The sequence below is a fragment of the Lactobacillus sp. UBA5813 genome (genome assembly GCF_002417895.1).
Lineage (GTDB): Bacteria > Bacillota > Bacilli > Lactobacillales > Lactobacillaceae > Lactobacillus > Lactobacillus amylolyticus.
This window is the reverse complement of sequence record NZ_DICZ01000009.1, coordinates 57,672-112,431: the sequence shown is the minus strand read 5'-3', so window position 1 is coordinate 112,431 and position 54,760 is coordinate 57,672. Positions and strand designations below refer to the sequence as shown.

The following is a 54,760-nucleotide window of genomic DNA, read 5'->3' as shown; positions in this document are numbered from 1 at the left end:
TTTAGAATGGCCGGTAAAGCAGTCCGTTTTGTTTACGACATCAAGTGTCCAAAAGACGTATGGCTTTTTGCTTTATCTTCGCTTTTTATTTTAAGCAAAATAAAAAGTGCCGGATCATGAATCCGTCGATTCATAATCCAACACTAGGTTAGTCTGTTTTGTTTTGTTTTTAAAAAGCTCCAAGAGAAGCTAAAGCTTGCGCGATAATTGCGGCTAGCGTAATAAAGGCCATTAAGAGTGCCATTACGATAGTTAACTTTTGAAAAAAGGACTTCTTTTTCTTTCTACGTGCCATGAACTAAACCTCCTATTTGTTACATTTTATTCTTCTTACCAGTTTTTTTCAATGAAGTAAAAAGGTAGAATAGAAAAGATGGAGGGAAAATAATGCTTTTGATAATTTTGATACCAGTAATAGGAATTTTAGTGGCCGGGTTAGTTACGAAAATTTTCCCAAAAGCTCAATTTAAAGGATACGATGTTTTACCTTTTTTCTTTATCCCAAGTTGCAATTTAATTACTAATTTACAAAACAGACCATCATTTTTGCCGTATGGCTTTTTGCTTTTCTTTTTGTTGGCAATTGTCTTAACAATTGGAGCTGCAGTAAAGGAGAAAAATATTGCTTTAGGCAAGACTATCCATAAATTATGGGGCTACTTAAGTCTTTGCTCAGTGATGTGGTATTTGGGCTTAATTTGCATGATGATGGCTTAAAATCCCCACATTTAGATTAGAATGATCATTAACCTTGAAGTATCAAGCTTCAAAGCTTTTTTATTTATTCAAAAAAGCTAAATCAAAATAAAAATATTTAAAAATTTGACCTTTTTAGGTCATTGTGTGGTATGAAGTGGTGAATTGTGGTAAATTATTCTGTGGGAGGGGGCTAGACCATGTTCATGGGTGAATACCATCATAATTTGGACAGTAAAGGTCGCTTGATTATACCAGCGAAAATGCGTAATCAAATTGGTGACAAAATGGTATTTACCAGAGGAATGGAAGGCTGCATTTTCGGCTATACATTAGATGTATGGCATGAAATTGAAGCCAAATTAGCGCAACTTCCGTTGACTAAGAGAAATGTACGTAATTTTATGCGTTTATTTTATTCTGGTGCGATGGAAAGCGAATTTGACAAGCAAGGTCGTGTTAATCTGACCAAGACATTAAAACAACACGCCGGGCTTGAAAAAGAATGTGTTATCGTAGGTGTTTCTAACCGAATCGAAATTTGGTCTAAGGAACGTTGGGAAGACTTTTCACAGTCCGCTAATGAAAACTATGATGACATCGCAGAAGATTTGGATGACATTGGACTATAATATGAAATTCAAACACACCAGTGTACTCTTACACGAAACTATAGATAATTTAAAACCAAAAGACGGTGGTCTTTACGTCGATGCAACTTTCGGCGGTGGTGGACATGCGAGATATCTGCTAAGCAAGTTGAATACGGGGACACTAATTGGTTTTGATCAAGATGAATATGCAATAAAGGCAGCAAAGTTGAACTTTACTGATTTATTACAAGAGGATAGTAATCCTAGGTTACAACTCGTACATGACAACTTTAGTCATTTGGAGCAGGACCTAGTAAAGCTGGGCTATCCAGATGGCATTGATGGCATTTACTATGACCTAGGTGTATCTTCACCACAATTTGATCAAGCTGAGCGGGGTTTTTCGTATCGATATAATGCGAGATTAGATATGAGAATGGATCAAAGCCAAGAGCTTGATGCATATCAATTAGTAAATCAAAGCAGTCAACGAGATTTGGCAAATATTTTGTACAAATATGGCGATGAAAAATTTTCACGTCAAATTGCTCATCGAATCGTTGAAAAACGCAGAGAAAAGCCAATTGAAACTACCTTCGAACTGGTAGATATCATCAAAGAAGCAATTCCTGCTTATGCACGAAGGACTGGCGGGCATCCAGCAAAGAAAAGCTTTCAGGCTCTAAGAGTGGCGGTTAACCATGAATTAGAAGTCTTGCAAACTTCTCTTGAGGAAGCAGTTAAGCTTTTACGTCCGAAAGGGCGGATCAGCGTAATAACGTTCCAGTCTGATGAAGACAAAATCGTTAAAAAAATATTTAAGAAATACTCTGAAGTAGAAGTACCCAGAGGGATGCCGATGATTCCAGATGGAATGAAACCAACACTTCGTTTGGTGAATCGCAAACCTATTACTGCTTCTGCTTTGGAATTGGAAAACAACAAACGCTCACACAGTGCAAAACTACGGGTTGCAGAGAAGATATAAAGAGGAAATGTTTATGGCTGATAGTTCTGCAAGAAGAATTGAATTTGAACCAAACAGAGAACCAAAATCTGTTAAAGTTAGGCGGATTGCTCCGAATCCACATCAAGTGCGTTGGACAGGTCTAGAAAGGACTTTAGTTGTATTGGGAAGCGCCATTACCTTAGGAATGATGGTTTTCCTAGTTTCTTCAAGTATTTCTGCGACCTCAGCGCAGCAAAAGCTCTCAGGCGTTGAACAATCCATTACCAATAAACAAAACAATATCGCTAGTCTCAATCAAGAAATTAGTGAATTGACTTCTATTTCACGCTTGAAGAAGATTGCTCGCAGTAAAGGTCTAACGTTAATTGAAAAAAACATTAGGACAGTTCGCTAATGAAAAAGAAAAATAATAGTTTAAAACTACAAAAATCCAAAGCCCACGGCTACCGCTTTACGGTGGGGAGAATTCTCCAACTAGCCGTGGCTTTGGTTTTTCTTGTGTTTGTGGGAAGATTTTTATATATCGGTATTTCAAAAACAGTCCAAGGTCAAAATTTGTCGACTCGGACAAAACAGCTTTATATGCGCAATCAAGTGCTTAAAGCTAATCGAGGAACGATTTATGATCGCAATGGTTTGGTAATTGCAGAGGACTCGCATCTTTATACAATTTACGCGATATTAGACAAGTCTTCGATTAATTATAAAAATAAACCAGAATACGTTGTTAACAAACAAAAAACAGTGAAGCAATTGGCAAAGGTTTTGCCGATTTCGGAAAAGAAGATTCTACAGTATCTTTCACCCAGGTCTAAAGCCTTTCAAGTTCAATTTGGTTCTGCCGGTAGCGGCTTAACTAAAGATCAAAAAGAAAAAATTGAAGCGATGAAATTGCCAGGAATTAAGTTTATCGAAACTCCTTCACGGCTTTACCCGAATGGTGTTTTTGCATCGCACGTTGTTGGTTTAGCTCAACCAGAATACAACAAGAAGACTAATTCGCAGACAATTGTCGGAACAATGGGACTAGAAGCGTGGTTCAATAAAACTTTGACTGGAACAGATGGTTATAAAATCTCTTCAGTTGATGCTTCAGAGAATCAAACGCCTAATTCAACTCAGACCTTTAAAGCTGCAAAGAACGGAAACAATTTATATTTGACGCTTGATTCGCAACTTCAGAGTCTATTGGAAGAAAAACTGATTGAAGTTCAAAAAGCTTATGATCCAGTAAGTATGACGGCAGTCGTTGAAGATATGAAAACTGGGAAAGTAATGGCTGCTTCTCAAAGACCGACTTTTAATCCGCAAACCAAAAAGGGATTAACTAAATCATATCGAGATATCTTGGTTCAAGATACCTATGAACCTGGTTCGGTCTTCAAGATATTGACTTTGGCTGCGGCTATTAATAGTGGCAATTATCACCCTAACCAGTACTACAATTCAGGATCTGTAAGTGTTGGTGGCTCAACTATCCATGACTGGCTCACTTCTGGTTGGGGAAGTATTCCTTTGTCTCAAGCATTCCCACGTTCAAGTAACGTTGGTTTAGTTCATATTGAGCAGGCAATGGGTGCCAAAACTTGGCGCAAATATTTGAATCGTTTTAGAATTGGTAAAAAGACGGGCGTAACATTGCCAGGCGAACAAGCAGGACTGATTTCCTTTAAGGGAGTTACCGACCAAGCCGTAACGAGTTTTGGTCAGGGTGTTAATGTCAATGTCATGCAAATGATGCAAGCATTCAGTAGTTTGGGCAATAATGGTCAAATGGTTAAACCACAATTTGTTGATAAGATTACTGATGCAAATGGCAAGACGATTAAATCCTACCAAGTTAAAAAAGTTGGAAAACCTGTTTATAGCAAAGCTACTTGTAAATTGTTGATTAAGAATATGAAGCGAGTTTTAAACAAACAAATTGGTACCGGTTATGCATACAAGATGTCAGGTATTAGTTTGGGAGTAAAAACCGGTACGGCGCAAATTGCTAAACCAAACGGTGGCGGCTATTTAACTGGTGACAGCAACTATATCTTCTCAGTAGTCGGTGTTACGCCAACTAAGAATCCACGTTATTGCGTTTATTTGACATTAAAGCAACCAAGAAAGATGACGGTATCTGCTGAAAAGATTCTTGCATCAATTTTCAAGCCAGTTATGCGTCGGGTTGTCATTATGTCTAAGAGTGAAAGTTTGGCTTCTAGTTCTTCAGTAGTTAAAACACCTAGCTTAACGCAGATGTCTTATGCTAAAGCCAAGAAAAAGGCAACTGCTGCTGGATTAAACGTTTTAAAGATTTCTAGTGGCGACAAAATTGTTAAACAGGGTGTCAAAAAGGGACAAAAAGTATCTTCCGGTTCAACTATCCTTCTTCTAGGTAATGGTACAGCTAAATGTCCAAACATGAAGGGTTGGAGCCTAGAAGAGCTGAATCAGTTTGCAAACTTGACTGGAGTTAAATTAACGATTAAAGGCTCAGGTACCGTTAATAAACAGAGTCTAAAAGTTGGTACCAAGATAAAAACAGGGCAAAAGATTAGTATTAATTTAAAGGAGTAACAAGATGGTAATAAGCTTTATTGCACTAGTGAGTTCACTGGTATTAACGGCTATTTTCTTGCCATGGTTAATTATGTTTATGCATTCTCATCATGAAGGACAAGAAGTTCGTGATGAAGGACCTAAATGGCACAAAAAGAAATCCGGCACTCCAACAATGGGAGGTACGATTTTTGTAATTGCCGCAGTTATTTCCACTATTTGGGTTTCGGCTTGGCAACATCAAATTACTAAAACAGTTTGGATTTTGATTATTTCATTATTGGGGTACGGTATTATCGGCTTCCTGGATGATGGTATTAAACTTTATTACAAGCGTAATCTTGGCTTACGTGCATGGCAAAAATTAGCTTTGCAAATTGTGATTGCGATTGCAATTGTTTTAATTGCTGCTAGTGACAATTTTAGCTTTGGCTTATACATTCCATTTGCTGGCATTGTTAAGAGTGCTGTATTGTTCACTATTTTTATCATTTTCTGGTTGGTTGGCTTTTCAAATGCTGTTAACCTTTCAGATGGATTGGATGGTTTAGCAACAGGTTTATCAATCGTAGCTTATGGTACATATGCTTATCTTGCCTTTAAGCAACACAATTCAGCTATCTTAATCTTTTGTATGAGTGTAATTGGTGGTTTAATTGCATTCTTCATCTTCAACCATAAACCAGCTAAAATCTTTATGGGAGATGCTGGCTCATTGGCCCTTGGTGGTGGTTTAGCAGCTGTAAGTATCTTTCTTAACAGACCATGGTCCTTGCTTTTAGTTGGTATTGTCTTTGTTTGTGAAACTGCAAGTGTAATTCTGCAGGTTATTTCTTTCCAAACTACAGGGAAGAGAATTTTTAAGATGACGCCAATCCACCACCACTTTGAAATGTTAGGCTGGTCAGAATGGAAAGTCGATATTGTCTTTTGGATCGTAGGTTTGATTGGCAGTATTATTTACTTATGTATTTGGGGATAAAACAATAAATGAAACAGATCGATACATATAAAGATAAAAATATTCTAGTTTTAGGTTTAGGAAAAAGTGGCTTTGCAGTTAGCAAAGTGCTTCTTCAATTAGGCGCCAAGTTGACTTTAAATGATAAGGCTGATCTGGAAAAAAATGATAAAGCACAAGAACTCAAAAAGTTGCGCGTAAGAGTAATTGGCGGACATCATCCCGTTGAATTATTCGATCAAGAGCATTTTGACTACATGGTTAAAAACCCAGGAATTCCTTATGAAAATCCAATGGTGCAAAAAGCTGAAGAAAAGAAAGTTCCCATTATCACAGAACCTGAGATTGCTTTAAGCTGCAGTGAAGCACCTTATGTTTGCGTAACTGGTTCAAATGGTAAAACTACTACAGTTATGCTGACGCAAAGAATTTTGGATCATCATTTGCAAAAATCTGGGCATCATGCATATGCTGTTGGCAACATTGGTGTCCCAATTTCCGAGGTAGTTACTAAAGCCACAAAGGATGACATCTTGGTGGTTGAAATTTCAAGTTTCCAATTATTGGGTGTCACTGATATCGATCCTAAAGTGGCAGCAATTGTAGATATTTATCATAATGTTCACTTGGATTATCACAAGACTTTCGAAAATTATGTAAATGCCAAATTGAATGTTACTCGTTTCCAAAATTCAGCAGATTATTTCATTGCAAACTTTGATCAAAAAGATATTTTGAAGAAGGAAAAAGAAACTACTAAAGCAAAAATTCAAACCTTCTCTGAAAAAGATAATTCAGCGGACTACTTTATTGGTGATGAATACCTTGAAAGTCAAAGCGAAGAGATTATGAAGATCGATGACATTAAATTGCCAGGTATTCATAACCAACAAAACTGTTTAGTTGCCATTGCTATTTCCAAATTAATGGGTGCCGAAAATGATGATATTCAAGCTGTTTTAAGCACTTTTGCTGGTGCTAAGCACCGTCTGCAATATGTCATGACTTTGGATGGCAGAAAAGTTTATAATGATTCAAAATCAACCAATATTGAAGCAGCCACTGTGGCTATTCCATCATTTAAGCAGCCAGAGGTTTTGATTGCAGGTGGACTTGATCGTGGCTTTACTTTTGATTCATTGGTTCCGCTTTTTAAAGAGCATGTTAAGGCCATTGTTTTGTATGGTGAAACCAAGTATTTGTTGGCTGATGCAGCAAGAAAAGCTGGCATTAAAGATATTGTAATCGAAAACACTTTACAAGAGGCAGTACCAAAGGCATATGAATTAACCGAACCTGGTGATGTTTTATTGTTCTCACCAGCATGTGCATCATGGGACCAATTTAGAACATTCGAAGAACGTGGAGACTATTTCGTAAGTTTTGTAAAGGAATTAAAGACTAAATAAAATGAGAGTTATTTTTACTGGTGGCGGTACTGGCGGTCACATTTATCCAATTATGGCAATTATCGAACGTTTGAAAGAACGCGGAATTTGTACTAATGATGAAATTCTTTTTGTCGGAACACAAAAGGGATTGGAATCAAAGATTGTTCCAGCAGCGGGTATTAACTTTAAAACAATAAAAATTCAAGGATTTAACCGTAAGCATCCTTTGAAGAATTTTGAAACAATCGAATTGTTTTTCAAAGCAACCAAACGTGCTAAAGAAATTTTAGATGATTTTAAGCCTGATGTTGTTTTAGGAACCGGTGGCTACGTTTCAGGTGCTCTTGTTTATGAAGCAGCCAAAATGCATATTCCAACGATGATCCATGAATCTAACTCTGTTGTTGGTTTAGCAAATAAGTTTTTAGGCCACTATGTAGATAAAATCTGCTACACTTTCGATGACGCTGCTAAACAATTTTCTGAAAAGAAGAAATTGGTTAAGACAGGCAACCCTCGTTCTCAACAAGTTTTAGGTTTTAATAATAAAAAAATTGATTTAGCCGAAAAATTGAATTTAAGTGCAAATATTCCAACTGTTTTAGTCTTTGGTGGTTCACGTGGTGCTCTTGCAATTAACCGCATCATGTTGAAATCACTGATGGAATTGAAGAAAAAACCATATCAAGTAATTTGGGCAACTGGTACTTATTATTTCGATGCAGTTCAAAAGAAAATAGGTGGGATCGACATTGGCAGCAACATTAAAATTTTGCCATATATTAAAGATATGCCAGCACTTTTGCCAGAGATGACCTGTGTAGTTGCCAGATCCGGAGCTACTAGTATTGCTGAGTTTACTGCCCTAGGTGTTCCTGCAATTTTAATTCCAAGTCCAAATGTTACTCATAATCACCAAATGAAGAATGCTTTGGATCTTGAAAAAGCAGGTGCTGCTTTAGTATTGCCAGAAGATGATTTGAACCCTAATAATTTCGTTTCTTCTGTCGATCATATTTTGCTCGATGAAAAATATGCTAAGAAGATGTCTGAGGCTTCAAAGGCTTTAGGTGTTCCTGATGCTTCAGATCAAGTTATTAAAGTAATGAAAGAGATCTCTCGTTAGAAAGAAGGTGAGGCAGATGCCTAAAAAAAGAGTGACAAAGATAGATCCACGAAAAGAATTATCACCATATCTTAATCACCAAGAAAATCAAAATCGCAATCATAAAAAGAAGAGCAAGGTTTCTGCCTCATTATCTAAACTAAAAAGTTTTCGTCGGAAATCGCTTTTTAAAAACTTAGGTATCATTGTTGGTACTTCACTTATAGCTGTCCTCATCTTAGGCTATTATGTTTCTCCACTGGCTAATGTTAATAATGTTCAAGTGGTAGGAGCTGATGACTTATCTTCGAAGAAAGTTGTGTCCAGTTCAGGGATAAAAGCCTCAGATAAATTAATCGATTATCGGCTCAATTCTAAAAAATTGAATAGCAATTTGGAAAAGAAATATCCAGAAATTCAGCATGTCAGTGTTGAAATAAGTCATATTAATCGGTTAGTATTAAATGTTAAAGAATACCCGACAATAGCTTATATCAAAGTTAAAGATGGCTATCGCAAGCTTTTATCTAATGGAAAGATTGGCAGCAATGCTCTTGCCTGGTCAAAAATTGATCGGAGCAAACCGCTTTTTATTGGCTATAGCAAGAAGACATCTTTGACAGATGATTTGGAGCTCTTTAACAGTTTACCTGCTTCTTTTCGTAATCAAGTCAAGCTGCTGAGTGGGAGTGCCATTAGAAAATCACAGATTATTCTAGTGATGAAAGATGGCAATGTCGTTATCGGCGATATCTCTACCTTTAAGCAAAAAATCAAATATTATAATGCGATCAAGAAGAAAGCTGGCAAAAACAGTTTAATTGATCTTGAGGTCGGTGCTTTTAGTAGACCTTTAACAAAGAGTGAAATGAAGGCTTATGGCATATCATAGCGGTATTGAATCCACTTTTATGTTAAAATTTTTGCAAGGCAATTATTAATGGGGGCTTAATTTTGGATTATTCAAATCTTTTGGTGGGCTTAGATATTGGTACCACCAGTATAAAAGCAGTTGTTGCCGATGACGGTAAAGTAATTGGTGCAGTTACAACACCAAACACAGGGATGCGGCACGGTAAAATAGTTGATATTGATCAAACCGCAGCTGCAATCAGTCAAACGCTTAAAGAAGTGGCAGAGAAGACCAATTCTAATATTTATCGAGTAGTAACTGGCATACCTGTAAGCTTATTGCAATTAGAGACAGCTACCGGAATTACAACTGTCAGCAATAACGGTCAAGAAGTTGGCAATGAAGATGTTAAACGTGTTTTGCAATCTGCAATTAAGTCAGCCGTTAAAGACGGCTACGATCCAATTGTTTTCTTGCCAAGCAGATTTATGATTGATGGTAAGACGGATGTTGACGATCCACGTAAGATGATTGCACACAGCTTGGCTGTTCGTGGCATTATTTTAACTGCACCATCAGGTTCATTGCACAATATTAGAAAGGCAATTGAAAGAGCAGGCTATAAGAACAATTTCTTCGTTCCAACTCCATTAGCTATAGCTAGCGTTGCCTTAGATGAAGGTGAAAGAACCTTTGGCTCTATTATCCTTGACTTAGGTGGCGGTACTTCCACTGCAACAAGTATTCATGAAGGTCAAATCAAATACGCTAAGACTGATCTTGAAGGTGGTAGCGACATCAGCAATGATATTTCCGTTGTATTAAGTACCTCCAAGAAAGATGCAGAGCAAATCAAATTAGATTATGGCTTTGCTGAACCAAGTTTAGCTTCAAAGAATGACAAGTTTGCCGTTAATAGTGTTGGTTTGAATGGACAACAAATGGTAGATGAGGTTTACTTAAGCGAAATTATTAATGCTCGGTTAATGCAAATTATTAAGAGAATTGGTAAAGGATTAGTCAAAACCAATGCTCTTAAATTGCCAGGCGGCATAATTATCACCGGTGGAAGCAGTTTGCTTCAAGGCATTGATAGTTTGGTTGCTAATACCTTAAATATTAAGACGCGGATCTATCAACCAGAACAAATGGGAATGAGAAGTCCAATTTATACTGCTGCATACGGCATTGTAAATTATGTTTATAAAATGTCTGATATTGACTTTTTGGTAAATACCGCTATTTATGGTGGACCGGTCAGTGTTGAACCAAGTCGTTCTTCAGAAAAAGAGAGCAAGAATTTGAAAAGAACGGTTACTTCTAGTGAAACTGAAGCAAAAGAAGCTTATAATAAAGATAAAATGCAAAGAAGAGATCATTCTTCTGAGAAAAAAGAAAATAAAAACAGAACAGGAAGCATAAAAGACTTCTTCAAAAAGTTCTTTGCCTAAAGGTGGTTAATTAGATGGATTTTACATTCGATTCAGACGACAATAAAAATGCTGTCATTAAAGTAATCGGTGTTGGTGGCGCCGGTGGTAATGCTGTTAACCGAATGATTGACGATGGTGTTCAAGGCGTTTCATTTATTGCAGCTAATACAGATGTACAAGCACTTAACAGTAATAAAGCAGAGGAAAAAATTCAATTAGGGCCTAAATTGACAAGAGGTTTAGGCGCTGGTTCACATCCTGAGGTTGGTCAAAAAGCCGCTGAAGAAAGTGAGCAAACGATTGAAGATGCCTTAAAAGGTGCAGATATGATCTTTATCACTGCCGGAATGGGTGGTGGTACTGGTACCGGGGCTGCTCCAGTTGTTGCTAAGATTGCAAGAGAAACTGGTGCTTTAACTGTTGGTGTTGTTACTAGACCATTTAGTTTTGAAGGCCCGAAGCGTTCCAGAAATGCCGCTGAAGGTATCACTCAATTAAAGCAATATGTTGATACTTTAGTTATTATTGCCAACAACCGCTTACTTGAAATGGTTGATAAGAAGACTCCAATGATGGATGCCTTTAAAGAAGCAGACAATGTCTTAAAGCAAGGTGTTCAAGGTATTTCAGACTTGATTACTTCTACAGACTACGTTAACTTGGACTTTGCTGATGTTAAGACAGTTATGGAAAACCAGGGTGCTGCCTTGATGGGGATTGGTCGTGCTAGTGGTGAAAACAGAACTGTTGAAGCTACTAAATTGGCTATTTCATCACCATTGCTTGAAGTCTCAATCGATGGTGCTAAACAAGTGTTGCTTAACATTACTGGTGGACCAGATTTGACATTATTTGAAGCTCAAGATGCATCTGAAATTGTTTCTAAGGCAGCTGGTGACGATGTTAACATTATCTTTGGTACTTCAATTAATCCTAACTTGGGTGACGAAGTAGTTGTCACAGTTATTGCTACGGGAATTGATTCGGCTACAGAAGAAGCTGCTTCAAAACAATTGCCAGGCAGAAGCCACCAAATCAAGTCTCAACCTAAGAAGACTGAAGAAGCTCGAGCTACTAAGCCAACGATTGGTCAAACTGTTCAACCAACAGTAAATCAAAGTACCAATAATACCGATAATACGACTGCTAAACACGAGAGTATGGTTGATCCAACTAGTGTTTGGGGCTTAAATAACGATGACCAAACTACTAGAAGAACTACACCAACTAACACAAACGCTAGTCAAGATGACAGCTTTGACTATTTCAGCAGCGAAGATCAAAATAGTATTTCACAAATTGAAACCAGTGCACAAGATGATGACGATGATAATAATGATATCCCATTTTTCAAGCACCGCGGTGAAAGCTAATAGGGGGAAAGAAAGATGGCTTTTGATAAATTAGGTAGATTCTTCGGAATTTCCGACGATGATGATAATGCAGTGGATGAAGAAGAATATACTCAAGATCAAGAAAACGATGATACTCAAATTCCACTGAATACAGTTAACCGCGATAATGTGGTTTCTATTAAATCTGGAATGAATTCAAACAAGAGTCAAATCGTTTTATATGAACCTCGTGTATATTCTGATGCTAAAGATGTTGCACAAAACTTATTGCAAAATAAGGCTGTTGTAATTAACTTTAGCAGAATGGAAGATAGCTCAGCTAGAAGAATCGTTGATTTTATTACTGGTACTGTTTATGCTCTAAATGGTAAAATTCAAAGAATTGGCGACAAGATCTTCTTAGCTACACCTCCAAAATTCGTTACTGATGGCAAGATCAGTGAATTAGTTGATAAGAAAGATAATTTGGACTAGTTAATGATCGGTTACTACATTTTTGTTGGAATATCCTATATTATTTGGATTTATAGCATTATTTTGGTAATTGATGCAATTATGAGCTGGCTTCCTTTTTTAGCCAATTCATTTGTTGGCAGATTGCTTAACAGAATTGTGAATCCATATCTGAATCTGTTTAGAAGAGGACCAATTGCTAAATTAGCTTTTAGTACAGGAATTGATATTTCGCCTGTAATTGGTATTTTCATTCTTTATTTGATTCAAGGATTAATCCAAAATATTGCATACAGATTTATTTAATGGTGGGTTAATGGAAAAAAGACAAGCGAGTAGTTTTTACCCACATTTTCAATTAGATGAAAGACCAACAGTTGATAAACTTGTTGGTCTTTTTAATAACTTAGTATTTAAGCATGAAAGCTTATTAACAGATTTCTTAGATCCCGGACAACGGGAAATATTAAAAATAATTGTTGGTAATGAGGCTTTTTTGCAAGATTTTGGCGGTTATCTAAATTCTGAGAAAAGAAGAGTTTATCTAAGTGAAGAGTGGGAAAATTTTAGAACAACTGACTTTCAAGTCCAAGCTTTTGAAATACAATATCCAACCAAATTTTATAAGTTGACACATAGCTCAATTTTAGGAACATTAGCTAATTCTGGGATTGAAACTGATACTTTTGGCGATATTATTACAGATGGACATGGCAAATGGCAATTTTTTGCAAAAAAGGAATTGCAAAGCTATTTTGAAGAGCAAATCGTTAGAATTGGTAAAAGCAAGGTAAAATTGCAGCCAATTTCTTTTAAAGAAGTACTTGTTCCTGAAGATGATTCAATTGAAAAGGTTGAAATTGTTTCTTCATTAAGATTAGATGCAATTTTGGCTGGCATCAGTAAGCAAAGCAGAACGCAATTAAAAACGCAAATTAAAGACGGAACTGTCAAATTAAATTGGCATGATATTGTAAATTCTAATATAATGATTAAAGAAAATGATGTGATCAGTTTGCGCCATTTTGGTCGGTTACAAATTACGAACATTAGTTCTACAAGAAAAGGAAAATTTAGGGTGGTGTTGAAGCTTTGGCAAACGAAGAAAAAAAGGTAAGTCAAATTACTCCGATGGATATTCATAATAAAGAGTTCAAACGTCGGGGCAGAAATGGGTATGATCGTTATGAAGTCGACAAATTCTTAGATGAGATTGTTGACGATTATGGTGACGCTCTTGATCAAGTGGTTGATCTTAAGAATAAAGAAGTTGATCTCAACAAGAAACTGGATCAATTTGAAGATGAAAATGAAAATCTTAAGAATGAATTGCAAAAATATCGTCAACGTGAACAAGAAGTAAACGAGGTATTGGTTTCAGCACAAGAATCAGCTACGCGAATTAAAAAAGAAGCTCAAGAAAAAGCAGACAGTATTATTAACGATGCCAAAAATCAAATTGCTACAGATACTAAATTTGAGCAGCAACAGAAAGATACTCTAGCTGAAGATTACGATCGTCTTAAAGAAGAAGTAGGTTCTTTTAGAGCACAATTACAAGAGATGCTCAAAAAGCAGATTACTATTTTAAATGATGATCAATGGCAAAAAGCTTTAGACAAATATTTTGATACTGATCGTTATTACCCAGAGGATGGTTCTGAACCTATTCCAACTGCTAATGATGAGTCAAAGGAAGTTGACAAATCTGCTGAAGATGCTTTAAAATCTTCTCATAAGCCTACTAATGACGATGCAAAACCAATTGTGGGCGATAGTCCAAGTGAAGAGACAATTGATGTTAAACCACAGAGAAGAACCAGATTAAAAGCTGGTCCTACAATTATCTTTCCCGACGACTATAAAGATCGAAAGAATTAATTAGACTGACAGTAAAACTTAAGGGCAATTCAGCGAGTTAGCGATGGTGGAAGGCTAACAAAAGAGCCTAAAAGTTGATCAGCTGCCGATTGGGTCTAAGCGTTTAGTTGCATGATACGCAACGATAAGTGGAGCTTTTGGCTCAAATTAGGTGGTACCACGGTTAACCTCGTCCTAAATTAGGGACGAGGTTTTTTGTTAGAAAGGAATTTTGAATGAGAATCAAGGATACTTTGAATTTAGGCAAAACTAAATTTAAGATGCGCGGCAATCTTCCTGTCCGTGAAGTTCAATGGCAAAAACAATGGAAAGAAAATAAATTATATGAACAAAGATTAAAGTTAAACGAAGGCAAGCCTCGTTTTGACTTGCATGATGGTCCTCCATTTGCTAACGGCAACATTCATATGGGCCATGCCTTAAACAAGATTTCCAAGGATATCATTGTTCGTTACAAGAACATGGATGGCTATTACGCACCTTATGTTCCTGGATGGGATACTCACGGTCTTCCTGTTGAACAACAACTTGCTAAAAAGGGCGTAGATCGTAAGACAATGGATCGTGCAAAGTATCGTGAACTTTGTCGTGAATACGCTGAAAAGCAAATTAAAAAGCAAATGACCGACTTCAAGCGCTTAGGTGTAATGGCTGACTGGGATCATCCTTACATTACTTTGCAACCTGAATTTGAAGCTGAAGAAATCAGGATTTTTGGCGAAATGTATAAGAAGGGCTACATCTATAAGGGTAAGAAGCCTGTTTACTGGTCATGGTCAAGTGAATCAACTTTAGCAGAGGCCGAAGTTGAATATAAAGACGTTAAAGCAAATTCAATTTTCGTTGCCTTCCCAGTTAAAGATGGCAAAGGAATTATCGATCCAGAAAATACCTATTTTGTAATCTGGACTACTACTCCTTGGACTATTCCAGCTAATGAAGCAATTTGTGTAAACCCTAAGTTTGATTACGTAGTAGTAAACGTTGGCGACAAGAACTACGTTGTAGCTGCAGGCTTGCTTGATGGCGTTGCTGAACAAATTGGTTGGAAAGATTATAAAGTAATCAAGGCTATCAAGGGTGCAGACATGGAATACATGACTGCTAAGCATCCTCTTTACGATAAAGAAAGCTTGGTTATTGAAGGCTTCCATGTAACTTTGGATGACGGTACTGGTTTGGTTCATACTGCACCTGGCTTTGGTGAAGATGACTTTAATGTTGGTCAAAAGTACCACTTGCCAATTTTTAGTCCAGTTGATGCACAAGGAAAATATACTGATGAAGTACCTGAATTAGCCGGCATGTTTTATCAGGATGTCGATAAGTTAATGGTGCAAAAGCTTAAGGACTGTGGAGCTTTGCTTAAGCTCAAAGTCTTTACCCACTCATACCCACATGATTGGCGTACTAAGAAACCAGTTATTTTCAGGGCTACTACGCAATGGTTTGCTTCAATTGAACCATTCAGAAAACAAATTCTTGATCAAATTGACAAGGCCAGCTTCATTCCTTCATGGGGTAAAACTCGCCTTTACAACATGATTAAAGATCGTGGCGACTGGGTAATTTCCCGTCAACGTGCTTGGGGTGTTCCACTTCCAATTTTCTACGCAGAAGATGGAACTCCAATTGTTACTCCTGAAACTATTGAACATGTAGCTAAGGTCGTTGAAAAAGAAGGAACAATTGCTTGGTACAAGCACACTGCTAAAGAATTGCTTCCAGAAGGCTTTACTTCAGAACATTCACCAAATGGCGAATTTACTAAAGAAAAAGATATCTTGGATGTTTGGTTTGACTCTGGGACATCATGGGCTGGTGTCATGAGAAAACGCGATGGGCTTCATTTCCCAGCTGATCTCTATCTTGAAGGCTCTGACCAATACCGTGGCTGGTTCAACTCTAGTTTAATTACTTCAGTTGCTACCACTGGCTTGGCACCTTACAAACAAGTTTTATCACAAGGCTTTGTGTTGGATGACAAGGGACACAAGATGTCTAAATCACTTGGCAATGTTATTTCACCAAATGACGTTATCAAGAAGATGGGTGCCGAAATTATTCGTCTCTGGGTAGCTCAAGCAGATACTTCTTCTGATGTTGCCGTATCGTATGATATTTTGAGTCAATCTGCAGAAAGCTACCGTAAGATTAGAAATACCTTCCGTTACATGTTGGCCAACACAAGCGATTTTGATCCGGAAGAAAATCGGATTGCTTATGAAGATTTGCGTTCTGTCGACCAATACATGGAAGTAAAGCTCAATGATTTGATTAGAGACTGTCTTGCTGCTTACGATAAATATGACTTCTCAACTGTCTTCAAGAAGGTCTTTAACTTTATTTCAAATGATCTTTCATCATTCTACTTAGACTTTGCTAAGGATGTTCTTTATATTGAAGCTAAAGACAGTCATGCACGTCGTTCAATGCAAACTGTAATTTATGATGCTGCAGTTAAATTAGCTAAAATTTTAACACCAATCTTGCCACACACGATGGAAGAAGTATGGAGCTTTTTGAAAGAAAAAGAAGACTATGTCCAACTTGCTAACATGCCAGAAGTTGTAACTTACGAAAATCGTGAAGAATTGCTTGAAAACTGGCATAAATTCATGAATCTTCGTGATGATGTTTTGAAGGCATTGGAAGACGCAAGAAATAATAAACTGATTGGTAAATCATTTGAAGCAGCTGTTACGATCTATCCTGATAAAGAAACTAAGGCAATGCTCGATGATTTGAAGGCAAACTTCAGAGAAATTTTGATTGTTTCTAAGCTAACAATTGTTTATGGTGAAGCTCCAGCAAATGCTGAAAAGCTTAATAATGCTGCAATTGTTGTTGAACACGCAGAAGGCGAAGTTTGTCCACGTTGTCGAATGATCAGAAACGACATCGGCAAGGATCCAAAATTGCCAATGCTTTGTGGTCGTTGTGCTGAAATTGTTGAGGCTAATTTCCCAGAAGCTGTCGAAGAGGGACTTGAGAAATAATGCGTTTAGGAACAGTAAAACAGTTTGATGAAGGAAGCAGCTATGGTTTTATCACCGATGAGCAGAACCATAAGTCTTACTTTGTCTTCTATACTGCTATTAAAGAAGAAGAATATAAACGATTAGAGGTTGGCCAAAGAGTGAAATATCAATTAGCGCAAGGCAAAAATGGTTTGCAATGCGTGAATGTATATTTGGCTGACTAATTAAGATAGGTGGAAGTTTGAATGGATTTAAAAGAAACAGAAATTTCTTCTCAAACCATATTTAAGGGTCGAATTGTTGATTTATATGTTAGAACAATTAAGCTCCCAAACGGAGAAACTTCAACGCGAGAAGTAGTTAAGCACCAGCCTGCAGCGGCAGCAATTGCAATTGATGATAAAAAGCAGATGCTGCTGGTTAAGCAATGGCGTGAGCCAATTAAAGCCTTAACTCTTGAAATTCCGGCTGGTTTAATTGACGAAGCAGATAATAGTCCGCTAGATGCAATTAAGCGTGAGCTTAATGAAGAAGGCGGCTATGAAGCTGATTATTGGGAAAAAGTAGCAGAATTTTATTCTTCTGTTGGTTTTACCGATGAAAAGCTGTATCTTTTCTATTGTGATACTTTAACCAAGCTGCAAGAAAAGCGTTCGCTTGATGCAGACGAGTTTTTGACTGCAGACTGGTATAGTTTGGATGATTTAAAAAAGTTAATGTCTGAAGGCAAAATTGTTGATGCTAAAACGGTTTATGCCATTACATTTTGGGAGAATATGTTATTAACTAGTGCCCAAGATACGAAGGAAAAAGATGGCTGAAAAACGTTCTGATTACCGCAGACAACAATCAAGAAAAAAAGGTAAAAAGCTTTTACATCATATTAGATCGGCTTTTGCTGATCAAGATAGCACCGAAGAGAAAGTAGACGTCAATCCGGAATTTCAAAGAACTCAAACGGAGAGACGATACTTTACTGATGATGGTCAAGAATTTGCAAATAATTCTGAACCAATTGATACTGGCTTGTCGCGAGAAGATAAGAGTTTAAGACTGAAAAAGAGATTGAATCGTGCTATTCTGATAGTGTTCGTTCTGATCATATTAGTGCTTTTGGCACTGTTTCATTTATAAAAAGAATAGAGGAAAAGTATGAAGATTGCGATTATTGTCCCAATGGAAATTGAGGCTGCTTATTACCGCAAATACTTTCACTCAGAAGATAAGGAAATGTTCGGATCAACTGTATTCGAACATTTTTCTGTTAATGGTAACGATGTTTACATTGGCTTGAGTGGAATTGGCAAAGTGCAAGCAGCTATGAATTTGGCTAGTTTATTGAGCAACGTTGATATTGACATGATTTTTATGACAGGTTCAGCTGGTTCAATGAATCCCGACGTTCATAAAGAAGATTTGATTCTTCCTAGCGAATTTGCATACCATGATGCGCATAATACGATGGCGGGTGATTATGTTGAAGGACAGATTCCACAACAACCTGCACGCTTTAAGCTTGATTCACCTGAAAGAGCAAAATTTGGCCAATATTTAAAGTCTAAGGGCGTTGATTATAAGGAAGGCTTAGTTGTAACTGGTGACTCATTTATTGCGTCTGATGCACAAAAGAAGACAATTAAGAAGAATTTTCCAGATGCACTTGGCGTAGAAATGGAAGGAGCAGCTTTCGCACAAGTCGCATATCACTTCAATAAGCCTTTGATTGCGATGCGAGCAATCTCTGATAACGGTGATGAAGACGCCAATGAAGACTTTGACGCTTTTGTTAAAAAAGTTGGAGCTAAGGCTGCAAAATTAATCTGTGATTATGTAGAGGAGATTGATTAAATGAGTGAGATTTACTTAGATAACGCTGCTACGACACCAATGTCGCCAAAAGTAATCGATGTGATCACTGACCAAATGAAAAATGATTTTGGCAATGCTTCTAGCACGTATCAACTGGGCAGACAGGCAAGACATGTTATCGATCAGGCACGTCATCAGATTGCGCAGGCGATTAATGCTCAAGATGGTGAGATCATCTTTACTTCTGGCGGCTCAGAAAGCAATAATACAGCTATTTTTGGTACAGCTTACAGTCGCAAAGATATCGGCAAAAAAATAATTACCACTAAAATTGAACACCCTTCCGTTTTAAATCCGATGAAGAGATTAGAGAAACAAGGCTACGAAGTGGTTTATCTTGATGTCGACGAAAGCGGACATATTTCTCTTGATCAGTTGAAAAAGGAACTAACTCCGGACACGATTTTGGTTTCAATCATGGCTGTCAATAATGAAGTAGGCTCAATTATGCCAATTCAAAAAATTGGTGAGCTAGTGGCTGATAGCAATGCTTATTTTCATGTAGATGCCGTTCAAGGGATGGGCTCAATTGATTTAGACGTTAAGAAGATGAAGATTGATTTCTTGTCCGTTTCTGCGCATAAAATTAATGGACCTAAATTCTTAGGCTTTTTATATGAAAATAGCAAGATAACGATTCCTGACCTGGTACTTGGTGGGGAGCAGGAGATGAAGCGAAGAGCCGGAACGGAAAACGTTCCTGGTATTGCCGGCTTTGGCGAAGCTGTTAAAGAGTTAATGACGATGGGCCATGCCTCTCTGCAAAAGAAATATAAGCATTTTCAAGATATTATTTTGAATACGCTTGATAAAGCAGGGATCAAGTATCATATTAATGGTGGACGAGGAGAAAATGTCTCTCATCACGTCTTGAATTTGCAGATTGATGGTGTCTCCACTACTGTTTTGCAAACGATGCTTGATTTAAATGGCTATGCAGTGTCTGGCGGATCAGCATGTACAGCAGGTTCACTAGAGCCTTCACATGTTTTGATTGCTTGTTTTGGAGCTGATTCTCCTAGAATCAAGGAATCTATCCGGATTTCTTTTGGTCGTTACAATACAGATGAAGAAGTCAGCCGGTTTGCAAAGAAATTGGCAGAAATTGCTCAAGAAAAACAATCCAGTGAAAAATAGTTGCTTTCAAAAAGAAAGTGACTTATTATTAATAAGCGAGGAATTAAAATGGCAAATACAGTTGTGATTAATGGTGATAAACGAAAATTCACTTTGAGTCCGGATATTAAGTTATATGCTTTAATTGATGCAGGCTTTATGAAGACTGCTAAAGGCAATTTTAACTATGAACATCCCTTGTATAATGATTCACCTTATAATGCGCCAACTAAGCTCAAGATGACAATCAACAAGGAGTTGTCACATCTGACCATGGTTGTTACTGATCGCAATGGTTTGCAAAAGGTTAATATTTTTAAGAACAAGCAATTGGCCCCAACTGTCGATCTTTTAAATTATATTTTGAAAGATTTGGAGGAGCGTAAAATTATTGTTCCAGTAAAGGATTGATTTTTGATGGTAGATAATAAGAAAAAAAGAGTCGTTGTCGGCATGAGTGGAGGCGTGGATTCTTCTGTTTCTGCACTTCTTCTTAAACAACAAGGCTATGACGTAATTGGCGTCTTCATGAAAAATTGGGACGACACCGATGATGCTGGTGTTTGTACCGCAACTGAAGATTATGAAGATGTTAAAAAAGTTGCTGATAAAATCGGCATTCCTTATTATTCAATCAATTTTGAAAAAGAATATTGGCACCGGGTTTTTGAGTATTTCTTAAACGAATACAAAAAAGGCAGAACGCCTAACCCCGATGTTATGTGCAATAGCCAAATCAAGTTTAAATCGTTCCTAGAATTCGCTATGGATCTGGATGCTGACTATATTGCAATGGGACACTATGCTAAGACTGTCAAAGATGAAAATGGAATCGTGCATATGATGCGCCCTAAAGATGGCAATAAGGATCAAACATATTTCTTAAGTCAGTTGAGTCAAGAGCAAATTAAAAAAGTTATCTTTCCTTTAGCTGATTTAATTAAGCCACAAGTACGTGAAATTGCACTTGCCAATGGTTTAGCTACGGCCAAGAAAAAAGATTCAACTGGAATTTGTTTCATTGGTGAAAGAAACTTTAGAAAGTTCTTGAGTGAATTTTTGCCAGCAAAATCTGGAAAAATGGTGACGCCAGATGGTCACGTAGTCGGTGAGCACGCTGGATTAATGTATTACACAATTGGTCAAAGACAAGGTTTAGGACTGGGGTCTACCAAACAATCAACAGATCCATGGTTTGTTGTCGGTAAAGATTTGAAGAAGAATGAATTGATCGTTGAGCAAGGCTATGACAGCAAATTGCTTTATGCTACTGAACTTAAGGCAAGTGACATGTCATTCTTCACTGGCAAGCCTGATCATGATGTTGAATTTCATTGTTCTGCAAAGTTTCGCTATCGTCAATGTGATGTTGGCGTTACTGTAAAATATCACGCGGCAGATAATAGAGTTGATGTTTTTTTTGATGAACCAGCGCGTGCAGTAACGCCTGGTCAAGCACTTGTGCTTTATAATGGCGAGGAGTGCTTGGGTGGCGGCTTTATTGACGCGGCTTACCAACATGAAAAGCAGCTGCAATTAATTTAATTAGAACAAACAGAGATAAAACGAGCAAAGTTTTATCTCTGTTTTTATTTTGAAAGAAAAATTTTGATGGTAAACTAATATTGTATAGACCAATATGTGAGAAAGGAAATCAATGATGTATAAACTTATTGCCTGTGACCTTGATGAAACCTTAATCAGTGATGATTCAACAATTTGTGAACGCAACCGCGAGGCAATCAAAAAGGCACTGTCACTAGGAGTAAAATTTGTTCCGGCAACGGGCAGAGGCTATGTTGCAATTGCTAATATTTTAAAAGAGCTGAACTTGTACAATAAGGCTGATGAATACGTGATTTCTTTTAATGGTGGCTGCATTAGTGAAAACAAGGATAATCAGATTTTAAAATTTACTGGCATCCCTTTTAAGAAGGCAGAAGAGTTATTTAATATTGGCAAGAACTTTGACGTCTGCATTCACGTTTATACTAAGGAAAAAGTATACTTGTACCATGCTAGCGATAATGAATTTGATTATATGAAAGTACGTCATCCTGTTGAAAAGATTGATGATCAAACTGATCTTAGCTTCTTAAAAGGTGAAAAAATTGCCAAGATGATTTATGGCAATCAAAATATGAACTATCTTCATGAAGTAGCAGATAAGATCAAAAACGAAACCGCTGATTTAGATGTTTCATATTCATCTAACAGATTTTTGGAATTAAATCATGCTGGCATCAATAAGGGTACCGGTTTAATCTGGTTAGCTGATAAGCTTGGCATTAAGCCTGAAGAAACAATGGCGCTTGGTGATAACTGGAATGATCTGTCAATGATTCAAGCTGCTGGTTTAGGAATTGGGATGCAAAATGCCGTTCCTGATATGAAAAAGGACTGTGATTTTATTACTGCAGCTAATAACAATCAAGGCGGGGTTGGCGAAGCAATTGAACGGTTTATTTTAAAGCCAGCTAAGGATTAAACTTAAGTCATATTTTTGCTACAATGGTCTCTAAGGAGATAAAAATTATGCAAATTTATTTTGTTCGTCATGGAAAAACTGAATGGAATTTAGCCAGTCGCTTTCAAGGTGGTCACGGAGATTCACCCCTATTGCCCCAAAGTCTAAAAGATATCCAAAAACTTGGACAGCATTTAAAAGGCACCAAGTTTCGTGGTATTTTTGCTAGCCCTCTTCAAAGATCTTTTAATACGGCTCAGGGCATAGATGATGCAATGAACGCTAAGTTGCCAGTAGTGATTGATGAACGCTTGCGTGAGTTCAATTTGGGCGATATGGAAGGCATGAAGTTCGACGATGCTGCCAAAAAGTATCCTAAACAAATTGATAACTTTTGGCATCATCCTGATCAATACGATCCACGAGAATTGCATGGCGAAACCTACGAACATGTTATTGCACGCGGCAAAGATTTTGCTACAGAAATGGCTCAGCGTTTTCCAGAAGATGACGATAAAATCTTGGCAGTTAGTCATGGTGCTGCTTTATCAGCAATCATGGGTGGTTTATTAGGCTATCCTTTAAAAGACGTACGTAAACGTGGCGGCTTGAGCAACACTAGTTTGACGGTTCTGGAGACTAAAGATGGTGGCAAAACTTTTCATCCGGTAATCTGGAATGAGACGGATTATTTAGGAAGAAAACTTTCAAAAACTGATTCACTTTAAAATGGATAAAAAAATAGCAGACTTATATGACGCGGGCAAAGTTGACCGCGCCATTCATTTATTAATTCAAAAAATTGATGATCACCCGCAAAATGTTGAAAACTATTTGCAGTTATCGACATACTTGCTTGAGCAGGGCAGCAGCGATCAAGCACAAAAGCTGCTTGAACAGGCTGAACATTTGGTAAAAAAGCCTCAAGAGCTCTACTATAATCTGGCTGTTTGTTATTACAGTCAAGGTGATTTTGATAAAGCTTTGGCTTTGCTTGATCAAATTGAAAATGATGATTTGACTTTATATCAAAAAGCACTAGTTTATTTAAAACTGGGACAGGGTCAAAAGGCACTTGCATATGCATTAACCATCAAAAAAATTGACGAGCGAGTTTTAGAACTGATTGGCGATATTTGGCTTAGTCTAGGCAATTTAAAACAGGCTGAGACAAGCTATCTAAAAATTCCAGAAGAAAAAAGAACAGCAAAAGTTTATTTTCTTTTGGGAGTTAGTTTATTCGCTGATAATCGTGATCAAGCAGAAAAGTATTTTGCTCAGGCAAAACAAATGGATCCAAAATATTATCAAGAAACGCAGCAGCAATATGGTAATTTACTAGGCTTAATAAGCGGCAAGGACAATTAAAATGGTTAAATTTACAGGAAAAGTCAACGGCATTGTCTTTGAAAATGATCAGGATATGTTCAAAATCCTTGATGTAGAAATACTTGGCAAACTTGAAGGCTATCCTCGTGATGAAATAAAGGTCACTGGCAGCTTTGGCGAAATCCAGATTGCAGGACGCTATCAATTTGATGGTCGCCTGATTATGCATGACAAATTTGGTCTGCAATTTCGTTCAGATAGCTATCAACAAGTGATGCCACATGAGGAAGGCAGTTTGACCAAATATTTAAGTTCAAACAAATTTCCTGGCATCGGCTTAAAAGCTGCAGGAAAAATTATTGATGAACTTGGACTTAATGCCTTGGATGTTTTGAAAAATAATCCTGCTAAGATCGATACCTTGGCCTTAACGCAAAAGCAGAAGGACAGTCTTTTATCAGGAATTAATTCAATGGACTCCTTTTCAGAGATAATTTTAAAATTAGCCCAATATGGCGTTAAGAAGAAGGTTGCCACTCGTCTATATCAGTTCTATCATGGCGAGGCCTTAAAAAAGCTGCAGCAAAATCCCTATGCAGCGATTGCTGAAGTGCAAGGCTATGGCTTTAAAACGGCAGATATCATTGGTCGTGAATTAAATATTAAGGCCGATGATCCTAAGAGAATCCAAGGGGCAGTTTATCAAGTTTTAATTGATGCTTTAACCAGCAGTGGCGATACTTATGTTGGATTAGCTGAATTGTTAACTGAAAGCAGTAAAATGCTTGATATTTCGGCCTTTGATCCAATTGCTAAAGAAGTAAATACGCTGCAAAAGAACGGTAAAGTTGTCGTTGATGGTGAAAATGCAGCTATATCTAATATTTATGAAACTGAAGTAAATATTGCCCGAACGCTAAAAAATTTAGTACAACGCCGGCAAGACCAGCATGACGAAACATACTCTGATAGCGAGATGGAAGATGCTATTGAAGAAGCTGAAAAAAAGTTAAAAATCAAGTATGATGATACACAAAAGGCTGCAATCAAAAATGCTTTGAATAATCCAGTTTCGATTTTGACAGGTGGTCCCGGAACTGGGAAAACAACGATTATTAACGGCATCTTGCTGTCTTTACGGCAGTTGGCCGATATTCCAGCTTCTGCATTATACAGTGAAGACCCACCGTTTTTACTAGCTGCACCAACAGGCAGAGCAGCTAAAAGAATGAGTGAAATCACCGGCATTGCTGCAAAAACTATTCACCGGTTGCTTGGTCTAGGAATTGGCGAAACGGATGAAGCCGAACTTAACGAATTGAATGGAGAAATTTTAATTATTGATGAGATGTCAATGGTTGATATGTTCCTGTTTAAGCAATTGGTCTCTAGCATCAATCAAACTCGGCATATCGTCTTTGTTGGAGATAAGGATCAGCTGCCATCAGTCGGAGCTGGGAATGTTTTTAGTGATCTGATCAAATCACATGCTTTTCCAACAACGATTTTGAAACAAATTCACCGTCAAGGCGATGATTCGACGATTATTACCTTAGCCCATGACGTAAATGACGGCAAAAATCAGGATGAGCTGTTCAAGAAAACCAAAAACTATTCATTTATCCCTTGTCAGCCGCAAGTAGTCGGAGATGCTGTCGGACAAATTGTCGAATTGGCGTTAAAACGGGGGTTTTCTAAAGATGATATTCAAGTCCTCGGTGCAATGTATCACGGCAATGGTGGCATTATTAATTTGAATGATATTTTGCAGGAAATTATGAATCCACCAAAAGCCAAAAGCAAACAGGTTGAGGCTCATAACGAAAATTTCCGTATTGGTGATCGAGTTTTGCAGCTGCAGAACAATCCTGAAAAAGACATTTACAACGGACAGATTGGTAAAGTCGTCGGCATTGATGATCACAGTTCCGATAAATGTTTGATTGCCAATTTTGATGAACGTGAGGTTGAATTTAATAAAAAAGACCTGTCTGATTTGACACGGGCTTACGCAATTACTATTCATAAATCACAAGGGTCTGAGTTTCCGCTGGTAGTTTTGAATTTAACTATGCAAAATTACGTCATGCTAAAAAGAAATCTTCTTTATACAGCAATTACGCGAGCGGAGAAGAATCTCGTGCTAGTAGGTGAGCCGCGAGCATATATTACGGCTTTGAATACTCCTGGCAATGATCGAAAGACCGGCTTAACTGCAAAGTTTCAAAAAGAACTGAAAGTTGATCAGTCAAATGATGATGCTGCAAAAAAGCTGCCACCAAAATCAGCAGAACAAGAAGATTATATTTTAACTAAAGAAAAAATCTATTCAGGTGAAATTGATCCAATGATTGGGATGCAGGATATTAGCTTAAAAGCTCGTTAATCGCTTCTAAAAGCCAGTAAAATAAGTTAAAATATTAGATGTTAGAGTCAAAGTCCAATGTCATTCGCCCTAAGTTTAGCTTGGGGCTTTTGTTTTGGGAAAAGAAGAATTGCAATGAGTTCATATTATGAATTAAAATGGCGCGATGAAGATTTATCTAAATATTCAACAGATAAGCTCTACTTTATTTGGAATGTAGTTAAGCAGCCGCTTCGCCCTGAATATCGACAAATGCTAGGAGAATTAAAGTGGCGTCAAGCTAAGAAGAAGCAAACGAATGCTTTAGCCAAAATTAAAGAGATTATTTCTTTGCGGACAGATAGAAATGAATTACGTAAAGCTTGGTTGAAGTTGCATCCGCAAGCTAAAAAAGAAAGAACAGGGAAAACCATCTCCGAATTAGCGCAGATGCTGCCAGAAATTTCGAAGCAATTAGGGGCTTTTATTGAACTAGAAAATATTGAAATAAAATACTTTGGCAGTGACGGTGAACCTTATTATGAATTGACAGATTTTAGGGATGTCTTTCCGAATAATTACTTAAAGAGTGGTTTTAAAAAATATGGAATTGCCGAAAAGAAGTTTTTACAACTAATAGGTAAAGCGCATCAAGAACAATATCGAAAATTACGCCAGCAAATTGAGCTTGAAGAAAACGAAAATGGCGAAATCATTATTCCATATTATGATGCGGTTGAGTTAAAACATATTTTGGAAGAAGCAGGTTAGAGCAAAATATTTTTAAGGAGTGCGAACAAAAGGTGAAGCTTAAAGCAGAATTTATTCAAAGTGAACTTGGCAATTGGGTTGCAAGAAATACCGCTGTTATTCCGGTTAGTTCAGATACCTTTGAAGTGGCGACAACTGAAATTGATTCTTATGGTGACACGATTTATTGCTTTGTTAAACAGGTTGATAATTTGTATCAAATTAGCGATGAGGGTCGAATGCTTTTCAAACTGGATCCAGGTGCAAGCGATCAAGAACTTTATGAAACAGCAGAAGCAATTGCGATAGGGGCCGGTTTTGATTATGATGAAAAGCATTGTGAAATCTCGGTAACAACCGATCAAGATAATTTAGCGCAAGCGATTGTTAAATTATCACAGCTTCAATTGGCAATATCATATTTGGGTTAAAAAAAGCTTGGTTATAAAATAACCAAGCTTTTTATTGTCTTAGATTAAATGAGTCAATTTGAAATGCAACTTTGAATTTTTGCTTTTTTTGATCTTGGCCGTCAATTTGGCCATATTCTGGCTTAGAAGTGACAATTTCAATTTTACTGCCGGCAATGTCATGAAAATGCGGATCATAAACATGAGAGCCGTCCTTTAACAATTTAGCAAAAAGGCGAATAAACTTATGCAAACTCGGCTTTTGAACAACGACCGCATCTAAATGATGGCTGTGAATGTTAGCTGAAGGCAAAATTGCAAATCCACCGCCAAAATATGGATGATTTGTGGTAGTGACAAAGTAGACATCATCGTATTGCAATATATGATTGTCCTTTGTTACTTTGACGGAGAAAGTGTCCTGTCGGCAAAGTACGTTAATAATATTAGACGCGTAAATTAAATTGCCGAGATGAAGCTTATTCAATTTTTCCTTCATTTTTTGATGATTGCTGCTGTACACGACAAAAGCATCAAACCCAATCCCAAAATTATTTACAAAATAATATGGTCGGTTGTTTTTTAACGAAGAAATAAACTTGCCGCAGCCAACTGGATGATAATCTAAATTTTGTAAAAGTCGATTTACCAGTTCTTCCGGCTTTTTTGATAAATGAGCGGCACGTGCAAAATCATTGCCAGAACCAGCAGGGAGATAGGTAATTGGCGTTTCGGGATGATTTGAAGTTTTTAATTCCATTGAGAACTTCGTTTAAAGATCCATCTCCGCCAATAACAATCAAAATTTCATTTTCTGGATGGGCGAGGTTGCCATAGTTTTTAGCTAAGCTGATTAATTCTCCAGAATAATTGCTTACTTGGTAATCAAAGGGTAGGAGCTTCTCCTGCAAAACTTTGCTAAGCTCGGAAAAAGTCTCACAAGCTTGGCCATTGCCCGCCACGGGATTCAAAAGTAAATGTATTTTTTTAATATTTTGCATTTTTGACTTGTTTTTCTAAAAAAAGAAAACCCTTGCGGGCTTCTTTTAAATTTATTTCTTTTCAACAATCATTGGTAAAATCATCGGACTTCTTTCTGTCTTGGAATATAAAAAGTCAGAAAGGTTTTCAATAATTGCCTTACGAATATCGCTATCTTTAGGCTTATCCGTTTTAGCCATTTCATTTCTGAGAACGTGGTAAACATGTTTTTGTGCCTGACTAATTAATTCAGTAGATTCGCGCATATAAACGAATCCACGACTTAAAATATCAGGTCCAGCTAAAACGCACTTATGTTTATAATCGACAGTAGCAACAGCTACAACTAATCCTTCTTCAGATAGAATTTGTCGATCATGAACAACTAAGTTGCCTACATCTGCTGTACCTGAAGTATCAACATAGACATCACCAGCTGGAATATGACCGGCAATTCTTGCTCCTTCAGGCCCAAAGCAGACTACTTCACCATTTGATAAAACAAATGTGTTGTCAGCTGGAACGCCAGCTTCTTGTGCAAGTTCGGTATGAATAACCTGCATTCTGTATTCACCGTGAACAGGAATCATGTACTTAGGTTTAGTTAACCGAACCATCATCTTTAATTCTTCTTGACCACCATGTCCAGAAGTGTGGACGTTGTTTACACGACCATGAATGACATGTGCGCCACCTTCCATTAACTTGTTAATTAAGTGGTTAACGCTTAATGTGTTTCCTGGAATTGGGTTAGATGAGAAGATAACTGTGTCATCAGGCTGTAAACTGATTTGACGGTGAGTACCATTAGCAATTCTGGATAGGGCAGCTAATGGTTCACCCTGTGATCCAGTACATAAAATCATTGCCTTTTCAGGTGGCGTATGATTAATTTCATCCGCATCGACAATCAAACCTTCAGGCAAATTAAGATAGCCTAAATCAATCCCATTTTGTACGCCATTTTCCATGCTTCGACCAAAGATGGCAACTTTTCTGCCAGTATCAATTGCAGCTTGAATAGCTGTTGATACACGGTAAAGATTTGAAGCAAAGGTAGCAAAAATGATTCTGCCTTTAATTCCAGTGATCATGTCATGCAAAGATTTAGCAACAAATCTTTCAGACTTGGTAAATTGCTGTACTTCGGCGTTGGTTGAATCAGACAATAAAGCTAGGACGCCTTCATCGCCAAGCTTGGCCATTTTTTGAAAGTCTGGAGCCGGCTGATCCATTACTGGTGTTAAGTCAAATTTAAAGTCACCAGTAAAGACTACTGCTCCAAGTGGAGTATGAACAGCAATTCCCAAAGTGTCAGGAATAGAGTGAGTAGTTCTAAAGAAGGAAACACTTAATTTATTGAATTTTAAAACTGTATCTTCATGTTCTTCATGAAGCTCAGTTGTATTCAAAATACCGTGTTCTTCTAACTTGCCTTTGATTAAAGCTAAAGCAAATGGAGTTGCGTAGACAGGAATTTCAGGAATTTTTTCCAATAAAAATGGAATGCCTCCGATGTGGTCTTCATGTCCGTGACTAACAACTAGTGCTTTAATCTTTTTACGATTTTTAACCAGGTAGGAATAATCAGAAATAACATAATTGATACCTAGTAAATTGTCTTCGGGAAACTTAATGCCACAATCCATGATAATAATTTCATCTTGGTATTGGACACAGTACATATTTTTACCGATTTCGTGCAGACCCCCGATGGCGAAAACGGCAACTTCATTATTTTTTATTCGCACTCTTATTACTTCTTATCGAACGACGTTAATTTAAAATCAGCGTGTTCTTTTTCGTACTTTAAAGAGTTTCCAGTTAATTCTTGGATGAGTTCAATGTTGTAGGGGGTATTATCCTCAACCAATGTTCTTGCTTCGACTTGGTTGTCTGCCTCCATGTAAAGAGTTTGTGTTGTTTCTCTACGTGGGTTAACAATCTTGTCTTTTTGATATAAAACTTTGTAGATCATATTTATAATCTCCTTAATTTATTGTAAAAAACGTTCTCAAAATGAATATTTATAAAAAATATTCTATAGCTAATAAAAATTTTATCATAATTAATAAGGTAAGTATAGAAAAAAGCTAAGTGTTATGACTTTTTTAAAAACAGAGAATATGTTGACTATAAATAACAAAAGGACTACCATAAGACATGGTAAATAGCTTTTATAACTCATTTACTTGAAACAAAGAAGCCTCTTCGATCTTCTTAATTCCTACATAAACCAAAAAGCTGTTGGCCCAGTCACCCAACGGCTTTTTTCTTTATGAAATTTTTAACCTAAAAAAAGCACTGACCTAAATCATTGGTTAGTGCTTTGTTATTTTATTGTCTTAAAAATAACATATTAAGAAATGACGATGGTGCTTTCGTCCAAATGGAATGGGTCTTGCTTGTTGATCCGATCGTAAAAAAGGTGACCGTTAAGGTGGTCAATTTCGTGACTGGCAACAATTGCAGGATAGTCTTTTAAGCGAATTGTTTTTTCTTCACCATCTACAGTGAAGTAGTGAATAGTTAATTTATCTGGACGAGGAACGTAACCATCAATTTCTTTATCAACACTTAAGCAGCCTTCACCTTCACTTAAGCAAACTTTTCTGACAGATTCAGAAATAATTTCTGGATTTACAAACGTTTCTTTAAAAAGAATGTTTCCCTTGTCATCTGGAACAAGCAAGGAAGCCATTTGTACGCTTTCGTCGACTTGAGGAGCGGCCAAACCAACGCCGGCACGAAGTTGATGTTTTTCAGCAATTTTAGGATCTTGTGAATTAATTAAATATTCCATCATATCTTTTGCTAATTGCTTGTAATGATCGCTAAGTGGAAAAGTAAGTGGTTGCGCAACTTTACGTAAAACGGGATTTCCGTCACGCGTAATATCTTTCATTAAAATCAATTTGATATCTCCTTTATAATCATTTTGTCTCAATATTATTTTTACCATAAATTAATAAGCAATGTCTAATTTTTGCCAATAAAAAAGATAAAATGAAAAATTAGTCTTAAACGTTGACCACCATAAGCTTAGGTGGTAAAATTACAAAACGTAACTATACAGATAGAAATGCACTTCGATAAAGCGTAATGCGCTACCGAAACTGTGACCGGGTCACAGTTTTTTTATTGAAGATGGGGAGGAATACTTTTGTCAGAAAAAAGAAGAGACGATCTTAGAAATATCGCTATTATTGCCCACGTTGACCACGGTAAAACTACTTTGGTTAACCAATTATTGGAGCAATCTGATACTTTGCCAGAACACATGAATCTGGAAGATCGTGCAATGGACTCAAATGCTATTGAACGTGAACGTGGTATTACTATTTTGTCAAAGAATACTGCTGTTAAGTACAAGGATACTACTATCAACATTTTGGATACGCCAGGACACGCCGACTTCGGTGGTGAAGTAGAGCGTATCATGCACATGGTTGACGGAGCTCTTTTGCTTGTTGATGCATACGAAGGCCCAATGCCACAGACTCGTTTCGTTTTGAAAAAGGCTCTCGAAGCTGGTGTTAAGCCAATCGTTGTCTTAAACAAGATTGACCGACCAGGTGCACGTCCTAAGGAAGTTTTGGATGAAGTTCTTGAACTCTTTATTGAATTAGGAGCTAATGATGAACAACTTGACTTCCCAGTAGTATATGCTTCAGCTTTGAATGGTACTTCATCTTATGATCCAGATCCAGCAAAGCAAGAACATACTATGGATCCTATTTTTGATACTGTTATCAAGAATATTCCAGCCCCAGTTGATAATTCAGACGAACCTCTTCAATTCCAAATTACTATGCTTGATTGGGATGACTACGTAGGTCGTATCGGTGTTGGTCGTATTTACCGTGGTAAGGTAAAGGTTGGCGACAACATCACTGTTATGAAGCGTGATGGCTCAACGCAAAACTTCCGTGTTACTAAGTTGTTTGGTTTCTTCGGTTTAAAGCGTAATGAAATTAAAGAAGCTAAAGCAGGCGACATTATCGCTATTAGTGGTATTAACGATATTTATGTTGGTGAAACGATTGCTTCAGCTGATCACCCAGAAGCTTTGCCTCTTCTTAAGATTGATCCACCAACACTTCAAATGGACTTTGTTGCTAATGATTCACCATTTGCTGGTCGTGAAGGTGACCAAGTAACTCCTAAAAAGCTTGAAGATCGTTTAATTCGCCAAACTCGTACTGATGTTTCATTAAAGGTTGAACCAACTGACCAATTAAACGCTTGGACTGTTTCTGGTCGTGGTGAACTTCACCTTTCAATTTTGGTTGAAGAATTACGTCGTGAAGGCTTTGAATTACAACTTTCACGTCCTAAGGTAATTTATCGTGAAATCGACGGCGTCAAGTGTGAACCATTTGAAGCTGTTCAAGTTGATACTCCAGATGAATACGTGGGTGGCGTTATTGACTCACTTTCACAAAGAAAAGGTACCATGCAAAACATGGAAGCAACAGGAAATGGTCAAACTCGTTTGGAATTTCTTGTTCCTTCACGTGGTTTAATTGGTTACAATAACGAATTTATGTCACAAACTGGTGGTTATGGTATTTTGAACCACAGCTTTGACTCATACAAACCAATGATTAAGAACTGGGAACCAGGTCGTCGTAACGGTGCTTTGGTTTCAATCAACCAAGGTCAATCAACTACTTACGCACTTCAATCAGTTGAACAACGTGGTGTATTGTTCATTGGTGCCGGTGTTGAAGTTTACGAAGGTATGATCGTAGGTCAATCTTCTCGTGAACGTGATATCGCAGTTAACGTAACTAAGGGTAAGAACTTAACTAACACCCGTGCTGCAGGTAAAGACCACGCAGCTGCCATTAAGACTCCAAAGAAGATGACTTTGGAAGAAGCTATCGAATTCTTGAACGATGATGAATACTGTGAAGTAACTCCTAAGTCAATTCGTCTTCGTAAGAAGATTTTGAACACTTCAGAACGTCAAAAGGCAGACAAGAGACGTAACCGCGCTTAATTAAAGATTTGAACAAAAGCCATCACTGTTATGCAGTGTTGGCTTTTTTGTTTTATAATTAAACAAGCATATTTATTTAAAAAGGAGACAGCAGCGGTGCGTCGAAAAATACATTATCTGAATTACAATATTTTTATTCCATATTTGCTTTTAGTGATTATGGGTGTGATCTTAGTTTACTCAGCTAGTTCTGACATTTTGTTGCAAAATGGTTTTAAACCTTCAACATATGGAATTAAACAAGCAATTTTCGCTGCCGTAGCCTTTTTCATATTTGGAATTCCATTTTTTGCTTTAAAATTGGAAGTTTTCAAGAATAAAAAGTTTGTTATGTACTTCCTGTTGATTAGTTTGGCTATGCTGGCCTTCTTGGTTGGATTAAAAATTGTTAAAGGCTCAAGCGCTGCCGTTAATGGGGCTGTTGGATGGATAAATTTAGGTTTCATTAACTTGCAGCCGCTTGAAGTAGCTAAGCTTTCGCTTGTTCTTTATTTAGCCTATGTCTTAGATCGACGTGATGGCAAATTAGTGAAAGGACATATTTGGTCAAATTTAGCTCACCCTGCTTTAATGACTGCAATTATGATGGCTTTGGTCATCGTTGAACCAGATTTTGGGGGAACAGCAATTTTATTCATGATTGCATTGGTAATGTTTTCTGTTTCTGGTATTCCAGCTTCTCTAGCTATTCGCTGGTTGATTGCAATCGTAATCGCTGTTTTTGCAGTCTTTTTCCTAGTTATTTTCTGGAATCCTAAATTTTTGCAAACCAGTTATCAATTTCAAAGACTACTTTCCTTTTTGCATCCCTTTGAATTGGAACGTAAGGGCGGTGCCCAGTTGGTAAACTCTTATTATGCAATTCATAATGGCGGGCTCTTTGGCGTAGGGTTAGGAAACAGTATGGAAAAACGGGGATATTTGCCAGAACCATATACTGATTTCATTTTATCGATTGCCGCAGAAGAACTTGGAGTAATTGGAGCTATTCTTATAATTGGATTATTATTTTACTTAATGTGGAATATTATGGAGGTTGGTATCCATGCTACCTCGCAGTTCAACGCTCTAGTTTGCTTCGGTGTCACGACAATTATTTTCACTGAATCACTTTTTAATATCGGTGCTGTAGTTGGTTTATTGCCGATCACGGGGGTTACGCTGCCGTTTGTTTCTTATGGTGGTTCATCCATGATTGTTTTGACTTGCTGTATTGCATTAGTACTGAATATTTCAACCAATGAAAAAATTAAGAAAGAGGAAGATGAGACAGTCGCATGAGCATTGATGAAGAATTGAAAGGAGCCGGTTTGCAGCAGCGTACTTGCTTATTGATCTACTTGTACAATGTTGGCGATCAATATAAGCTGAGAAAATATGGCAATATTGTCTATTTTTCTAATAAGATGAAATATTGCGTGCTTTACCTAGATAGTGAAGAAGCAAATAAAGTAAAAAATGAAATTGCTCATTTAGACTTTGTTGAGCGAGTTGAATTTTCTGATGAAGAAGACGTTGATTTAAGCAGCAGTCATATCGAACAGCAGATTGCAGATATGGCCAAAGAAGCTGAGATAAAATTACAATCAAAAAATGAGGATTTGTTGAAGTGAGAATCATATCAGGCAAATATGCAAAGCGTAATTTATTTACTTTAAAAAGTCGAAAAACCAGACCTACTAGTGATAAAGTTAAGGAATCACTTTTTAATTCTTTAGGTCAATTTTTTAACGGCGGTGAAGTACTGGATTTGTATGCAGGCAGTGGAGCATTAGGAATTGAAGCTGTTTCTCGCGGGTATAGTCATGCAACTTTAGTTGATATTAATTACGCTGCTGTTGAGATAATCAAGAAGAACGTTGCTTTAACGAAAGAAGAAGATAAGTTCTCTGTTTTTAAAATGCCAAGCAAAATGGCATTAAAAAAATTCGCTGAAAGCGGTAAAAAATTTGATTTGGTCTTTTTGGATCCGCCATATGCTAAACAGAAAATGAAGTCCGATATGATTGAGATGCTGAATAATAATCTTTTAAATGAGCGCGCAATTGTTGTTGCCGAAACTGATGATCAAACTGTTTTGCCAGAAATCGCTGGTTTTACTTTGATTAAAGATCATCATTTGGGCAAAACCATTGTCAGAATTTACCGAAAGGATTAAATTATGACGATTGCTTTATTTCCAGGAAGTTTTGATCCAATTACTAATGGACATTTGGATGTCGCTAAGAAGGCAGCGACAATGTTTGATAAAGTCTATGTAGTAATTATGACCAATACCAATAAACATTATCTTTTTAATTCGCAAGAACGTACTCAAATGGCTCAGGAAGCTCTTAAAGACATCCCCAATATCGAAGTTTTAGCAAAGCCTGACCAATTAACGGTTGATGTTGCCAGGCATTTAAAGGCTTCGGCTATCATTAGGGGAGTCAGAAACACTGAGGATTTTTTATATGAGCAGCAAATAGCAGGGATCAATGAACGACTTAACGATCAAGTTCACACAGTACTGCTGTTTACAGATCCTGAGAATAGTTTTGTTGCTTCAAGCATGATTAAAGAAGTAGCGCGATTTAATGGTGATATTGAACAATTTTTGCCTGCTAATGTTGCGGATGCACTTAAAAAGAAATTGAGATGATTTTATGAGTCAATCCAAGAATTATAAGACAAAAAAAGTAAGACGCAATTGGCTGATTGCTATCATTGTTGTCATTCTTTTAGCAATTATCGGCTGTTTGCCAACTAACTATTACATTGAAAGTCCCGGAGAAGTTTTCCCAGTTAGTGAATTTATTAAAACAAATAAGAAAAAAGCGAATAATTTAAACATGGTAACGGTAAGCATCAGTGCGCAACCGGTTAATGTTTTTCAATATTTGTGGAGTTTTACTCAGCACTACGATACTCGCGTTCCAAGTAAAGAATTTCTTGGAGGACAGACGAATAGTCAATATGAAGAATTGCAAAATTGGTATATGGAAACGTCTCAGCAGAACGCAATTTATTATGCTGCTAAAAAAGCAGGTTTAAAACCAAAATTGCATTATCTTGGCGTTTATGTAATGGCGATTCAAAATAATTCAAGCTTCAAAGGCAAATTGCAAATCGGCGATACGGTTTTAGGTGCTAACGGTCATCGCTTCCATTCAACCAAACAAATGATGACTTATTTAAATAAACAGAAAGTTGGCTCTAAAGTTACAATCACTGTTTTAAGAAACAAAGTAAAAAAGAATTACAGTGGGAAGATTGTCAAATTAAAGAATAGCACGCGTAAAGGTATCGGCATTCAATTATTAGCGCATTTAACAGTAACAACCAATCCGAAAATTGAAATTAATGCAGGTGCGATCGGCGGTCCAAGTGCTGGATTAATGTTCACGCTTGAAAGTTACGAAATTTTTACTCATCAAAATCTGGCTAAGAATCATAAAATAGCAGGTACTGGTACCATTGATGCTACTGGAAAAGTCGGAATTATCGGTGGGGTTGATAAGAAAGTAGTTGCTGCTGATAGAGCGGGGGCAGAAGTATTCTTTGCGCCAACAGATTCAACAGGGGTCAAAAAATCAAATACTAATTATGAAGTAGCCAAAAGAACGGCTAAGCGAATTCACAGTAAGATGAAGATTGTTCCAGTTGCTACTTTTTCAGACGCATTAAACTATCTGAAGAAAAATTATAAATAAAAACAAAAAAATTAGGCTCAGAAAAAAATTCTGAGCCTTTTTTTCGTATTTAAATAATGGGAGGTAGTTTATGAGTTTTGAAGAAATTAAAAACTGGATTATCGAAAAGAAAAATATTCTATTGATTGTTGGTGCAATTGTAGGCGTCATTTTCTTTTTACAGAAAAATGATCATTCAAACAGCAGCGAAGCTAATACCCTAATGTCTGAACAAGAAAACAGTTCGAGCAGTTTTAGCAGTGCGGCTTCAAGCAGTTCATCCGTTTCTCAAGCAAGCAGATATTCTTCATCACAAAATAAAGAAGTTACTTGTGATATTTCTGGTGCTGTAAAGCATCAAGGCATTTATACCTTAAAAAATGGTGCCAGACTGCAAGAATTGATTGAAGCAGCAGGGGGGTTAAAAAGCAATGCGCAGCTAAAAGCAATAAACAGGGCCCTGACTTTAAAAGATCAGGATAAGATTCATATTCCCTATAAGGGTGAAAAAGTAGATCCGGCAACGACCGTTTCTGGGAACAGCACTAGTGAAAAAAATGATGCTTCAAGCAGCAGTTCTAGTGATGGCGAAAAAATAAACATTAATACTGCAAGTGCGGCTGATCTGCAAAAATTAAATGGAATTGGAGAAAAAAGAGCAGAACAAATAATTGCTTATCGTGAACAAAATGGCGATTTTAAGAAGATTGAAGATCTAATGCAGGTCTCAGGAATTGGGGAAAAGACTTTTGCAGCACTCAAAGACCAATTGGCTATTTAATTTGCTTCAGCCAGGATATTTGCTGCTTTTTTGTTTTTTGACCGTCTCGGTTTCAATGCTATTTTTTATAGCTAAAAGCAAGTGTCAGCGAATAATTGTCTGTTTGTTGCTCATATATTTTGGTTATCTGTTATTTAAAAAATATGGGCGGAATTTATTAGTCTCAGCGGCTTTTTTAGCGATATTTTTCTTATTTGCATTCAAAAATAGTCAAATTAATGAAGTTTCTTTAAATGAAGATACCGTAGTTAAAGTGTATCCTGATCAAGTTAACATTAGCGATGACTGGATGTCTGCAACTGGTAGAGTTGGCAAAACTTCAATTTTAATTAGTGGAAAAATTGCCGCGGAACAAAAGCGCTTGCTAGCATCAGGCAAAACAGTACAAATAAATCATTTAAATGGTGAAGTATCTCAAATCTTGCCGGCAACAAATTTAGGAGAGGTAGATTATCGCAAATACTATGCCGAAAAGAGAATTTCTCAAAAAATAGAATTCAAAAATTGTCAGATGCAGCCGGTCAGCTTCGGCTTCAAGGAAAAGTTGCATCATTTAAGGTTTAATTTGCAACAATATTTTAGCCAGATGCCACCATTGCTGAGCTTTTTTACTAGCGAGTTGCTTTTGGCAGAAAATCCATCTTCTGATAAAACTATTATGAATAATTATCGCGATCTTGGCATCATCCATTTGCTTAGCATTTCAGGATTGCATGTTGGCATTTATACCTTAGTGATCAGTACGATTCTTTATTTACTGAAATTCACTGATCGACAAGTTTTTTTTGCCTGTGTGCTATTTTTACTCATTGGAATTTTCTTAAGTGCTGGACAGGCAGGCTTTGTGCGCGCTAGTTTGACTTATTTGCTGGGAGAAATCTTTTCTTTGCGCAAATGGAAGATTACAGGATTTGATCTCTTAGGATTAACCTGTCTTGTACATTTGCTGTTTTTGCCGTGTTTATTTATGAGCAGTGGAGCTATTTTAAGTTATATATTAGCTTTTGGTTTGCAATTAACCCAAGATAAGCAGGGACTGATGCAATCCTTTTTAATGAATCTTTTATTGACGCCATTTCTGTTCTTTTTCTTTTTTCAAGTAAATGTGTTAACAATTATTTTTAATAGTTTGGCAATACCATATTTTAATTTCGTGGTGATGCCGGCCTCGTTTTTAAACTTGGCAATTTTTAAGCTAAACCCAAGTTTAAGCTTCAAAATTGAACTGTTGCTACAGAGTACGGAAGAAATTATTGGAAAAATTTCGCAAACAAAATTAGGATTAATTGTTTTTGGCAAAATTAATTGGTGGGAATGCTTAATAACTGTGCTGATTGCAATTGTTTTGATAGCTTATTTATCGAAGAAGAACGCAAAAAGAAAGTGGAAGCTGAGTTTAGCTGCCGGATTAATGGCTACCTATGGAATGGGTTTTTGCTTAATTCATTTTCCATTAGAAGGTCAGGTTACTTTCATCGATGTCGGACAGGGCGATAGCATTTTAATCACGACGCCATTTCCTAGAAAGGTATATTTGATCGATACCGGGGGAAAGCTTAATTTTTCAGGCAAAAAAATCACCCCGCAAGTGAGCCGCATAACTTTGCCTTTATTGAAAGCACAGGGAATTAATCAAATTGATGGCTTGTTTGTTTCCCATCAGGATGCCGATCACGTTGGGGATGTAGGTCCATTGCTGGAGCAAATTAAAGTGAAAAAACTGTATATGGCAAAAGGATTGCTTAATAATCCATCTTTTTGTAAACGAATTGCCGGTAAAACCAGTCAAACCAAGTTGGTTGAATTGCTGGCGGGGATGCAAATCAAAGAACCCAAGATTAATTTTCAGGTAGTATATCCTTTTAAGCCCGGTGAGGGGAAAAATGAAGACTCATTATCGCTGACTTTTGAACTTGCCCATAAACGCTGGCTTTTTACCGGAGATTTGGGTCAAGATGGTGAAAAGGAAATTGCAGCAAATTATCCATTAAAAGTTGATTATTTCAAACTGGGCCATCATGGGAGCAAAACTTCTTCTAATCCGGATTTTTTGAAAGCAATTTCGCCGAGCATGGTTTTTATTTCGGCAGGCAGAAATAATCGCTTTGGTCATCCGCATCAGGAAACCTTGAGCACATTGCGCAGTTTGCGTATTCCGTGGGCTTCAACACAAGACTGTGGTATGATTAGCTGGTACTATGGCTTTAAAAAGCCTCACTTTGAACGTTTTGTCATGGAGAAAATGGAATGAATTTACTTTCTTTATTTAAGAATACGAATAACAATAATCCGCATACGCTAATATGGGGAGACGATGATTTCCTGAATGATTATTTGGCTCGTTCATATGTAAAAGATGAGCGTTTTGCTTCTTTAGATCATGTAATTGTTGATTGTGAAAATGATGGCCTTGACGAACTGATTGCTGCTTTGACCGAATCAAGCCTTTTTTCCAATCAAAAAATTATTACGGTTAAACAGCCATTCTTTTTAACAACTAAGGTTGCCAAAAAATATCAAAAGCAGCTAAAACAGCTGCAGGATATTTTTTCTCATTTGAAAGAATTGGAAGATGTTGTTGTAATTGTTGCTTCATATGAAAAAATTGACCGGCGTAACAAATTAACCAAAACAATCATGGGATCATTTAATGTAGTTGAACCCCGTGTTAGACCATATGAGGTAGCAGCAATTGCGAAGGCGCTCATAAAAGTGGAGGGATATACAATTTCTCAGTCTGCGTTGCAGATTTTAGTAGAGCGCAGCGATCAAGTGATGGACACGATCTTAAGTAATTATGAAAAGCTGAAAATGGCTTGTGTGGACAAAAAAATCACAGAAGAAGCCGTTAAAACGAATGTTGATCTATCGCTAGCTCAAAATATTTTTGCAATTCTAGAGGCAGCTTTAAATCAGAACTATCAAGAAGCAATTATCAGATTAAATGATCAGTTGCGCGAAGGTACGAATGCAATTCAATTGCTGGCTGTTTTTGAAAATCAAATTGAACTTCTGCTGGTTGTAAAAATTTTGGCAAAACGAGGAAGAAGCGAACCGCAAATAGTTAAAGAATTAGGCGTACATCCATATCGAGTTAAGCTGGCATTTAGAAGCCGGATTCAAATTAACAAATTAGAAAATCTTTTAGCAGAGGCAATTAAGCTGGAATATAACTATAAAAATGGAAATTATCATGACGATAACTTTATTAAAATGTATATTTTGAATGTTTAGAAATAAAAAAAGAAGGCCAGGGGCGTTAACCTCTGACCTTCTTTTGGTTTTTAATTACTTAGCTAATTTGCTCAAACGACTCTTATCACGAGAAGCCTTGTTCTTGTGGATCAAGCCCTTTGAAACGGCCTTGTCCAAAGCCTTTTCTGCTTCTACGCGTAACTTGGAGGCGTCTTCTTCGCCAGCTTCTGCGGCAGCCTTGAACTTCTTAACAGCAGTTCTTAACTTGTTTAATTGAGCAGCATTACGTTTGTTAGCAGCGTTTTGAGTTTTAACACGCTTAATAGCTGATTTAATTTGTGGCATCAAATTCACCTCCGTATAATGATTTTTTACTTAATTGATTATACTTAAGAATAAAGCTCGATGCAAGGTAAATTATACTTGCTTTTTTAAAAAAATAATTGTATCATAATAAATGTTGTGAACCATTGACGCTGTTTTTTTGCTCACACCTGACGATTAACGTTGTCAATGGCAATTATTTTTAGTTTTTGAAAGGTGAAAATTTATGGCAATTTCAAAAGAAAAGAAAGACCAACTTATTAAAGAATACGCAACCCACGAAGGTGACACTGGTTCTGTTGAAGTGCAAGTTGCACTTTTAACTGAAGATATCAACAACTTGACTGATCACATGAAGAGTCACAAGCATGACCACCACTCATACGTTGGTTTGCTTAAGAAGATTGGTCACCGTCGTAACTTGCTTCGTTACTTACAAGATAACGATCTTGACCGTTACCGTGCATTAATCAAGAAGTTAGGTTTGCGTCGTTAATCTTAACTTTAGAAAATCAGAGAAAGCTAGTCCTTTTTGGACTAGCTTTTTTGTTTTTGTCATCTATATATCTTTTATGCTAAAATTAATAAAGACTATAAGTTCGTTTTGATCGTAAGATCCTTAAAAATGAAAAATCATAAATTAAATAAAGAGAAAAGGAAGTAAAATGGCTGATCAAATTAAAATTATGATTTTGAGCGGCGTACGTGAACAAGGAAAGGATATGTTCGCTGTTCAAGTCAACGATGAAATATTTGTTTTAGATGCGGGATTAAAGTACCCAGATAGTTCTTTATTCGGGATTGATGTTGTAATTCCTGATTTAGACTTCTTTGAGCAATATGGTGACCGGGTTGCAGGAATTTTCTTAACTCACGGTCATGCTGATTCAATTGGAGCACTGCCTTATATTTTGCGCAAATATGATATTCCTGTCTTCGGTTCACAATTGACGATTGAATTAGCAAAAATCGACGTTGAGCGCGAGAATAAAAAGCTTAAAAATAGTCTGTTTCATGTCATTGATGCTCATACTGAAATTGATTTCAAAAATGCCAGCATCTCATTTTTCCATACAACGCACTCAATTGCTGACTCATTGGGAATTGTTGTTCATACTCCTGCCGGTGAAGTGGTTTATACAGGTGACTTTAAATTTGATCCATCCGCAGCACCAAATTATCGGACCGATATGGATCGCTTGGCTGAAATTGAAACTAAACATGTTTTGGCATTATTAAGCGATTCCTCTAATGCAGAAGCTTGGTTCCCAAATGCATCGGAACAGGATTTGGAAAAATACGTAACCGATGTCTTTAGAAACGCTAAAGGTCGAATTATTGTTGCAGCTAAGGCTTCAAACCTTAATAGAGTGCAAGAAGTACTCAATGCGGCAGTTGCTACAGGTCGAAGAGTGCTTTTAACTGGCCGTGATTTTGCTAAAATCGTTCGGACAGCTATGAAATTAGGTTATCTCGATGTTCCTGATGGCCTTTTAATGAGAGTAAAAGACCTTAAGACAACACCTGATGATAAGACAGTTATTTTGGAAACCGGCCGGATGGGTGAGCCTTTGAATTCATTGCAAAAAATGGCAAATAAGCGCCACAGTATGATTCGAATTCATAAAGGAGATTTGGTCTTTATTGCTACGACACCATCACACGCCGTTGAGACAATGATGGCTGAAACTAGCGATATGGTTTACCGCGCAGGCGGAACAGTCATTCAGCTTGGTCGTGATAAGCATACTAGCGGCCACGCAACTGGAAGAGATTTGCAACTGCTAATCGATACTCTTAAGCCTGATTTCTTATTCCCAGTTATTGGTGAATATCGTTTAATGGAAATTCATAAGAACTTGGCAATTAAGACAGGAATGAAGAAGGAAGACGTCTTTATTTCTAAGAACGGCGATTGCTATAATTATGATTTCAAGAAAAAGCGCTTCTATTTAACTGATCCGGTTCCTGGTGAGGATACTATGATTGATGGTTCCGGAGTAGGTGACGTAGGTAATATTGTTTTACGTGATCGTGAAATCTTATCAGACGATGGTATTTTTATTGCGGTTGTAACAATTGACCGCAAGAAGAAAAAGATTGTGGCTAGACCTCAAGTAACCAGTCGCGGATTTGTTTATATCAAGGCAAATCATAAGTTAATGCACGATTCAATTGAAGTTATTGAGAAAGCAATCAACAATAACTTTGAACATAAGAAGTTTGATTGGACTGAATTAAAGCAAGATGTAAGAAATGATCTTGAAAAGTTCTTGTACAAGCAAACAAATCGACGCCCTGTAGTTTTGCCGGTTGTGATGGAAGTCAACCAAAATCGCCACCGTGCTATGCAGAAGCGTAAAGAAAATAAGACGGATAACAATACGCAAGGTGAGAATGGCACACGCAAATAAGCGTAAGAATTCTCGTAGTTCACAAAATCATAAAGCCGTTAAACCAAGAAAACGAAAAATAGTTAAAAAGAATTCTAAGCCAACAAAGGAAACGAAGGATAATTAATGACGACGTTGAGCCAAAAAAACTTGTTAAAGTTAGCTCAGGAAGATGAAGAAAAGGGCCAGATTCCTAATGCTATTCAACTTTTGGAAGAAGCATTGTCTTATGGTCGTTCGTCAGAAATTGTGATGTCGCTATGTCGGCTGTATCGCAAAAATAACCAAGAAGATCAGGCATACACCCTAATAAAGGAAGAACCTGATCTTTTTTCTGAGCCAGAAATATTTGAAGAATACAATAAAATCTTAGCAGCCAACCATTATTTGATTGAAGCATTGCAAATTGAGGATCTTTTAGGCAAAAAAATGCCAATCAAAGTTTTTCCGAAAAAGTTAGATGCTCAGAATAATTTGATGCAGAAATTCAAAAGTAAAAAAGAAGTCAGTCAGTTTGATTACCAAAGCTTGCTTAAACTGGATTTGGTTAATTATAAAAATTTTGCGCAAAGTCTTTTACTAGATCCAACGCAGAATTTCGCTGTTAGACTTTGTTTATGCGAAGATTTTGTTAGATTAGGAATAAGCGATAGAATTCAAGTTTGGACCCTTGGACAAGTCGAAGAATTCATTCCCAAAGAAACAGAGCTTTTAGAAAAAACAACGGTTTATCGTGAAGTTATCGGCGGAATCGGGGATCGCTTTAGAAACAATCCAAGTCAACTGCCATTAATGTTAGGCGAAACAAACATCGTGTTAGGCAGTCTTTACCCTAAACTGAACAAATATATTAAAGATACGGATGGCTTTACTAGCGATTTGGTTTCGTATCTTGAAACTAAGGACGGTCGAACACATCAGAAACTTCTTGACCGTATTTATGCAAATTTACCAAAATAATTTTTGCAAAAAGGTTTACTTTTTAAATCTATTTAGTATAATTAGCTAAGGTTATTTTCATTAGGGCATAGCACTAGCATTTTTTACTAGGCATTTGCCGATGAAAGTAGTACAATATTCAACAGAGAATTATCCGTTAACTTATCTCAACGGACTTCTTGCAAATTTACAGGAGGGTCATTTTAATGGCAGAAAAAGAACATTACATTAGAACTAAGCCACACGTAAACATTGGTACTATCGGTCACGTTGACCACGGTAAGACTACTTTGACAGCAGCTATCACTACTGTTTTGGCAAAAAAAGGTTTGGCAAAAGCTGAAGACTATTCCCAAATCGATGCTGCTCCAGAAGAAAAGGAACGTGGTATTACTATTAACACCGCCCACGTAGAATACGAAACTGAAAATCGTCACTACGCTCACATGGACGCTCCAGGCCACGCCGACTACATCAAGAACATGATTACTGGTGCTGCACAAATGGATGGTGCCATCTTGGTTGTTGCCGCAACTGATGGTCCAATGCCACAGACTCGTGAACACATCTTGCTTGCTCATCAGGTTGGTGTTCAATACATCGTTGTATTCTTGAACAAGTGTGATTTGGTTGACGATCCAGAACTTATCGACTTAGTTGAAATGGAAGTTCGTGACTTGTTAACTGAATACGATTACCCTGGTGACGACATTCCAGTTGTTCGTGGTTCAGCTTTGAAGGCTTTACAAGGTGACAAGGAAGCTCAAGATCAAATCTTGAAGTTGATGGAAGTTGTTGATGAATACATTCCAACTCCAGAACGTCAAACTGATAAGCCATTCTTGATGCCAGTTGAAGACGTATTTACTATTACTGGTCGTGGTACTGTTGCTTCTGGTCGTATCGACCGTGGTACTGTTAAGATCGGTGACGAAGTTGAAATCGTTGGTTTGGTAGACAAGGTTCTTAAGTCAGTTGTTACTGGTTTGGAAATGTTCCACAAGACTTTGGACTTGGGTGAAGCCGGCGATAACGTTGGTATCTTACTTCGTGGTATTGACCGTGACCAAGTTGTTCGTGGTCAAGTATTGGCTGCACCTGGCTCAATTAAAACCCACAAGGAATTCAAGGGTCAAGTTTATATCTTGAAGAAAGAAGAAGGTGGACGTCACACCCCATTCTTCTCAGATTACCGTCCACAATTCTACTTCCACACCACTGATATCACTGGTGAAATCGAATTGCCAGAAGGTACTGAAATGGTTATGCCTGGTGATAACACAGAATTTACTGTTAAGTTAATCAAGCCAGCTGCCATCGAAAAAGGTACTAAATTCACTATTCGTGAAGGTGGTCGTACCGTTGGTGCTGGTCAGGTTACTGAAATCCTTGACTAATTTCTAACGATATAGCAAAAAGATGCACTCCTGGAAAGAAGTGCATCTTTTTTTGCTCAAAATTTGTTTTTTGTTTCCTTTTAAGGTAATATAACTTAGTATGCAAGTAGCAAACTCAAACTTGACATTGGAGGTATTTAATTAATGTCTGTAAAATGGAAAAAAACCGGTAAGACAACCGGCGAACTTACTTTTGATATTTCACAAGATGAAATTAAATTAGGTTTAGACCAAGCATTTAGAAGAGTTAAAAAGAATTTGCGTGTTCCTGGCTTTAGAAAAGGTCACGTATCACGTGTAATCTTTGATCAATACTATGGTGAAGAAGCTTTATACGAAGATGTTTTAAACATTGTTTTGCCAAATGCTTATGCTGCTGCTGTAAAAGAAGCTAAGATTGAAGCAGTTGGTCAACCACAAATTCAACCAGTATCAATGGATAAGGGTAAGGATTGGACTATGAAAGCTATCGTTTCAGTTCAACCAGAAGTTAAATTAGGTGACTACAAGGAACTTGAAGTTCCTAAGCAAAACACCCGTGTTTATGCAAAAGATATCGATGCCGAACTCAACAAGCGTCGTGAACAAAATGCTGAACTTGTTCTTAAGAAAGACAAAGCAGCTAAGGGTGATACTGTAACTATTGACTACAAAGGTACTATCGATGGTAAGGCCTTTGAAGGTGGCTCAGCACAAAACTACTCACTTGAATTAGGTTCAGGTGCATTTATTCCTGGCTTTGAAGATCAACTTATTGGTCACAAAGCAGGTGATGAAGTTGATGTTGTTGTAACTTTCCCTAAGGATTACGGTGCTAAGGATTTAGCAGGTAAAGAAGCACACTTTGCTACTAAGTTACACGAAGTTAAGTCAAAGCAATTTCCTAAGTTGGATGACGAGTTTGCAAAAGACGTTGATGATTCTGTAAATACTCTTGATGATTTGAAGGCTAAGATCAAGAAGAACTTAAAGGATCAAAAAGAAGAAGAAGCTAAGAATGCTATCCAACAAGCCGCTATTGAAGCAGCTGTAAAGAATGCTGAAATTGACGAAATTCCTGATGCAATGATCCAAGAAGACGTTGATACTCAATTGAGACAATACTTGGGCAACATGCAACGTCAAGGTATTGATCCACAAACTTACTACAAGTTGACTAATACCAACGAATCACAATTGCGTGCACAATTTGCTAAGGATGCTGCTGAAAGAGTTAAGATCAACTTAGTCTTAGAAGCTATTGCTGATAAGGAAAACTTTAAGGCTACGAAGGAAGAAATTGATAAAGAAATCAAGGATCTTGCTAAGGAATACAACATGGATGAAAAGACTGTTCGCAACACTTTAAGTGACGATATGTTAAGCCATGATATTACTGTTCGCAAGGCTATGGACTTAGTTACTGACAGCGCAAAGCAAGTTGTAAAGTCAAAACTTAAGGAAGAAAAAAAGTCTGATAAATAATTATTGATTTTTCAATAATAACAAGGCGGCTGCTAGACAGTCGTCTTTTTATTTTCAATGAGCAAAAATTCTTTATTATCTCAGTATTTATGATAACCTTGAATCTGTAGATAACAGGAGGATGGAATTTTATGGCAACTCAGTTTACTGATCAAGAAGAAGTCAAATGTTCTTTTTGTGGTAAAACTCAAGATCAAGTTAAAAAAATGATTGCTGGCAACGGCGTTTATATTTGTAATGAATGTGTTGCTTTGTCAAAGAAAATTATTGACGATGAATTAAAAGCTGATGTGGTTAAAGAAGCAAAAGAGCTTCCTAAACCAATGGATATCAAAAAACAACTGGATGATTATGTTATTGGACAAGATCGTACTAAAAGGGTCTTATCAGTCGCTGTGTACAACCATTACAAGCGAATAGGGCAAATGGATATTGATTCATCAACACAGCTCCAGAAGTCTAATATTGCCCTTATTGGGCCAACTGGTTCAGGGAAAACATATTTGGCTCAAACTTTAGCTAAAATATTGAATGTTCCTTTTGCTATTGCAGATGCAACTACCTTGACTGAAGCTGGTTACGTTGGTGAAGATGTTGAAAATATCTTGCTTAAATTATTGCAAAATGCGGATTACGACATTGAAGGTGCACAAAGAGGAATTATTTATATCGACGAAATTGATAAGATCTCTAAAAAGGCTGAAAATGTCTCAATTACTCGTGATGTATCTGGCGAAGGGGTTCAACAGTCTTTATTGAAGATTTTGGAAGGTACTATTGCTTCGGTTCCGCCACAAGGTGGCAGAAAACACCCACAGCAAGAAATGATTAGAATGGATACTACCAATATTCTATTCATCGTCGGTGGAGCCTTTGATGGTATTGAACAGATCGTTAAAAATCGTTTGGGTAAAAAGACAATCGGTTTTGGCGCAGAAAACGAAGTTAACAAAATTGACGCAGATGATTGGACTCATTATTTAACTACCGATGACTTGGTAAAATACGGCATGATTCCAGAATTTATTGGACGTATTCCAGTGATTTCCACTTTAGATAAGTTGGATAGTGATGATTTGGTAAGAATCCTAACTGAGCCTAAGAACGCTTTAGTTAAACAATACCAAAAACTCCTTTCACTTGATGATGTTCAACTTACTTTCACTGATGGTGCTTTGCATGCAATTGCTGACCTTGCAATTGAACGTAATATGGGGGCCCGTGGATTAAGAACGATTATTGAAAATGCCTTAATGGATATCATGTATCGGACTCCAAGTGAAGATGACATTGAAAAGGTTGAAGTAACAAAGGATGTCATCACTCGTCATGCGCAACCGCGAATCACCCGCATAAAAGATGAAGAGCAGGAACAAAAGGCAAGTATAAATGAAAATTAATAGTAGTGAATATGCTGTTAGTGCAGTAAGAGAAGACCAATACCCTAAAGATGATTTGCCTGAAATTGCCTTAGCTGGCCGTTCTAACGTAGGAAAGTCCAGCTTGATCAATACTCTAGTAAATCGCAAAAACTTGGCTAGAACCTCTTCTCAACCTGGTAAAACGCAAACCTTGAACTTTTATCTGGTTAACAAATCGTTTTACCTTGTAGATGTACCTGGCTATGGTTATGCAAAAGTTTCGCAAAAAAAGCGTCAAGAATTTGGCGAAATGATTCAAGATTATTTGGAGACTAGAGCTGATTTAAAGGGATTGATCATTTTAGTTGATAGTAGGCATGTACCTAGCAAAGATGACCAATCGATGTATGAATACGCGCAATATTTAAATTTACCGATTTTGGTTGTCTGTACGAAAATCGATAAACTTAAAAAGAGTCAACTTACTAAGGTAAAAGCTAATTTAAAGAAAGTTTTTGATCTTTCTTATGATAATGTATCGGTTTTAACTTTCAGTTCGGTCACAAAAAATCATGTAACTGAATTAAGCGATTGGATACAAGAAAAAATTGCAGAATAAAAAACACTTGAGACTGTTAAAGTTTCAAGTGTTTTTTTAACGATGATTCTTAGGCATTTTTTTACGTTGAGCAAGGAGCTCGCCGATTAATTTGAAGAAACCGTAAGCAATGAGCAATATTCCTAATATAATGACTGATTGGCGCGTAAAGTAGCGGGGATTAACGATAATGATAATACCGATTGCAAAAGCAACCACGGATTCGATTGCGACGATAATTTTTCTAAAAATTCCAGTGATTCGGTGTAAAATTATTTGCCGTAAACGTACGTAAGAATAGATGACTAAAAATGTTCCAAGGAAGTAGTGTGCTAAAAACAGCATTACTTGATTATTGGAAATTAGGGCAACGGACAATGCAAAAACAAAAAGCCAACTAATAATGAAAAAACGCTTCTGTTTTTGTTTTAAATTAGAATTTGCAGTTGATAAAATTTGATACGCACTAAAACCGATTCCGGCCACAGCCACTAAAGACCCAAATGCTCGGAGTGAATACTGTGGTGCAGTTATCGTAATAATTCCCAAAATCAGCATGATCCAGCCAATGATTGAGTCAACAGTAAATAAAATTCTAAGAATACCGCGACTCTTAATTGATTGCCAAATAGCTGAGAATAAATTGCCAAAAACAAACCGAGTTCGTCTTGATGAATTGATAAATGACAATAAAATAGCACCAAAACCGCCAAAACCATTCTTGCTCAATTGATTGATTTTAGTAGCACCGCTGGCACCTAGTGCAGCGAACAAATCATTGGTTAACGATTCTCTTTCAGGCAGAGTTGCGTCACCAATCCAGTCGTTAATTAGTTGATTGTAAATCCGTGATTGCGGATTGCGGTGATTTTTGGTTACAAAATGTGAACCGGTAATCTCCCAACTAAAAGCATCATGCTGACTTAAAGTTTTTCTAGAAGAATCAACAATTGTAGGTTCAATATTCTCTGGTTCGAATAGTCGGCCAATAATACTAAATTCGGGAACATATCTTTTTAATTTCTTTTGCAAAAACTTAACTGGGACCTGTGCGCCAACTTCTTTGGCAATTCCTGGTGAATCAAAGGTGTAAATTGAGGCAATCCGTTTGCGAAACTTAGGTTCAATATTGAGTGCCGCATATTCTGCCAAATTGCCACCTTTAGAGTGACCACCCAACAAATATGTCAGTTGGTCGCTTTTCATGATTCTTTCCAGATAGGATTTGGCCTGTTTTTGAGCAATTGTTGTTTTAAAACTAATTTCAAAATCTTCTTTCCAACCTACGAGTGAATCATCAGTACCGCGAAAAGCAATAAAATTAATTCCGTTTTCCAGTTGAATTTTAACGGCGCTAAATTGGGTTTGATCAGTTAAAGTATCGATAAAGTAGGATAATTTTGCATTTTTAAACCGATTTGCTTCTACCATTAGTTTTAAAAGCTGTTGATAGTAAATGTGGTCTTCTTTTGCGTTCTCTTTTGCAAAATAACTCTTTGCAGCATCAGATACAGTAATTTCTTTTTTATCATTTGAAACGATGCCATTCAAATTCAAGTAGGAAAAAACGGATAAAACCAAGGCATCAATTTCATTAAAAGGAGATTTTTCTAGATCAATATCGCCCCGCCATTTTAAGTATGAAAAAACATTGTTATCAGGGAACATGACATCTTCTCCAATCTAAATAATCTATTTCAATTTTAACTTAATTAGAAAAATAAGTTCATAAAAACGAAGCAGCTGAAGAAAAATTTATGAATTAATAACATAATAGATTTTTACTATTTTTTAGGACAAAAAATTGATATAATGACTGCAACAAACATTTTTGGGAGGAAGAATATTTGATTACAGTTACCGACTTGAGCCTGACTTTATCAGGCAAGACTTTATATGAAGACGTTAATTTGAAATTTACGCCAGGCAACTGCTACGGAGTAATTGGTGCTAATGGTGCCGGTAAATCAACTTTTTTAAAGCTACTGGAAGGCAAGATCGAACCTTCAACAGGGACAATCACGATTGATGCCAATGAAAGAATGTCCAGCCTCAACCAGGATCACTTTGCTTTTGATAACTTTACTGTTCTGGATACGGTTATCCAAGGCCACCAAGAATTATACCGAGTAATGAAGGAAAAAGATGCTTTATACAGCAAACCTGATTTTAGCGATGAGGATGGGGTTAAGGCTGCTGAATTGGAAAGCAAATTTGCGGAACTAGACGGTTGGAATGCGGAAGCTGATGCTGCAAAATTATTGCAATCGATGAATATTCCCGAAAAAGATCATCAAAGTCTGATGAAGGATCTTCCTGAAGCGGAAAAAGTTAAAGTTTTGCTAGCACAAGCATTATTTGGCAACCCGGATATTTTGCTTTTAGATGAACCGACTAATGGGCTGGATGTGCATACCGTCGAATGGCTAGAAAACTTTTTAGCGGATTATCCTAATATTGTGATTGTCGTGTCGCACGATCGTCATTTCTTAAATCATGTTTGTACCGAAATTTGTGATGTTGATTTTGGCAAAATTCAGTTGTATGTTGGCAATTATGATTTTTGGTATGAATCAAGCAAATTAGCGGCAGAACTTGCAGCGAATCAAAATGCCAAAAAAGAAGAAAAGATCAAGGAACTGCAAGAATTCGTTGCCCGTTTTTCAGCTAATGCTTCTAAGTCACGGCAGGCCACTTCACGAAAAAAGCAATTAGAGAAGATAACATTAGATGATATTCGTCCATCTTCTCGTAAATACCCGTTTGTTAAGTTTGAACTGCATCGTGATTTGGGCAATGATTTATTAAAAGTAGAAAATGTTTCTTATAGTGTAGATGGTAAGAAAATTTTAGATCATGTTTCTTTTATCATTCGTCCAGGTGACAAAGTAGCATTTCTTTCACGCAATACTTTGGCTACAACAGCATTAATGGAAATTATTGCTGGCAAGGTTAAACCCGATACAGGAACTGTGAATTGGGGTCAAACGACATCATTTAATTACATGGCACGTGATTTAAATGCCAACTTTAATAACGATGAGTTAACAATTCTTGATTGGTTGCGACAATATGCAAATAAAGAACAAAATGATAATACTTTTTTGCGTGGCTTCTTAGGAAGAATGCTTTTTAGCGGAGATGAAATCGAGAAAAAGATTAGGGTCCTTTCCGGAGGAGAAAAAGTTCGTTGTCAATTATCCAGAATGATGCTTCAACCAGCTAATGTCTTGATTATGGACGATCCAACCAATCATTTGGATCTTGAATCCATCACTTCACTGAACGATGCGCTAAAGACTTATCCAGGTTCAATTCTCTTTACTTCACATGATCATGAGTTTATTCAAACGATTGCTGATCATATTATTGAAGTGGGGCCGAAGGGCATGGTAAATCGAGCAGAAACAACTTACGATGGATTCATTAATCGCCCTGAAATTCAGGAACAAGTAGATAAAATTTATTAGAAAAAAAGAGGTCTCGCCAGAGACCTCTTTATTACTTTTTATCAGCTTTATCTAATTTCTTTTCGTCTTTTTCTTCTTTTTTGCGTTTGTTCATTGGTGATTTTTTAGGATCTGGAACAACTGCAAATTTATCAAGCATCTTATTCAAGTTGTTTGGATTATCAAAAGTTAAGCCCATGGGTATCATCCTTTCTGCAATTATTATAAAAAATTTTGCTGATTTATACCAGGAAAAGACTTTATATACATAAATATCTTACAATTAAATCGTGATATAGATATTACAGATAGATCTATAAAAATGAATCTAAGATAGGCTTCGGCCTATCTTTTTTTGAGGTAAAAATGAGAGTCACGTATTTCTTTATTGCAGTTGCCGTAATTGCGTTAATTTTTATTCTTTTTCGCTCAGAAAATAAGTTTCACTGGGTGAAGGCTGGATTGCTTTTTGCCTTTTTGATTTTGTTTAGTACTATCAATTTTTTGCTCTTTTTTCTAATCAGCTATTTGCTGATCAATGATCATGACAATTTGCATGTTTATTTAGGAAATTTGTTTTTGCTGCTGGCTTTATTCGTCATTCTATCAGGAATCTTGCTTTACTGGGGGATGAGGCTAGCTAGTCGTTTCTTCAAGTTTTTGGCGACGACATTGACCTTAATTGAATATTATATTCAGTGGTGCTTGATTTATGTGACAGTGTATCAGGCAATCTTTTCCAATATCAAAAGGATTTCTACGATTGCTCAATTCATAAAAGTAGGGAATTTTCTGGATCCGAATCTGATTGTCGTAATTGTTTTACCGTCATTCATTTCGGCCTGGATTGGTATTATTTTATATAAAAAGCATAGCAAATTAATATAAAAAAGGATTGGAGTTTTTCCAATCCTTTTAATTTTTCTATTTCAATTTTGCACTTTTAAGCAGTTCGTCCATTTTTTGATAGAATAGTTCCTTATTTGCTTTGGTAACTAAAGTTACTTCACGTCCTGATGGAGTTTCATCAAAACTGCCGGCACTAAGACCATTAGTGATTACCTTCGCCTTTGCCGTCCGCGTTTCGACAATTTCCGGATAAAGGGCACTCATTGTTGTTAGCACGTCCCAAAGGAACAATCTGGCGCTGGGCACTGACACGATTAAACTGTAGGCCTGCCCAACTAAATCCATGGCAGGATATTTTCTTAAACTAGCCCAATGCTGACGCAATTTATCGCTTAGTGGAAGTTCTTCCGTGCTTTCTAATCCAACCATTTGAATTGGAATATTAGAAGCGAAAACTCTTTTTACCGCATAAGGATCCCAGAATGAATTCCATTCCTGTGTACCATCAGCGTTAACTTGTGCTACGTTTCCGTGTCGATTAAGTGAGCCACCCATCCAATATAGTTTAGCAATTTTTTCTTCAATACTTGGATCATAATCAAGTGCTCTTGCCAAATCAGTTAAAGGGCCGGTCATGATTAATGTGATTTTTTTATCAGCATTTTTAATCTTTTCAGCTAAATCAAGATGCGCTGGCAACTTTGCTTGCTTTGTCTGGATTGTGCCTTTTTCATTTAACATTGGCAAGTAGTTGAACGAATAGGTAGCCATACGCCATTCATGTGGAAATTGGTTGACCGCTCTAGAATTGGATTTGGCAATTTCTAGATGATCATTTCTTAAGTTAAA

Annotated in this window: 57 protein-coding genes (1 of these 57 running past the window's edge); 47 read left to right on the top strand and 10 right to left on the bottom strand. The window is 37.0% G+C overall.

Annotation, left to right across the window (positions count from 1 at the left end; translation table 11 throughout):
- Nucleotides 1-169: 169 nt before the first annotated feature.
- Nucleotides 170-295 (bottom strand): DUF4044 domain-containing protein, encoded by a 126-nt coding sequence (locus B2008_RS02045; protein WP_006351407.1) that lies wholly within the window; start codon nucleotides 293-295, stop codon nucleotides 170-172.
- A gap of 92 nt (nucleotides 296-387) precedes the next feature.
- On the opposite strand from B2008_RS02045, the gene B2008_RS02040 reads away from it, so the two are divergent.
- The 29 genes from B2008_RS02040 to B2008_RS01900 all read left to right on the top strand — a co-directional run bounded on the left by B2008_RS02040 (nucleotide 388) and on the right by B2008_RS01900 (nucleotide 27,525).
- Entirely contained in the window at nucleotides 388-717 is a 330-nt protein-coding gene (locus B2008_RS02040) for a DUF3397 domain-containing protein (protein ID WP_281828490.1), read from the top strand.
- Between the two features lie 179 nt (nucleotides 718-896).
- Nucleotides 897-1,328, top strand: a complete 432-nt coding sequence (mraZ, locus tag B2008_RS02035) for a division/cell wall cluster transcriptional repressor MraZ (RefSeq protein WP_281828489.1) — start codon at nucleotides 897-899, stop codon at nucleotides 1,326-1,328.
- A 1-nt stretch (nucleotide 1,329) separates the two neighbouring features.
- The gene (gene rsmH / locus B2008_RS02030) at nucleotides 1,330-2,277 is read left to right on the top strand and encodes a 16S rRNA (cytosine(1402)-N(4))-methyltransferase RsmH (RefSeq protein WP_281828488.1); all 948 of its coding nucleotides are present in this window, start codon (nucleotides 1,330-1,332) and stop codon (nucleotides 2,275-2,277) included.
- Between the two features lie 13 nt (nucleotides 2,278-2,290).
- Entirely contained in the window at nucleotides 2,291-2,653 is a 363-nt protein-coding gene (ftsL, locus tag B2008_RS02025) for a cell division protein FtsL (RefSeq protein WP_281828487.1), read from the top strand.
- Nucleotides 2,653-4,824: a penicillin-binding transpeptidase domain-containing protein gene (locus B2008_RS02020; RefSeq protein ID WP_281828486.1), complete on the top strand. Its 2,172-nt coding sequence runs from the start codon at nucleotides 2,653-2,655 to the stop codon at nucleotides 4,822-4,824. The genes ftsL and B2008_RS02020 overlap by 1 nt, the downstream gene beginning before the upstream one ends.
- 4 nt (nucleotides 4,825-4,828) lie before the next feature.
- Nucleotides 4,829-5,788, top strand: a complete 960-nt coding sequence (gene mraY / locus B2008_RS02015) for a phospho-N-acetylmuramoyl-pentapeptide-transferase (protein WP_281828485.1) — start codon at nucleotides 4,829-4,831, stop codon at nucleotides 5,786-5,788.
- An 8-nt stretch (nucleotides 5,789-5,796) separates the two neighbouring features.
- Entirely contained in the window at nucleotides 5,797-7,176 is a 1,380-nt protein-coding gene (gene murD / locus B2008_RS02010) for a UDP-N-acetylmuramoyl-L-alanine--D-glutamate ligase (RefSeq protein ID WP_281828484.1), read from the top strand.
- A gap of 1 nt (nucleotide 7,177) precedes the next feature.
- The gene (murG, locus tag B2008_RS02005; RefSeq protein ID WP_281828483.1) at nucleotides 7,178-8,284 is read left to right on the top strand and encodes an undecaprenyldiphospho-muramoylpentapeptide beta-N-acetylglucosaminyltransferase; all 1,107 of its coding nucleotides are present in this window, start codon (nucleotides 7,178-7,180) and stop codon (nucleotides 8,282-8,284) included.
- Nucleotides 8,285-8,300: 16 nt separating this feature from the next.
- Nucleotides 8,301-9,155: a cell division protein FtsQ/DivIB gene (locus tag B2008_RS02000; RefSeq protein ID WP_281828482.1), complete on the top strand. Its 855-nt coding sequence runs from the start codon at nucleotides 8,301-8,303 to the stop codon at nucleotides 9,153-9,155.
- A 62-nt stretch (nucleotides 9,156-9,217) separates the two neighbouring features.
- The gene (gene ftsA, locus B2008_RS01995) at nucleotides 9,218-10,567 is read left to right on the top strand and encodes a cell division protein FtsA (RefSeq protein ID WP_281828481.1); all 1,350 of its coding nucleotides are present in this window, start codon (nucleotides 9,218-9,220) and stop codon (nucleotides 10,565-10,567) included.
- A gap of 14 nt (nucleotides 10,568-10,581) precedes the next feature.
- Complete coding sequence (gene ftsZ, locus B2008_RS01990; protein WP_281828480.1) at nucleotides 10,582-11,922, top strand: cell division protein FtsZ; 1,341 nt, start codon at nucleotides 10,582-10,584, stop codon at nucleotides 11,920-11,922.
- 15 nt (nucleotides 11,923-11,937) lie between these two features.
- Nucleotides 11,938-12,378 (top strand): cell division protein SepF, encoded by a 441-nt coding sequence (locus B2008_RS01985; protein ID WP_281828479.1) that lies wholly within the window; start codon nucleotides 11,938-11,940, stop codon nucleotides 12,376-12,378.
- Between the two features lie 3 nt (nucleotides 12,379-12,381).
- Entirely contained in the window at nucleotides 12,382-12,663 is a 282-nt protein-coding gene (locus tag B2008_RS01980; RefSeq protein ID WP_281828478.1) for a YggT family protein, read from the top strand.
- Between the two features lie 10 nt (nucleotides 12,664-12,673).
- Nucleotides 12,674-13,474 (top strand): RNA-binding protein, encoded by an 801-nt coding sequence (locus B2008_RS01975; RefSeq protein WP_281828477.1) that lies wholly within the window; start codon nucleotides 12,674-12,676, stop codon nucleotides 13,472-13,474.
- A gap of 14 nt (nucleotides 13,475-13,488) precedes the next feature.
- Nucleotides 13,489-14,238: a DivIVA domain-containing protein gene (locus tag B2008_RS01970; RefSeq protein ID WP_414671990.1), complete on the top strand. Its 750-nt coding sequence runs from the start codon at nucleotides 13,489-13,491 to the stop codon at nucleotides 14,236-14,238.
- 215 nt (nucleotides 14,239-14,453) lie between these two features.
- Entirely contained in the window at nucleotides 14,454-17,237 is a 2,784-nt protein-coding gene (ileS, locus tag B2008_RS01965) for an isoleucine--tRNA ligase (protein WP_281828475.1), read from the top strand.
- Complete coding sequence (locus B2008_RS01960; RefSeq protein WP_281828474.1) at nucleotides 17,237-17,443, top strand: cold-shock protein; 207 nt, start codon at nucleotides 17,237-17,239, stop codon at nucleotides 17,441-17,443. Before ileS ends, B2008_RS01960 begins: the two co-directional genes overlap by 1 nt.
- Before the next feature lie 21 nt (nucleotides 17,444-17,464).
- Nucleotides 17,465-18,040 carry an NUDIX hydrolase gene (locus B2008_RS01955; protein WP_281828473.1) on the top strand — a complete coding sequence of 192 codons (576 nt, stop codon included), beginning with the start codon at nucleotides 17,465-17,467 and terminating at the stop codon, nucleotides 18,038-18,040.
- Complete coding sequence (locus B2008_RS01950; protein WP_281828472.1) at nucleotides 18,033-18,353, top strand: hypothetical protein; 321 nt, start codon at nucleotides 18,033-18,035, stop codon at nucleotides 18,351-18,353. Before B2008_RS01955 ends, B2008_RS01950 begins: the two co-directional genes overlap by 8 nt.
- A gap of 18 nt (nucleotides 18,354-18,371) precedes the next feature.
- Nucleotides 18,372-19,067 carry a 5'-methylthioadenosine/adenosylhomocysteine nucleosidase gene (locus tag B2008_RS01945; protein ID WP_281828471.1) on the top strand — a complete coding sequence of 232 codons (696 nt, stop codon included), beginning with the start codon at nucleotides 18,372-18,374 and terminating at the stop codon, nucleotides 19,065-19,067.
- Entirely contained in the window at nucleotides 19,068-20,225 is a 1,158-nt protein-coding gene (locus B2008_RS01940; RefSeq protein ID WP_281828470.1) for a cysteine desulfurase family protein, read from the top strand.
- Nucleotides 20,226-20,273: 48 nt separating this feature from the next.
- Nucleotides 20,274-20,615 (top strand): DUF1831 domain-containing protein, encoded by a 342-nt coding sequence (locus B2008_RS01935; RefSeq protein ID WP_281828469.1) that lies wholly within the window; start codon nucleotides 20,274-20,276, stop codon nucleotides 20,613-20,615.
- A gap of 6 nt (nucleotides 20,616-20,621) precedes the next feature.
- Nucleotides 20,622-21,749 carry a tRNA 2-thiouridine(34) synthase MnmA gene (gene mnmA / locus B2008_RS01930; RefSeq protein WP_281828468.1) on the top strand — a complete coding sequence of 376 codons (1,128 nt, stop codon included), beginning with the start codon at nucleotides 20,622-20,624 and terminating at the stop codon, nucleotides 21,747-21,749.
- 115 nt (nucleotides 21,750-21,864) lie between these two features.
- The gene (locus B2008_RS01925; RefSeq protein ID WP_281828491.1) at nucleotides 21,865-22,692 is read left to right on the top strand and encodes a Cof-type HAD-IIB family hydrolase; all 828 of its coding nucleotides are present in this window, start codon (nucleotides 21,865-21,867) and stop codon (nucleotides 22,690-22,692) included.
- 47 nt (nucleotides 22,693-22,739) lie between these two features.
- Entirely contained in the window at nucleotides 22,740-23,399 is a 660-nt protein-coding gene (locus tag B2008_RS01920; RefSeq protein ID WP_281828467.1) for a histidine phosphatase family protein, read from the top strand.
- Between the two features lies 1 nt (nucleotide 23,400).
- Nucleotides 23,401-24,039 carry a tetratricopeptide repeat protein gene (locus tag B2008_RS01915; protein ID WP_281828466.1) on the top strand — a complete coding sequence of 213 codons (639 nt, stop codon included), beginning with the start codon at nucleotides 23,401-23,403 and terminating at the stop codon, nucleotides 24,037-24,039.
- A 1-nt stretch (nucleotide 24,040) separates the two neighbouring features.
- Entirely contained in the window at nucleotides 24,041-26,386 is a 2,346-nt protein-coding gene (locus B2008_RS01910; RefSeq protein ID WP_281828465.1) for an ATP-dependent RecD-like DNA helicase, read from the top strand.
- A 114-nt stretch (nucleotides 26,387-26,500) separates the two neighbouring features.
- A complete protein-coding gene (locus B2008_RS01905) occupies nucleotides 26,501-27,115 on the top strand; it encodes a temperature-sensitive replication protein (protein ID WP_281828464.1) in 615 nt (204 codons plus the stop codon).
- 32 nt (nucleotides 27,116-27,147) lie between these two features.
- Nucleotides 27,148-27,525 carry a DUF1828 domain-containing protein gene (locus B2008_RS01900; RefSeq protein WP_281828463.1) on the top strand — a complete coding sequence of 126 codons (378 nt, stop codon included), beginning with the start codon at nucleotides 27,148-27,150 and terminating at the stop codon, nucleotides 27,523-27,525.
- A 31-nt stretch (nucleotides 27,526-27,556) separates the two neighbouring features.
- Here B2008_RS01900 and B2008_RS01895 read toward each other — a convergent pair whose 3' ends face one another.
- The 5 genes from B2008_RS01895 to def all read right to left on the bottom strand — a co-directional run bounded on the left by B2008_RS01895 (nucleotide 27,557) and on the right by def (nucleotide 31,399).
- Nucleotides 27,557-28,264 (bottom strand): diacylglycerol/lipid kinase family protein, encoded by a 708-nt coding sequence (locus B2008_RS01895; RefSeq protein ID WP_345739788.1) that lies wholly within the window; start codon nucleotides 28,262-28,264, stop codon nucleotides 27,557-27,559.
- Nucleotides 28,197-28,505, bottom strand: coding sequence for an acylglycerol kinase family protein (locus B2008_RS08270; protein ID WP_345739787.1), 309 nt, complete (start codon nucleotides 28,503-28,505; stop codon nucleotides 28,197-28,199). Before B2008_RS08270 ends, B2008_RS01895 begins: the two co-directional genes overlap by 68 nt.
- A 51-nt stretch (nucleotides 28,506-28,556) precedes the next feature.
- Complete coding sequence (gene rnjA, locus B2008_RS01890; RefSeq protein ID WP_281828462.1) at nucleotides 28,557-30,236, bottom strand: ribonuclease J1; 1,680 nt, start codon at nucleotides 30,234-30,236, stop codon at nucleotides 28,557-28,559.
- Between the two features lie 5 nt (nucleotides 30,237-30,241).
- Nucleotides 30,242-30,463 carry a DNA-dependent RNA polymerase subunit epsilon gene (locus B2008_RS01885; protein WP_006351440.1) on the bottom strand — a complete coding sequence of 74 codons (222 nt, stop codon included), beginning with the start codon at nucleotides 30,461-30,463 and terminating at the stop codon, nucleotides 30,242-30,244.
- A 381-nt stretch (nucleotides 30,464-30,844) separates the two neighbouring features.
- Nucleotides 30,845-31,399 carry a peptide deformylase gene (gene def / locus B2008_RS01880; RefSeq protein WP_281828461.1) on the bottom strand — a complete coding sequence of 185 codons (555 nt, stop codon included), beginning with the start codon at nucleotides 31,397-31,399 and terminating at the stop codon, nucleotides 30,845-30,847.
- A gap of 249 nt (nucleotides 31,400-31,648) precedes the next feature.
- On the opposite strand from def, the gene typA reads away from it, so the two are divergent.
- From typA to holA, 9 genes are all read left to right on the top strand, one after another.
- Entirely contained in the window at nucleotides 31,649-33,490 is a 1,842-nt protein-coding gene (gene typA, locus B2008_RS01875; RefSeq protein WP_281828460.1) for a translational GTPase TypA, read from the top strand.
- A gap of 96 nt (nucleotides 33,491-33,586) precedes the next feature.
- The gene (locus B2008_RS01870) at nucleotides 33,587-34,771 is read left to right on the top strand and encodes an FtsW/RodA/SpoVE family cell cycle protein (RefSeq protein ID WP_281828459.1); all 1,185 of its coding nucleotides are present in this window, start codon (nucleotides 33,587-33,589) and stop codon (nucleotides 34,769-34,771) included.
- Entirely contained in the window at nucleotides 34,768-35,103 is a 336-nt protein-coding gene (locus B2008_RS01865) for a YlbG family protein (protein ID WP_281828458.1), read from the top strand. Before B2008_RS01870 ends, B2008_RS01865 begins: the two co-directional genes overlap by 4 nt.
- Nucleotides 35,100-35,648 carry a 16S rRNA (guanine(966)-N(2))-methyltransferase RsmD gene (rsmD, locus tag B2008_RS01860; protein ID WP_281828457.1) on the top strand — a complete coding sequence of 183 codons (549 nt, stop codon included), beginning with the start codon at nucleotides 35,100-35,102 and terminating at the stop codon, nucleotides 35,646-35,648. Before B2008_RS01865 ends, rsmD begins: the two co-directional genes overlap by 4 nt.
- Nucleotides 35,649-35,651: 3 nt before the next feature.
- Entirely contained in the window at nucleotides 35,652-36,131 is a 480-nt protein-coding gene (gene coaD / locus B2008_RS01855; RefSeq protein ID WP_281828456.1) for a pantetheine-phosphate adenylyltransferase, read from the top strand.
- Between the two features lie 4 nt (nucleotides 36,132-36,135).
- A complete protein-coding gene (locus B2008_RS01850; RefSeq protein ID WP_281828455.1) occupies nucleotides 36,136-37,182 on the top strand; it encodes a SepM family pheromone-processing serine protease in 1,047 nt (348 codons plus the stop codon).
- Between the two features lie 70 nt (nucleotides 37,183-37,252).
- Nucleotides 37,253-37,942, top strand: coding sequence for a ComEA family DNA-binding protein (locus B2008_RS01845; RefSeq protein ID WP_281828454.1), 690 nt, complete (start codon nucleotides 37,253-37,255; stop codon nucleotides 37,940-37,942).
- Nucleotides 37,911-40,193 carry a DNA internalization-related competence protein ComEC/Rec2 gene (locus B2008_RS01840; protein ID WP_281828453.1) on the top strand — a complete coding sequence of 761 codons (2,283 nt, stop codon included), beginning with the start codon at nucleotides 37,911-37,913 and terminating at the stop codon, nucleotides 40,191-40,193. The genes B2008_RS01845 and B2008_RS01840 overlap by 32 nt, the downstream gene beginning before the upstream one ends.
- A complete protein-coding gene (gene holA / locus B2008_RS01835; RefSeq protein WP_281828452.1) occupies nucleotides 40,190-41,176 on the top strand; it encodes a DNA polymerase III subunit delta in 987 nt (328 codons plus the stop codon). The genes B2008_RS01840 and holA overlap by 4 nt, the downstream gene beginning before the upstream one ends.
- Before the next feature lie 54 nt (nucleotides 41,177-41,230).
- Here the strand turns inward: holA and rpsT are convergent, their stop codons facing one another.
- The gene (gene rpsT, locus B2008_RS01830; protein ID WP_281828733.1) at nucleotides 41,231-41,482 is read right to left on the bottom strand and encodes a 30S ribosomal protein S20; all 252 of its coding nucleotides are present in this window, start codon (nucleotides 41,480-41,482) and stop codon (nucleotides 41,231-41,233) included.
- A 205-nt stretch (nucleotides 41,483-41,687) separates the two neighbouring features.
- Here rpsT and rpsO point away from each other — a divergent pair, with 205 nt between their 5' ends.
- From rpsO to yihA, 7 genes are all read left to right on the top strand, one after another.
- On the top strand, nucleotides 41,688-41,957 hold the full coding sequence (gene rpsO, locus B2008_RS01825; RefSeq protein WP_006351452.1) for a 30S ribosomal protein S15: 270 nt from the start codon (nucleotides 41,688-41,690) through the stop codon (nucleotides 41,955-41,957).
- 169 nt (nucleotides 41,958-42,126) lie between these two features.
- A complete protein-coding gene (locus B2008_RS01820; RefSeq protein ID WP_281828734.1) occupies nucleotides 42,127-43,875 on the top strand; it encodes a ribonuclease J in 1,749 nt (582 codons plus the stop codon).
- A 105-nt stretch (nucleotides 43,876-43,980) separates the two neighbouring features.
- Nucleotides 43,981-44,814 (top strand): tetratricopeptide repeat protein, encoded by an 834-nt coding sequence (locus B2008_RS01815; RefSeq protein WP_281828736.1) that lies wholly within the window; start codon nucleotides 43,981-43,983, stop codon nucleotides 44,812-44,814.
- A gap of 185 nt (nucleotides 44,815-44,999) precedes the next feature.
- Nucleotides 45,000-46,190: an elongation factor Tu gene (gene tuf, locus B2008_RS01810; RefSeq protein ID WP_281828738.1), complete on the top strand. Its 1,191-nt coding sequence runs from the start codon at nucleotides 45,000-45,002 to the stop codon at nucleotides 46,188-46,190.
- Nucleotides 46,191-46,334: 144 nt separating this feature from the next.
- On the top strand, nucleotides 46,335-47,654 hold the full coding sequence (tig, locus tag B2008_RS01805) for a trigger factor (RefSeq protein ID WP_281828740.1): 1,320 nt from the start codon (nucleotides 46,335-46,337) through the stop codon (nucleotides 47,652-47,654).
- A gap of 131 nt (nucleotides 47,655-47,785) precedes the next feature.
- Nucleotides 47,786-49,054, top strand: a complete 1,269-nt coding sequence (gene clpX, locus B2008_RS01800) for an ATP-dependent Clp protease ATP-binding subunit ClpX (protein ID WP_281828742.1) — start codon at nucleotides 47,786-47,788, stop codon at nucleotides 49,052-49,054.
- Nucleotides 49,044-49,634, top strand: a complete 591-nt coding sequence (yihA, locus tag B2008_RS01795) for a ribosome biogenesis GTP-binding protein YihA/YsxC (RefSeq protein WP_281828744.1) — start codon at nucleotides 49,044-49,046, stop codon at nucleotides 49,632-49,634. Before clpX ends, yihA begins: the two co-directional genes overlap by 11 nt.
- Nucleotides 49,635-49,670: 36 nt before the next feature.
- On the opposite strand, the gene B2008_RS01790 is transcribed toward yihA, so the two are convergent.
- Nucleotides 49,671-51,281, bottom strand: a complete 1,611-nt coding sequence (locus B2008_RS01790) for an Mbeg1-like protein (RefSeq protein WP_281828746.1) — start codon at nucleotides 51,279-51,281, stop codon at nucleotides 49,671-49,673.
- 179 nt (nucleotides 51,282-51,460) lie between these two features.
- On the opposite strand from B2008_RS01790, the gene B2008_RS01785 reads away from it, so the two are divergent.
- On the top strand, nucleotides 51,461-53,083 hold the full coding sequence (locus B2008_RS01785; protein WP_281828747.1) for an ABC-F family ATP-binding cassette domain-containing protein: 1,623 nt from the start codon (nucleotides 51,461-51,463) through the stop codon (nucleotides 53,081-53,083).
- A gap of 31 nt (nucleotides 53,084-53,114) precedes the next feature.
- Here the strand turns inward: B2008_RS01785 and B2008_RS01780 are convergent, their stop codons facing one another.
- A complete protein-coding gene (locus tag B2008_RS01780; protein WP_281828749.1) occupies nucleotides 53,115-53,261 on the bottom strand; it encodes an SPJ_0845 family protein in 147 nt (48 codons plus the stop codon).
- Nucleotides 53,262-53,428: 167 nt separating this feature from the next.
- Here B2008_RS01780 and B2008_RS01775 point away from each other — a divergent pair, with 167 nt between their 5' ends.
- Nucleotides 53,429-53,950, top strand: a complete 522-nt coding sequence (locus tag B2008_RS01775) for an SA1002 family membrane protein (protein ID WP_281828751.1) — start codon at nucleotides 53,429-53,431, stop codon at nucleotides 53,948-53,950.
- Between the two features lie 36 nt (nucleotides 53,951-53,986).
- On the opposite strand, the gene B2008_RS01770 is transcribed toward B2008_RS01775, so the two are convergent.
- Nucleotides 53,987-54,760, bottom strand: partial view of a nucleoside hydrolase gene (locus tag B2008_RS01770; RefSeq protein ID WP_281828752.1) — the 3' portion only. The gene runs 162 nt beyond the window's last position; 774 of the gene's 936 nt are visible here — the last part of the coding sequence; its start codon lies beyond the right edge, outside the window; its stop codon occupies nucleotides 53,987-53,989.

Coding starts and splice junctions, on each gene's coding strand:
- B2008_RS02045 (WP_006351407.1), bottom strand. CDS start 295: ATGGCACGTAGAAAGAAAAAGAAGTCCTTTTTTCAAAAGTTAACTATC.
- B2008_RS02040 (WP_281828490.1), top strand. CDS start 388: ATGCTTTTGATAATTTTGATACCAGTAATAGGAATTTTAGTGGCCGGG.
- mraZ (WP_281828489.1), top strand. CDS start 897: ATGTTCATGGGTGAATACCATCATAATTTGGACAGTAAAGGTCGCTTG.
- rsmH (WP_281828488.1), top strand. CDS start 1,330: ATGAAATTCAAACACACCAGTGTACTCTTACACGAAACTATAGATAAT.
- ftsL (WP_281828487.1), top strand. CDS start 2,291: ATGGCTGATAGTTCTGCAAGAAGAATTGAATTTGAACCAAACAGAGAA.
- B2008_RS02020 (WP_281828486.1), top strand. CDS start 2,653: ATGAAAAAGAAAAATAATAGTTTAAAACTACAAAAATCCAAAGCCCAC.
- mraY (WP_281828485.1), top strand. CDS start 4,829: ATGGTAATAAGCTTTATTGCACTAGTGAGTTCACTGGTATTAACGGCT.
- murD (WP_281828484.1), top strand. CDS start 5,797: ATGAAACAGATCGATACATATAAAGATAAAAATATTCTAGTTTTAGGT.
- murG (WP_281828483.1), top strand. CDS start 7,178: ATGAGAGTTATTTTTACTGGTGGCGGTACTGGCGGTCACATTTATCCA.
- B2008_RS02000 (WP_281828482.1), top strand. CDS start 8,301: ATGCCTAAAAAAAGAGTGACAAAGATAGATCCACGAAAAGAATTATCA.
- ftsZ (WP_281828480.1), top strand. CDS start 10,582: ATGGATTTTACATTCGATTCAGACGACAATAAAAATGCTGTCATTAAA.
- B2008_RS01985 (WP_281828479.1), top strand. CDS start 11,938: ATGGCTTTTGATAAATTAGGTAGATTCTTCGGAATTTCCGACGATGAT.
- B2008_RS01980 (WP_281828478.1), top strand. CDS start 12,382: ATGATCGGTTACTACATTTTTGTTGGAATATCCTATATTATTTGGATT.
- B2008_RS01975 (WP_281828477.1), top strand. CDS start 12,674: ATGGAAAAAAGACAAGCGAGTAGTTTTTACCCACATTTTCAATTAGAT.
- B2008_RS01970 (WP_414671990.1), top strand. CDS start 13,489: ATGGATATTCATAATAAAGAGTTCAAACGTCGGGGCAGAAATGGGTAT.
- ileS (WP_281828475.1), top strand. CDS start 14,454: ATGAGAATCAAGGATACTTTGAATTTAGGCAAAACTAAATTTAAGATG.
- B2008_RS01960 (WP_281828474.1), top strand. CDS start 17,237: ATGCGTTTAGGAACAGTAAAACAGTTTGATGAAGGAAGCAGCTATGGT.
- B2008_RS01955 (WP_281828473.1), top strand. CDS start 17,465: ATGGATTTAAAAGAAACAGAAATTTCTTCTCAAACCATATTTAAGGGT.
- B2008_RS01950 (WP_281828472.1), top strand. CDS start 18,033: ATGGCTGAAAAACGTTCTGATTACCGCAGACAACAATCAAGAAAAAAA.
- B2008_RS01945 (WP_281828471.1), top strand. CDS start 18,372: ATGAAGATTGCGATTATTGTCCCAATGGAAATTGAGGCTGCTTATTAC.
- B2008_RS01940 (WP_281828470.1), top strand. CDS start 19,068: ATGAGTGAGATTTACTTAGATAACGCTGCTACGACACCAATGTCGCCA.
- B2008_RS01935 (WP_281828469.1), top strand. CDS start 20,274: ATGGCAAATACAGTTGTGATTAATGGTGATAAACGAAAATTCACTTTG.
- mnmA (WP_281828468.1), top strand. CDS start 20,622: ATGGTAGATAATAAGAAAAAAAGAGTCGTTGTCGGCATGAGTGGAGGC.
- B2008_RS01925 (WP_281828491.1), top strand. CDS start 21,865: ATGTATAAACTTATTGCCTGTGACCTTGATGAAACCTTAATCAGTGAT.
- B2008_RS01920 (WP_281828467.1), top strand. CDS start 22,740: ATGCAAATTTATTTTGTTCGTCATGGAAAAACTGAATGGAATTTAGCC.
- B2008_RS01915 (WP_281828466.1), top strand. CDS start 23,401: ATGGATAAAAAAATAGCAGACTTATATGACGCGGGCAAAGTTGACCGC.
- B2008_RS01910 (WP_281828465.1), top strand. CDS start 24,041: ATGGTTAAATTTACAGGAAAAGTCAACGGCATTGTCTTTGAAAATGAT.
- B2008_RS01905 (WP_281828464.1), top strand. CDS start 26,501: ATGAGTTCATATTATGAATTAAAATGGCGCGATGAAGATTTATCTAAA.
- B2008_RS01895 (WP_345739788.1), bottom strand. CDS start 28,264: ATGGAATTAAAAACTTCAAATCATCCCGAAACGCCAATTACCTATCTC.
- B2008_RS08270 (WP_345739787.1), bottom strand. CDS start 28,505: ATGCAAAATATTAAAAAAATACATTTACTTTTGAATCCCGTGGCGGGC.
- B2008_RS01885 (WP_006351440.1), bottom strand. CDS start 30,463: ATGATCTACAAAGTTTTATATCAAAAAGACAAGATTGTTAACCCACGT.
- B2008_RS01865 (WP_281828458.1), top strand. CDS start 34,768: ATGAGCATTGATGAAGAATTGAAAGGAGCCGGTTTGCAGCAGCGTACT.
- coaD (WP_281828456.1), top strand. CDS start 35,652: ATGACGATTGCTTTATTTCCAGGAAGTTTTGATCCAATTACTAATGGA.
- B2008_RS01850 (WP_281828455.1), top strand. CDS start 36,136: ATGAGTCAATCCAAGAATTATAAGACAAAAAAAGTAAGACGCAATTGG.
- B2008_RS01845 (WP_281828454.1), top strand. CDS start 37,253: ATGAGTTTTGAAGAAATTAAAAACTGGATTATCGAAAAGAAAAATATT.
- holA (WP_281828452.1), top strand. CDS start 40,190: ATGAATTTACTTTCTTTATTTAAGAATACGAATAACAATAATCCGCAT.
- rpsT (WP_281828733.1), bottom strand. CDS start 41,482: ATGCCACAAATTAAATCAGCTATTAAGCGTGTTAAAACTCAAAACGCT.
- rpsO (WP_006351452.1), top strand. CDS start 41,688: ATGGCAATTTCAAAAGAAAAGAAAGACCAACTTATTAAAGAATACGCA.
- B2008_RS01820 (WP_281828734.1), top strand. CDS start 42,127: ATGGCTGATCAAATTAAAATTATGATTTTGAGCGGCGTACGTGAACAA.
- B2008_RS01815 (WP_281828736.1), top strand. CDS start 43,981: ATGACGACGTTGAGCCAAAAAAACTTGTTAAAGTTAGCTCAGGAAGAT.
- tuf (WP_281828738.1), top strand. CDS start 45,000: ATGGCAGAAAAAGAACATTACATTAGAACTAAGCCACACGTAAACATT.
- tig (WP_281828740.1), top strand. CDS start 46,335: ATGTCTGTAAAATGGAAAAAAACCGGTAAGACAACCGGCGAACTTACT.
- clpX (WP_281828742.1), top strand. CDS start 47,786: ATGGCAACTCAGTTTACTGATCAAGAAGAAGTCAAATGTTCTTTTTGT.
- yihA (WP_281828744.1), top strand. CDS start 49,044: ATGAAAATTAATAGTAGTGAATATGCTGTTAGTGCAGTAAGAGAAGAC.
- B2008_RS01790 (WP_281828746.1), bottom strand. CDS start 51,281: ATGTTCCCTGATAACAATGTTTTTTCATACTTAAAATGGCGGGGCGAT.
- B2008_RS01780 (WP_281828749.1), bottom strand. CDS start 53,261: ATGGGCTTAACTTTTGATAATCCAAACAACTTGAATAAGATGCTTGAT.
- B2008_RS01775 (WP_281828751.1), top strand. CDS start 53,429: ATGAGAGTCACGTATTTCTTTATTGCAGTTGCCGTAATTGCGTTAATT.